A 56,322-nucleotide genomic window follows, 5' to 3' on the forward strand; every position below is an offset into this window, starting at 1 on the left:
TTGACGTAGTACCTACGTATACCGTTCCGTTTCTGCCGTTTGCAAGTATATAAACTGCCGGTTTCATTGTGCTTACTGCTTACTATTGACAACGCCGCTGGTTCCTGCGCTGCTCCTAACGGAGCCCGCAGGAAGACGGAGATTGATTGTATATGCCCTGCTCGGTAAAGGCGTAGGGCTTGTATTTTATATTGCTTCCGCGTTTATCCATTTTCAAGGTCAAAAAATTTGACCTTGAAAATGTTTCAACCTCTTCCTTAGTGAGTTGGAACATAAAATCTTCTTCAAATTTCTCGATATTGTTTTTTACCTGCTGATTAAACGCCTTCGTCGTGTAACCGTAAATCGCTGCGAGGTCGCTGTCAAGCATTACACGCTGTCCGCGTATTGTGTAGATTTTGTTCCTGATGTTTTCCTGCGTTACTAATGCGATTTCGTTTTTAACAGCCATGTCCGCACCGCCTTTGTATTCCGTTCCTGACCTTTTGCTGTCTATTTTACAGTAAATCTTCCTGAAAATGTCATTTTCAAAATGACATCTTTTGAAAATTTGGTGCTATACCGCTCCGCCTCGGCATAAAACACGGGCTGAATTTGCCGTTCAGCCCGTTTATTTTTCAGTTCTGCCAGCCGTTTCAATTACGTTTGTCAAAAGTTCTTTGAAGTTTACTGCGTTTTTGTCTGTCAGTACCGGTCTGCCTGTTTCAGCTTCAAGAGCTTTTCTCGCAATTCCGGCAATTCTGCCTCCGCGTTTGGCGACTTTTGTGCTTTCTTCAAAATTTTCAGGCTTTTCCGCCGCCGAGATGTCTTTTGTTGAGGTTTCAGCAAGCAGATTGAGTATCAGTTCTGTTGTTGTCATGTTGTCGCGCAAGTTTTCTTTTTTAAGTCCTTTGAAGTTCTTGTACTGCCTCGTTGTCATTCCTGACCACGCTTTGCTGATTTCGTCCGTGAGTATTGCGTATTCCGCCCCTTGTTTTATGCCTCTTTCACGCCATTCCGCAGTAAGTTCGTTGCGAACGCGTATCGCAAGCACGCGCTGGTGTATCCAGTCTTCGCCGTACCCTTTTTTAAGGTATGTTTCAAGCGCTCTGTCTATTGCAATTTCGGGGTCTATTGTTTCGTCTATTCTTTCTTTGCCTACTTGGGCAAGCCATAACTTAAACGGCTCTGCTTTTTTTGAGGGTATGGACTGAATAATACGAAGTATACCTTCAACATTTGCAGCTTGGATTTCACGTTTCCTACCGTCCGCAGCTATCATTTTAACCGGGGTACAAATTGTACCCCACTTAAAATTTAGTTCTTCATCTCTGTTTCTCATTTTCTTTATATATTGTTTCGGATCTGCGCTTTCTGTCAGCGCACTGACTACGTCAACTACGGAGAGGTACCATTCTTCTTTGTTTTCGTCCCATGCTGTTCTGATTTTTTTGCTTTCAAAAAGCTGTACCGCGTTTTCCGCCATCGCCGTATCTCCTTTGCAGCCTTGCTGCTCCGTTTCTTTCGTTTATATTATCGCATTTCAAGCAAAAAATGTCATTTTGCAAATGACATTTTTTGAGAATTTTGTGTTTTGTACCGCGCAAATAACACACGCGGCGGCGTTTTGCCGCTGCGCGTGCGTGAGGGGGAGATGTTCAACACCATTTTTTCTCGTCTGTAAGGTTATTATACGGTCTGCCCGTTTTCGCGCCTCGGTATTTTTGCTGATTGTTTTTTGCACATTTTGCGTATTGTTCGCAAAAAAAAGCCTCCCGATGGGAGGCTGAAGTGTTTTGTTTTTCTTTGTCAGAGCAGTTCCGCGATTTGTACAGCGTTGAGCGCCGCGCCTTTGCGGAGGTTGTCGGCGACAACCCACATTGCAAGAGCGTTGTCAAGCCCAGTGTCTCTGCGGATGCGTCCGACGTAGACCGCGTCGTTTCCGGCTGCTTCGATCGGCAGCGGGTATATTGCGTTTTTGGGGTCGTCGCGGAGTATTACTCCGTCTGCGCTGCTGAGGATTTCTTTCGCGCGGGCAGGGGTGAGTTCTTTTTCAAACTGCGCCGTTACCGCTTCGCCGTGTCCCCTGAATACGGGAACTCGTACCGTTATGCCGCTGACGCGGAGGTTGGGCAGGTGCATGATTTTTCTTGATTCGTTTACCATTTTCCATTCTTCTTCGGATATTCCTTCGTCGTCGAAGGGTCCTATGTGCGGGAGAAGGTCAAAGGCTATCTGGTGCGCGTAGGGGCTTCCTTCGGTGCAGATTTCTTTGCCTTCCGCCCATGCTTTCGCTTCGTTTTCAAGGGCGCTGAGGCCTTTTATGCCTGTGCCTGCGACTGACTGGTAGGTGCTGACGTTGATGTATTTGAGTCCGGCTTCTTTGTGCAGCGGCCAAAGGGCAACAAGCGCCTGTATGGTTGCGCAGTTGGGGTTTGCTATAATTCCTTTTCTGCATTCTTTGATGTCTTCGGGGTTGATTTCAGGCACAACGAGAGGGCAGTCGGGGTCCATTCGCCATGCAGAGCTGTTGTCAACGACGATTGCGCCCGATTTTGCCGCCACCGGCGCCCAGGTGCGCGAGGTTCCGCCGCCTGCTGAGAATATTGCGATGTCAACGCCTTTGAAGGAGTTTTCGCTGACGGCGTGTACGGTGATGTCTTCGCCGTTGTATTTGATTTTCGCGCCTTCCGAGCGCGGCGAAGCAAGGGGTATTATTTCGGATACAGGGAAGTTTCTCTGTTCGAGCGTTTTGAGCATTTCACGGCCGACAAGCCCTGTTGCCCCAAGTACTGCTACTTTTTTCATTATACTGACGCCTCCTCAATAAATGCTTTGTGCAGTGCAAGTACGGCTTCTTCCGCATGGTTGGAAGCCACTATAACGGTTATTGCCATTGATGACGACGCAATCATTTCTATGTTGACGTTCGCTTCGGCAAGTATTTTGAACATTTTTGAAGGTACTTCGGGGTGGTTTGCAATTCCCGCGCCGATTATTGATACACGGGATATTTCGGTGTCGAAGGAAACTCCCTGCGCGTCTGTTTCGCGGCAGTATTTTCTGCAGACCTGTATTCCTTTTTCAAGGTCGGTTTTTTTGACGAGGAAGCCTATGTCATTGACTCCTCCGCGCATGTTGTTCTGTATTATCATCATTACGCCGACGCCCTGTTCCGCAAGGCTGGTGAAGAGCCCCGCAGCCATACCCGGGGTGTCGGGAACACCGTATATAACTACTTTTGCAACTTTTGTATCGTGTACAACCGATTTTATTACAAGTCCTTCCGTTACGGGATTGTTCATTACCCATGTACCCTCCTCTTCGACAAAGCTTGATGCAACGTAGAGCGGAACTTTGTAGCGCGCCGCCATTTCAACGCTTCTCGCCTGAAGCACGCCTGCGCCTTTGACCGCAAGTTCCATGCATTCGTCAAAATCCATTTCTTTTATTTTTTTTGCCTGCGGCACTACTCTGGGGTCTGCCGTATATATGCCTTCAACGTCTTTGAGCAGCCGGCAGGAGTCCGCTTTCAGGGCTGCCGCCAGGGCAACTGCCGAGAGGTCGGAGCCTCCTCTGCCGAGGGTGATTACGTCGCCGTTGTCATTTATCGCCTGAAATCCTGTGATGACCGCTACTGTTCCTTCGTTGAGCACTTTTTCAACAGCCAAAGGCTCTATGTCGTATATGCGTCCTTCCATGGGGAAACCTTTGGCTTTTATTCCCGCTTGCCGCGCCGTGAAGGACTGCGCAGGTATTCCCGACTGCTGAAGCGCAAGGGAGAGGAGCGCAACGCTCTGCTGTTCGCCTGTGGCAAGCAGCTGGTCTATTTCCCTGCCGTCACGTGTCATGGAAACGTCTTCCGCAAGGGCGAGCAGGTCGTCGGTCATGCTGCCCATTGCCGAGACGACTACCGCCACACGGTTGTTTTCATCGCGTATTTTCTTTACTATTTCCGCCACGTGTTTCATTCTTTCGGCGTCGGCAACAGAGGTGCCGCCGAATTTCAGTACGGTAAGCGGATATTTTTCCCAGCTCATTTGCACGCACCGCCTTCCTTCAATGCTTTTGCAAGCTCCGCTTCGTCAACGTGCATCGTTGCGCCCTGCGAGGTGCCGTCGAGCACGAAGAACTGCGACGCAACGCCGTATTCCATGAAGGTTTTGCACATTGTTTCCGCAACGCGCTGCGCGGCGCCGCGGACTATCGCTATGACGCTTGAGCCTGAGCCGCTTATTGCAACGCTTATGCACTCGGGAAGCGCTTTTACGCGGTCAAATATTACGTCGCCGCCGCTAAAGAGTTTTGTGCGGTAGGGCTGATGGAGTCTGTCGTCCATTCCCCAGTGCAGATAATCCCATTTTCCGGTTGCCCACGCCGCCGTGAGGAATGCGGAGCGTCCGAGGTTGAATACCGCGTCTTCAAAGGAAACCTGTTTCGGGAGCGCCATACGCGCGTCGTGCGTGTTGACGCGTTCGTCCGGCACCGCAACGACGCACTGCACGTCTGAGGGCAGCGGCGGAAGTTTTACGTAGCGCAGCGTCTGTCCGTCCCAGCAGCTTACGACCATGCCGCCGAGATAGCAGGGCGCGGCGTTGTCAGGGTGTCCTTCGATGAGCGTCATTACGCGGAGCAGTTCGTCTTCGTCACATTCGTAGCCGGTGAGCGTTTTGGCAAAGAGTACGCCGCCGACAACCGCACCTGCGGAACTTCCAAGCCCTCTGCAAAGCGGGATTATGTTGTGGCACCACATTGTAAATCCAGGGCCTTCAACTCCCCATTCCTTGCAGGCGCGTTCGTACGCTTCTATTACAAGATTGTGCTCAGGTTCCTGAAGCTCGCGCGCGCTTTCGCCGTGCGCTTCAATGCGGTATTCGCCTTTCGGAAGAATGTCCGTAAGCCTGAATATGTTGTTCAGGGAGAGCGCCATGCCGAGGCAGTCAAAGCCTGAGCCCAGGTTTGCGCTCGTCGCAGGGGTGCGTATTACTATGAGGTCTCTGTCGCTTGCTTCGATCAACCTTTCATCACCTCCAGCAGTTCTTCCAGCGTGTCGCCTATTTCAACGGGGCTTCCCACCTGGGACATTGCGGTGTCAGGGTCTTTAAGCCCGTTGCCGGTGAGTACCATAACGACTTTTATGCCTTTCGGCAGTTTTCCGAGTTTTTTGAGTTTCACAAGTCCCGCGAGCGGAGCGCATGACGCAGGTTCCGCAAATATTCCGCCTTTTGAGGAAAGCAGTTTCTGCGCGGCAAGTATTTCTTCGTCCGTCACGGAATTAAATTCGCCGTCTGATTCTTCAACCGCCGCTTTTGCAAGGTGTGCGCTGACAGGGTTGCCTATGCGGATTGCGGTTGCGAGCGTTTCGGGGTTGGGACACGGTTTGCCCGTTACAAGAGGCGCCGCGCCTTCCGCCTGAAAGCCCATCATTCGCGGCAGTTTGTCTATTTTCCCGATTTCTTTGTACTGTTTGTAGCCTGCCCAGTACGCGCTGATGTTTCCTGCGTTGCCTACCGGCACCGCGTGCCAGTCGGGTGCCTGTCCGAGTACGTCACAGACTTCCCATGCGCCGCTTCTCTGTCCCCAGAGGCGGTAGGGGTTGACCGAGTTGACTATTGCAAAGCCTTCTTTTTCCGCCGCTTCGCGCGCGAGTTCAAGAGCCATGTCAAAGTTGCCTTTTACTGCTATAACTTTCGCGCCGTACATGAGTGCCTGCGCGAGCTTGCCAAGCGCAACCTTGCCTGCCGGAAGCAGTACGAAACACGGTTTGCCTACGGAAGCGGCATAGGCTGCCGCCGAGGCTGAGGTATTGCCCGTCGAAGCGCAGACAAACGCTTTTGCGCCGTCTTCAAGCGCTTTTGCAAACGCCATTACCATTCCCCTGTCTTTGAAAGAGCCTGACGGGTTGCAACCCTCGAGCTTTCCGTAAAGTTCTATTTCAAGCATTTTGCTTATGTTTTCAATATACACGAGAGGAGTGTTCCCCTCGCCGAGAGTTATACGCGGAGTTTTCTCCGTCACCGGCAAAAGTTTTCCGTAGTTTTGAATTACACCCATAATAATTCCTCCCGCTGTAAAATAAAAGCCGCCTCCGCATAAAGGAGGCGGCAGAATTACCGCTGTTCCACTCCTGTTCGGCGGCTGTCCGCCCTCTTTGCGCTGTTCAGGGCGCACCCTGCCGCCTTATCCGCAAACGGCTTCGACGGCTGCTCCGAGGTGGTTTCCGCCCGTCCGGCAATCGCGCTCTTTCAGCACTTGGGGCGCGTCTCTGGAGAGCCTGCAGCGGGTTACTTTTCCTCTTCATCGCATTGCAGTATTAAGTTCGTCCGTTAATTTTAAACATTGGCGGGCGCTTGTCAAGTAATTTCAGCATATTTTGCGTTTTTTTCGTTTTCCGGACAATTCTTTTCTTCCGTATTTGATATTTCAGCAGTTATCTGCTAAAATTCTTCAGTCAGGAAGAAATTTATTTCACCGGTGGTGTTTGACATGGCAAAAGTAGAAGAACATATCAGACTGTCGCAGGAAGGCTACGACAAACTTAAAGCAGAGCTCGTCCAGCTTCGTTCCGAAGGCCGCGCACAGATAGCCGCAAAGCTTGAGGAAGCCCGCGGTTTCGGCGACCTCAGCGAAAACGCCGAATATCATGCGGCAAAGGAAGAGCAGGAAAAAATCGAAGGAAGAATTCTGCAGCTCGAAACTCAGCTCGCAAAGGCAATCGTTATCGACGAAAAAAACATCGACACGAGCGTAGTCAGCCTCGGAACAACGGTAACCTTTGAAGAGAAGAAGAAAAGCTTTACCTACCAGATAGTCGCTACGGAAGAGGCTGATATCCAGGCGGAACCTCCGAAGATTTCAAAAGACAGTCCGGTAGGTTTGGCGCTGCTCGGCAATGCGGTAAAAGCAGCCGTTACCGTCCGCACCCCGAAAGGCATCAGAAAGCTTAAAATAACAAAAATAGAAAAATAAAACGCCTCCGCGCTTTTATTTTTCGCAGCACAAATACGTTAATGTATAAAGTACAAAGCAGCCAAATTTGGCTGCTTTGTGTTGTCCGACAGTACATTTCGTTGTTACTGATATTTTCTCTGTATTCCGAACGAAACTCTGACTATTTCGTCCAAAAATTCCGGGAAGCTTACGCCGTAGGCTTTGGCTGCTTTCGGAACAAGGCTCGTTGAGGTCATTCCGGGCGCCAGATTTGCTTCGAGCGCGTAGACCCCGCCGTCGTCCGTAATTCTGAAATCGGTGCGGCTGTACGCTCTCGCGCCGAGACTTTTGTGCGCAAGCAGCGCAGCCTGCTGAACCTTTGCCGTAAGCTCCGCGTCAAATTCCGCAGGACAGACGTACTCGGTGTTTCCGTGCGTGTATTTGTTTTTGTAATCGTAGAAGCCCTCTTTGGGCTTAATTTCTATAACCGGAAGCGCAATCAGACTACCGTCGGCTCTTTCCCAAACGGGGCAGGTCGCTTCTCTGCCCGGGATATACTGCTCAACAAGCGCTTTGTCTTCGTACACGTAGCTGTTCCATGCAAGCTCCATGCCGCGCTCAAAATCTTCACGGCTTTTCACCTGCGTCAGACCTACTGTGCTTCCGCCGCTGTTCGGTTTGATTATAAGGTGCCCGTATTTTTCAAGCATTGCAGTGTCGCGGTCGTCAAAAGCGCTGCCTTTAGGTTTCGCGTAGCCTTCGGCAATCTGTACTCCGGAAGCGTCAAAGAGGAATCTCGCAACGTCCTTGTACATACCAAACATGCAGGCTTCGGCGCCTGAACCCGTAAAAGGAATCCCGTGTGACGCAAGACACGCCTGAAGTGTCCCGTCTTCTCCCCAGTCTCCGTGAAGAGCAACAAACACTCCGTCTGCATCGTAATCCGCCCAGTTGAAAACTATTTCTTCCGGCGAACGGATATCCGCCTTTATAACATCGTGACCAAATTCGGCAAGCGCAGATGCCACTGCCTCTCCGGAATTCAGCGATACTTCTCTTTCAGGACTGGTGCCGCCGCACGCAACTACTATTTTCATGTCAATTCACCCTTTATCTTTCAGAACCTATATTAAGTTTATTCTGAGGATACGCGTTAATGTAGAACGAAAGTCCAAGCTGATTTTCAGTACCGTAAAACTCGTGTCTTCCCCACAACTCCCACGTATAGCAGTGTTTGTTATAGGTCAGCGCATAGTTTATGGCAGGGAAACGGTCGTTCACAAAGTCGTAATAGCCTGAGAGCGCGACTCTCCATTTTGAATAGGAAGGACCTATCGGCAATGGGAAAGACAGAGTCTGATTTACGTATATATCGTCGCTTAAACGGTCAAAATTCATAGGACTGTAATCGTACATCCAGCGCCGGTAGTAGCGGGTACTCAAATTGAATGCGCCGATGTTGTATCTGACGCCTATCCAAGCATCAAGAGCTCTCTGGGTGCTTCTATTTTCATCGCTGTATTTGCTGTACTGATACACAGTTCCATAATAAGGCGACAGGAAATTAAACAGTTTAACGTTAAAATTGCTCTGCGCACGGGCAAGCAGCTGGAAGCGGTTGGTTTCGCCTATTTTGCTTCTTTCGTCACCATACCTTCCGAATGTTGTTTCAAATGATATTTTGGCAGGTTTAAAGTGCTTAAAGAACCATGGCGAACCTATTGTAAGTTCAGGTCTGCGCGACAGATTGTAACGGCTCGTGGTACCTATCACGTGCTGTGTTGAGTAGACTTCGTTTTCCGAATAGCGCAGACGCGCGTTCCAACCGTGCAGCCAGTAGCTTAAAGCAAGCGTTGGTCTCCACATCAAAGAATCGTCATCGCTGTTGTACTGTCTGTTCGTCGCGGCATAAAAACTCAAATTTTTCGCGAGCTGTTTGCTGTAGCTGAAGGACGCTTCAAACATATTCTCCGTCCAGTAGGAGGCGGAGGCTTCAAGCGTTCCCCATTTGCCAAGATATTTTGCCGCATTCACGCCCAATCCGGCGCCTTTTTTTGAGGTATAGCCTATCATGGGCATAAATTTGTCTTTCTTTTTTGGTCTTATTATGTAATCAAACGGATAGCGCATGACACAATGATTGCTGAAATACAGTTTCGGCTTTTTAAGTATTGTAGCTTTGCCCGGAATTATTATCGCCTTTTTTGTTTCAAGTTTGTAATGAGGTTTGCTAAAATCGCAGGTTGTGGCGGAAACGTCCTGCCAATGGGCTATAACGTCCTTGTTGTCTATCTTTTTTTTGCCGACGTATTTACGCTTTGCCAATTTTTCGGCAACCGCTTCGTCTGCGGGAAGAAAATGCACGTCTCTGCCGTTCAGAAAAATTGCTTCCGCTTTTCCGCTGACTTCGGTAAACACTCCGCGTTTGGTCATCGTGTTGTATTCAAGCTCACTGCCTCTGTAAGTGCTTTTGTCGTTGACAACAATGACTTCATTGTCTGCGTCCGACAGGGCATGGACAATGTAAGTATTCGAGTCGTACTCAACGTATGGGGCACGAATCGTTGTCAGCTGGTTTCGGGCATAGACGTTGCCTCTGGCAACGGCGATTCCGCTTTTCTGGTCGTAGCTTACGTAATCGGCGTCAAGCAATACTTCCTGGGATTTTTTATACGGTTTTACCTCTATCCCTTCATATTCCGCATTATCACCCGTGTTTTGAACAACGACAGGATCCTTGTCGAGAGGTTTCTTTTCTTCCTGCTCTTCAAAAAGTTCCTTCTCTGCGTACAGATTTTCTTCAACACCATTGCCAAAACCCGAGTTAATCATGTCCGAATTGCTGTTTATGTAGAAATCATCTCCGGCAGACACAACACGCACCAATGCAAACAGCAGGATAAAAGCAGTCAGACAAATTATTTTTTTGCATTTCTTTACCATGATATTTTGCCCCCGCCTTTTACCTGACAATCTCCGCTTACTGAATTGAAGGAACCGCTTTCACCTGTCAGTATCGTCTCCTGATCGGTAAGAAAAAGTTTTCCGCTGAAAATCCATACGTCATTTTTTTCATTGTAATCAGCAATTCCGGTTGTCATATCATAAGTTTTGTCACCCGAAGTCATTGTTCCCTTTGCGTTTTCAAGCTTAAGATTGCCGTTATCCCTGCTGAAAATTCCTTTTTTGGCATATACGCGGCTTTCAGTACCGTCATTTTCATTTATGATAACGTCCAAATTATCGCCGTACAGTACGTTGTCCTTTGTTTCCACCCTGGGAGATTTTAATCTCCATCTGCGGTTGTTAATCACCCTGTCAAGTTTTACATCATGTATAACAACGTCAGGCAGTTTTTCAATTTTCGTCGTCAAGTCAAGGCGGAAATCACGATACAGATAACCTCCGCAGACAACAGCAGCCAGGAGCAGAAATATTATTCTGCTCCGCCTGCTGAACAATACATTGAAAATTTTTCTGACGTCTGCGGTCATTGGGCGTTTTTACTGCTGTACAGGTTTTTCTGCGGGCTGTGTCGCGCCGCTGCCCTGCGGCGACGGCTGATTTTCGTTCATTGAAGCGTAGTTTGAGATGGAGGAAGGTATTTTGTAGCCCTTTACCTCTGCCGCTTCCGCCGTTTCCACGTAGAATATTGTTCCCTCTTTCAGCTGTTTATCGTTCCCGCGGATAAAAGCGCCTGTTACCAAACCAACAGGACCAAGTATAACCGCCCCTGCAAAACTTGCGCCGACTGCCCCTATGGTTGTCCCTTCTACGCTTGCCGCTTTTTTGGCAAAATCGCCTATACCTACAGGTATCTGTTTCGGCTGGATTGTCTCAAGCAGATCAAATTTCATTTCTATTTCGGAACCGCGTCCGAAGCTGCGCGGCGCCTTTACCTTCGTAATGGTCGCAAGAAGTCTGCTGCCTGCCGGAGCTACAATTATGTCGTCCTGTTTTATTTCGTTCAGAAGACCAAGCACAACTTTATCGCCCGGCTTGCACGTACGCACGGTAAGAGTTTTAAGCAGCTGCGCCTTTACGACGGTTCCTGCCGGAAGCGTTGCCTGCGTATAGCTTGTATTTTCAGGCAGTATTTTACCGAGTATTTTTTCAGCGCGGGAGGCGATAGGACCTTCCGTAGTGGCGCCGTCTATAACAATTTCCACTGTATCCAGACGGCGTGAAAGTCCTGCTTCAGGCATTATTTTTTTTGTTGTTCCCCATTCGGAAATGGCAACCTTGTAAAGCAGCGACGGGGAACTTTCGGATCCATCTTCAAGGAATCTGAGCAGGGCGGTCTGGCGCTCTGTAAGACTGCCCGGAAGCTCGCGCCCGAAAACGTCTTTTTCCAGACGGCACAGTCTGGGCAGCAAAGCGCCTGACTGCGCCTGCGCGTAGACTATTGTTTCGCAGCGCTCAAGAACCTGAAAGAGCGCAGCCCCGGGTTCGTTGACCTTCATCTTTTCGGCAAGCGCGGCAGCTTCTTTTGCCTCAGCTTCTGCTTTTGCTTTTTCAGCCGCTTCCTGCTCGGCAGGGTCATCTGAAGGAACGGGATTTGTTACTGTCTGTTCTGCAGTTTTCTCGGCGGGTTTCGCCGCCGCAGCCTGATCGGCAAATGCGGCTGACGTGCAGGAAAGGCAGAACAATGCGATTAAAAGAGCCGTGACAAACTTTTTCATTTTCAAATTCCTCCCTTGTGTCAGTAGTTTAGTTCTGTTTGTTTTCAGCAGCTTTTTTGAGCTGAACAGTTGTTCTGATAAAATCTTCAAAAAGCGGATGCGGTTTTACAGGTCTTGACAAAAATTCAGGCTGGAACTGAACGCCTATCATCCAGGGGTGCTCCGGAATTTCCAAAATCTCCACCTGATTGGCTGACGGGCAGCGTCCTGCAATTTTCAGTCCCGCTTTCTCAAGCTGTTCCGCATATTCGTTGTTGAATTCATAGTGTCTGCTGTGACGCTCATCGACACTTTCAGCATTATAGACAGCGGCAGCTTTCGTTCCGGGAATCAGTTTGCATTTATAAGCTCCTATACGCGGTGCGCTGCCTTCCGCTACGCTGCATATTACAGGGGTATCCGTGTTTTTATTAAATTCGGTGCTGTCTGCATTAACAAGACCAAGAACATCGCGTGCAAACTCAACTGCCATTGCCTGCATTCCAAGGCAGGTGCCAAAATACGGAATTCCTTTTTCGCGTGCGTATTTCGCGGTTTTTATTTCCCCATTAAGATTTTTATGTTCTGCGCCGCCGGGAACAAAAATTGCATCAGCCCCGCTGAGCATTTCTTCTGCCGAACAGGTTTCAAGTTTTTCGACCTCAACCGGCTTAATGTTGACCTTTACGTCATTTGCAACACCTGCGTGCAGCAGTGCTTCATTAACACTGAGGTACGCATCCTTGATGTCTGCATATTTTCCGACCAGCGCAACTGTTACCTCGTCTTTTCTGTTATCATAGCGGGTAAGGAATTTTTCCCAGTCGCGCAGATCAGGTTCGCTGTCTGCCGGAAGTCCGAGTTTTCTGAGAATCGCCACGTCAAAACCCTGTTTGTGAAGTGTCGGCGGAATTCTGTATATGGTGTCGGCATCCTTTGCCTCAAAAACAAGTTTGGGATCCACACTGCAGAACAGTCCTATCTTATCTTTCATACCCTGATCAACGTCCTGCTGACAGCGGAGAACTATCACGTCCGGCTGAATGCCTATTCTTCTGAGCTCGTTGACGCTGTGCTGTGTCGGTTTTGTCTTAAGCTCTGCCGAAGCGGCGATATAAGGCACAAGCGTTACGTGGCAGTACACTATGTTCTCCCTGCCCACTCTTGCCGGAAGCTGACGTATCGCTTCAAGATACGGGAGTCCTTCTATGTCGCCGACCGTGCCGCCTATTTCAGCTATAACGATATCTTTTCCTTCTCCCGCGCGGACTATTCTGTCCTGAATTTCATTGGTGATGTGGGGAATAACCTGAACAGTACCTCCGCCATAGCCTCCGGCGCGCTCGCGCTGTATAACTGCGGAATAAACCTTGCCTGTCGTGCAGCTGTTAACGGCGGCAATAGGCTCTCCGATGAAGCGTTCGTAATGTCCGAGATCCAGGTCAGTTTCCGCCCCGTCCCACGTGACAAAAACCTCTCCGTGCTGAAACGGACTCATTGCGCCTGCATCGTAGTTGATGTACGGATCCATTTTGATGCTGCTCACTTTAAAACCGCGGCTCTTCATAAGAGTCCCCAGCGACGCGGCAGTTATTCCCTTTCCAAGAGAGGAAACAACCCCGCCTGTTACAAAAATGTACTTGGTCATGCTAAACACTCCTTTATACTGCAAATATATTGCAAAAATTTATTGGCATTTTTTGCGCTGCGGCATCGCCGCTCTTTATCTCAATCCGCGCATCGGATTCGTAGGCCGTCCTCCGCGCCTGATTTCAAAATGGCAGTGATTGCCGGTAGATCTGCCCGTACTTCCAACTCTTGCTATTATCTGCCCTCTGCTCACGGTTCTTCCGACGCCTACAAGCAGCGAACTGTTGTGCCCGTAAAGCGTGGAAACGCCGCCTCCGTGCTGAATAATTACAGTTTTACCGTAACCGCTCATCCAGCCCGCATGGGAAACGACTCCGCTTGCCGAGGCGACAACCGGAGTGCCGCGGGGAGCGCCGATGTCTATGCCCGCATGGAAAACAGACCTGCGCCGTCTGAACGGGCTTCTTCTGTAGCCGTACGAACTTGTAACCCGTCCGTGGCACGGCCAGCTGAAATGCCCGATGCTGCCGCCGGTTTCCGGCAATATTCTGCCGGCGAAACGCGAGCTTGATCGTGAACCTGACGAAAGCATATAGGTTTCAGGCTGTCTGCCTCCCGGAACAAAAATCTTTATTCCGGCACGCAGGCTGTTTCCTTTTATGCCGTTCGCGCGCATGATGGAAGCCGCGCTGCTTCCGTATCGCCTTGCAATGCTTGTAACCGTATCTTTTTTCTGCGCACGGACGTAAATTCCGTTCATCGTAGGTATTGTCAGCGTGTTGCCTGCGGCAAATCTTTTTCCGGCATTTGCCGACATCAGGGTTTCGGCTTTTATGCCGAAACGTCTGGCAATTTTGGCTGCTGTATCCCCGCGCTGTATAACGTACGCCAAAGGGTGCATCTTGTTCTTTTCCATCACAATGCGCTCAGCTTCAGCACGAATTTTCTGCACGTAATTGCGCGTAATTTCAATGTCCCAGTCAGAATCGGGGATAAAAAGCAGCGTTCCTTCCTTGACTGTTTCCGTATTCTCGGAAAAACAATTCGCCTTTCTCACGTCAGCAGGATTGGCGTTAAATTCCTTCGCTACGGAGGATATTGTATCATCTGGACCTGTAATGTATTCTCTCCAGTGAATATCTTCCGTCAGATTGTCCTTTTCCGCCTCTGAAATGGGACCATCATTATTCTGCAAAACATTGTACATTTTTATCTCGCCGCTGTCTGTATCGGGCAGACTGGGTATTTTTCCTATACCGAGCGGTGTTATTACTTCTTCTTCTATTTTTTCCGCGCTGCTGCCGACAACGTCGCTGATGTCCACAAGCCTGAATCCGCTGTCGCTTTCCTGCAAATTTGCAGGAAGCATTTCAAATTCGGAAATATAGTCTGTTCTCTTGACAGTAGCGTAACTGCTGAAATAAGCTATTGCAAAAACCGCCGTGAATGCAATAACCGCCATATACGTTACTATGGTCTTTCTGTTGCTCCGATTAAACTTCACTCTTTTTCCTCTAAAAGTTCTCCAGTCTGATTCGTTTTGCAGACACAGCAGAAATTATCCTGTCTATCTAATCCTTATCGTTGCCAAAAATTCCCTGTTGGTAACAGTTGCACGCAGACGCTCAAGTATAAGATTAAGCACCTCTGCTTCGTCCATGTTTGCGATTTTTCTTCTCAGCACGTTTATTCTCTGCAAATCTTCTTCCGAAACAAGAAGATCATCACGGCGCGTTGAAGATTTTGTAATATCCAAAGCAGGGAAAATGCGCTGTTCGGCTATCTTTCTGGACAGCTGAACCTCCATGTTGCCCGTGCCCTTGAATTCCTCGTAAATTACGTCGTCCATACGGCTGCCGGTTTCAACCAAAGTCGTACCTATAATCGTAAAACTTCCGCCGTTTTCAATATTTCTGGCTGCGCCGAAAAATTTCTTCGGGAAATACAGCGCGGCCGGATCCATACCTCCGGAAAGGGTGCGTCCCGACGGCTGGGCGACAAGGTTGGAAGCTCTTGCAAGCCTCGTAATTGAGTCAAGCAGAAGCACAATATCTTTGCCCGCTTCGGCAAGACGCTTGGCTTTTTCCAAAGCAAGCGAGGCAACCCTGATATGCTCCTCAGCCGGACGGTCAAAGGTTGACGCAATGACCTCTCCGCACACAGAACGCGTCATATCCGTAACCTCTTCGGGACGCTCGTCAATGAGCAGAACCATAAGGATAATTTCCGGATGATTTTTCGTAATTGCATTTGCTATATGCTTCAGCAGAGTTGTTTTTCCCGCTTTCGGCGGAGAGACTATCAAAGCGCGCTGGCCTTTGCCTATTGGGGCAAAAAGATCTACTATTCTTGTGTCTATCTTTCTGGATTCCGTTTCAAGTTTAAGCTTCTGATTGGGGAATACAGGCGTCAGTTTTTCAAAAACCGGGCGCTGCTTTGCCAAATCCGGATCCATACAGCTGACGTTTTCAACACGCAAAATAGCCGCAAACTGTTCACCCTCGCGCGGCGGTCTTACAACTCCCCACACCAAATCTCCGTTGCGAAGCCCCAAACGGCGTATCTGCGAAGCTGAAACGTATATATCGTCGCTGCCCGGAAGAAGCCCTGTCGAACGAAGGAAGCCAAAACCCGCACCGTTTTCCGAAGTTCTTATTTCAAGAGTACCTCCTCCGAAACCGTAGCCCATGGACAGCGCCTGCTTGCGCAGAATTTCCAAAATCAGATTGTCATAACGCAGATTCTCGTATTCAGGCACCTTGAAACGTACTGCAAGCTTGTACAGCTCTGCAACAGACAGCTTCGCAAGGTCGCTGAAACTGAATTCAGGCTGCGAATGCTGCTGCGAAACATTATCCGGCTGTTTTGCTTCAACACGCTGCCCTGCGCCGCCGTTTTCATCAGCGGTTTCATTGACAGCCACGGAGGCTTTCGGTTTAATTTCTGACACAGTTATGCCGCCTTCCGTTTTTTCAACTGTCTTCGGCGGACGCCCGCGCTTTCTGGGAGCCGTCTGTTCGGTCTCGGCAGCAGACTGAACAGGCTTTTTCTGCTGGGTGTCTGCGGCATTTTCAAAATCAGCCTTGCGCGGACGCCCGCGCTTTTTCTTAACGCCTGCCGCCTCTTCGGTGTTTTCTGCTGTTATTTTTGTTCTTGGCAACATGAACCCCTCCGGATTTGTGTTTGTTTTTTACAAATTTTGTTTTGTTTCCGGCATCTGCTTTACGCCCGGCATTGATTTTATTTTTGTTTTGCTCATTGATTTTGCGCTTCACCGCAGCCGCATTTTTCGTATCCGTTTCAGCTTCGTCCGCATCAATAATTTCAAAACTATCAGGAACAGCCTTCCATGCTTTTGTCGCATTTGAAATAACCACTCTGTACTTCCCTGCCGGCAAAGGACTTCCATCGTCCTTTACGAGATAAAACGCTCGTACCCCCTGTTTCGGCGCGAGGGCAACCTGCTGCCTGATTATTTCTTCCTTATCTTTGTAACAGGTGATTTTTATCTTGTCGTCTTTTCCCGCATGGTCATACTCAAACCAAATACACAACTGGTTCTGTCCGTAATTTAATTTGCCGCTGACGGGAGCCGGTATACTTGAGGGCTCAATTTCGCTGCACACAAACACCTTGGAAACATTAAGGGAGCCGACGTAACCGCCGACTTTGTTTAAGCTCCACAAAACGGAGACCAACAAAATCAAAATCACAACTATCAGGAAAAATGAAACTTTTTGCCGCGTACTCCAGCTCATAGGACCACCATTTGGTTGTGTTAAATCACTCAACGCCGATATTATAGCAGAAATCAGCCGATTTCCAAAGACAAAGCGTCAATTATATCGTCAAATTCATCAGAATTTTTCCTCCGCACTGACCTGCACCAGAAATATGCGGCGGCAACCTTTCCTCCCGCCTGCCGCACAGCTTCTCCGGCGCTTCGCACGGTGCTTCCGGTAGTGTACACGTCGTCAACCAGCAGCACTTTTTTGCCGAACAGGGGACGGCATTTGATCGCAGACTTAGGAAGAGCCTTGCGTTCTCCGGCTTTCTTTTCAACCTGCCTGCCGAAATCATCCGACCAGAAAAGCATGTCTGACACAGGAATATTCTGCACCTCGGAAATCCCCTGCGCAAGCAGTTCTGTCTGATTAAAAGCTCTGCTGCTGTTGATATGCAGAGGCACGGGAAGAATAATCTCCGCTCCCGTTTTCTCAAAAAGCCTGCCCATAAGTCTTCCCATGGGAATACCCAGCGAACGGCTGTTGCGGTATTTCAGATTAAGCAGAAATTCCTTTGCGTAACCGTCATAGGCAGACGCAAAATAGCAGGGAAAAGCATTTTTGCACAAAGATGCCGTCCACAAACCTCCGCAGACACTACAAAACGGAGAAAAACTGCCGACCGCCTGCTCAAGACACTCATCGCAAAACGCGGCGCCAAGTCTGCCGCATACAGGACAATGCTGCGGGAAAAGAAAGTGCTGCAAAAGAGACAGAATATTACCCGTGAACCGCATATAGCAATTATACAGGAAAAAACTTAAAAAATCATATTTTTTTAACAAACCAGGTAGAACATATAACGGTACACAGAAACTGCCCGAGGGAGCCTCCGGTAGCAAGATAAACTTTCTCTATATTTTACAGTTACACATCCGTATCTTTCTTGTCTTTAAAGTAAAACACAAGTTCCGATGGTTGTATTCCATATACAGAAAAAACATCGTTTAGCATTGTAACTTTTCTAGTGGTAGAAATATTCTTTTCGATAAAGATACCTGTCTCTATTTCTTCAGGTTCCCTAAATTTGCTTTTGTCAACGCTGATCCACGCACCAAATTCCTGACTGTTTGCACTTGCAATTCTCGTTAATATTGAACTATCTAGAAAATAAAGTTCCTTAAGCACAGTTTTATACATGCTAATCCAGTTCATGCCTGAACCCTCATGCATTTCATCCATAAAACTAAATTTTGACAATTCTCTTCCCGTCAAATTACTAGAAGTATCAAGTGCACAATGTTCAAGTTCAATTTCAGTTGGTTTAAACGATGTTACGGGCATAGGCCATATTTTTAATGCTTGCTGTTTTAATTCTATGTTTCTACTCTCTAATTCTTTCAATCCCCATACATCATTTTTAGCAATTGAAACAATTTTTTGGTTCATTCTAAGCCCACTTTCAGCAAAACCATTCTCTACAGTCTTTTTGACTTTATATAACTTGTTGCTATATTTGCTATTATAGGCAGTCAATGTTAGATTTGCAATTCTATGTAACCACGTATCATAGACCCTTTGCCACCCCTCACCCAATTCCTTCTGCCACTCAGGTGTAATTTTCTGAGGCATTATATGCTCTATGGTGTACTCGCCATCATCAAGTTTTTTGTATACGTCTTTTGTTTCCCTAGTACCAAAATTTTCTAGACGTTCCAACAAATAGTTCTTCGCTTTTTGTGCCCCAGTATATACTTGATTGGTTTCAAATGCTTCGAGGAATTCTATGTCATTTGGACAACGTCCACCTTCACGTTTTGACAACAAAACATACTTAACCTTATCCACATAATTATCAGTTGTGCCATTGCAACGCACCACATCTTTATGTAGTGTTAAGAAGATTTTGTTTAGAGCATTAGTTGGCACATGACACGCAGTTCTACGATAATAGTATGTTTCAATAACATTAAAAATCTCTTTGAGATTCTCCGTTGTCATTTCAACTTCATTTTGTTCATGCATACGTAGTATTTCCAAGAAAAATGGTCTAGCAACCGTCGTTTCCAAGCGATTAAGTCGATACAGGCACATATTAAGTAGTGAGTCCCCAACTTCGCTAGTCAATAACTTTTGATACAATTTAGAGTAAAAGAGCATATCTGCAAGTTGTTCTTCAAGCGACATTGTATTATCAGCTGTAAAATTCTTAAATTCTTTGTATATTGCACTAAATTTCGGAGTTGCACCTTGTTTTACACTAAGATAGTCACGCACAAACATATCTATTTCAGAGCCTGTATTTTGCTCTATCTTTCGCCAGTATTTGTTATAAAAAACTTCTTGTCTCTTTTTATCCAATCCCATAAGCACAAAATTGCGAATTTTGTCACTTTCACTTAACGCAACACCCGTCGAGTTAAGGCTCTCAAATATCAGTTGCGGATTGTCATCACCATTTAGGGTTATTTTTATAATCTCTAATTTTTTTATCGCATCAAACAAATCATCAACTGTACCCCCATCAATTGAATTCACAAAGTCGAGTATTCTACCACAAAAATATTTATAGTTAGCAATAACAGGTGAACTATAAACTTTATCACTATCGTTATCAAAAAGCGATTTATATGCATCTTCGTCTCCCATTACGGGCTTTAATTTCATACGATAGTTGTCATTTTCAGCATATTCATCAATAAGATACGTTGTATATATCATTTCTTTTAGATTATTTTTGGCTGATTTTATTTTGTTGTCGCTAAGTAAATGATACATAGCAAGAAAGAGTAACGACACGGTAGTTAAGCGTTGTTGCCCGTCAATGATTAAAAATTCTTCACCTGATTCATCACATACAGACACTATGCTACCAAAGAAATGCGAGACGCGATTATTTTTAATAACCTTTATTAAATCATCGAATAATTCTTTACAGTTTTCAATACTCCACTCATAGTTACGTTGGTATACAGGAATTACAAAACGACTTGAACCTTTCATATATTGCACAAGCTTGTTTGATGTACCATCCATTGAGTCCATCTCCTTAATTCTCCACTACACCCTAATTAGTTATTTACTCATAAAGCAGTAACATTGTCAATAATATTCTTATATCTCTAACCTATTTACATTTTACAAATATTTCTAACTATGCTTGATATCATAATTTATTTAAGTGTGCCACCCAGTATGCTTCAATTATTCTACAATCAGACGGACACTTATGTGTCCGTCTGATTGTACTAAAATATTTTTTTTAGGACAATTTCTTCCGGTCTGCCCTGCATTGCAATCTGTCCGCTTGCTATTGCGCTTGGGTTTCCGCTTCTGTAGTAGTCCGCTTCGTAGCGCGGGAAAAGCTCCGCATTGTTTCCGGCAAATGCCGCCGTGCAACAGAGCAAAGCCGCACAAAACGCAATAGACGCCGCCCGCATAATTTTTCTTCTCATTTCAGATACCCCTTTCCGTTTCAGTCCTTCTGCCTTTTAAGCATAGCTCCTGTTTGTGGAGATTTTGTGTTAATTTGGAAAACATTTTTACATTACGCAAATTTTGTCCCGTTATTTTTTCCGTACGAACAAAAAACGGGCTGAAACAGCCCGTCCGTTGTATTTAATTTTCTGTCGCTTTTATTCCCCTGCGTTTATTCTTTCTGCAATGCTCACAGCTTCTTCGTCAAAGAGGCAGAGGCACACTTCGCACTCTTGTCCGTACGGCGTCAAAAGAAATGCTTTTATTTCAGAAGCCGCGATTCTGATTGCTTCTTCTTTCGGATAACCGTACACGCCGGCTGAAATCAGCGGAAAGGCGACAGATTTGCAGCCAAGTTTTTCCGCCGCCGCAAGCGAATTTTTGTAGCAGGCGGCAAGCAGCTGCGCTTCGCCGTGTTTTCCGTCGCGATATATGGGACCTACCGTGTGTATTACGTATTTTGCAGGAAGGTCGTAGCCTTTTGTGGCTTTCGCTTCCCCTGTTTCGCAGCCGCCGAGCGTGCGGCATTCTTCAAGCAGTCCGCGCCCCGCCGCACGGTGTATTGCCCCGTCAACGCCCCCACCTCCGAGAAGCGTTTTGTTCGCGGCGTTGACGATTGCGTCAACTTTCAGCTTCGTTATATCCTGACGTTTTACGGTAAAAGACACCGGTTTCACCCCGAATTGCAGAGTATTTTATTTTGAACCAAGCAGATGAAGCAGCGGTTCAAATTTCACGCCGTACCAGTGCTGCGGGTCGTCCTGGGTGTTTTCTATGCAGGCAACCGTAAAATCCGCGGCAAGCCTTGCCGCTTCACAGGCGTTTCTGCCGTTCATAAAAAGCCCCACAAAGGCTGACGCGTACACGTCTCCCGTTCCGTGGCAGCCTTTGGATATTTTCTTGTGCTCGTAATAGTCCGTTTTTCCGTTTTCAAGAACAATAACTCCTGTTTTGTCAGGCGCATAGCCAACGCCTGTCAGTATCACGTTTTCGGCGCCGTTTTCTTTCATTGCTCCGAGCAGTTCCGATATATATTTTTCATCGTACTGTTCGCGGTATTCAATTCCTGTAAGGAAACACGCTTCTGTTATGTTCGGCAGGCAGTAGTCCGCGGCAAAGCACAGCTCTTTCATTGCTTCAACGTAGTTTTCGTCAAATGCGGGATAGAGTTTTCCGTTGTCAGCCATTGCAGGGTCAACAAAGCTTGCCCCGCCCTGCCTGAGCAGTCCGGCAATTATTGCTTTTACGTAGTCAATCTGCTTTGTGCTGCCGAGATAGCCAGTATAGATTGCATCAAATGTAATTTTTTCTTTTTCCCAGTGTTTGGCAATCGCAGGAATGTCGTCTGTCAAATCACGAAACGTATAGCCGCTGAAGCCTGCCGTGTGGGTGGAAAGCACCGCGGACGGCAGTATCGCCGTTTCAAGCCCGCAGGCTGAAAGTATCGGCAGCGCAACCGTGAGGGAGCACTGTCCCACGCAGGATATGTCCTGTATTGTGAGTATTCGTCTGTAAGTCATTTCCGTCACCTCTTGCTCAGGTTATTTTACATCAAATTTGAAAAATCAACTAAAAAAAATCCCCCGCTGCGAGGGATTTTTTAAGCCTATTTTTTACGCAAGTTTTTCTGCGGCTTTGGCGAGCTGCTCCGCCTTGTCCGTTTCTTCCCATTTGGGCAGAGGCAACAGGTCTGTCCTTCCCATGTGCCCGTAGGCGGCAAGTCTTCTGTACTGCGGTTTTCTGAGTTCAAGATTGCTGATTATCGCGGCCGGTCTGAAATCAAAATATTCGCGTACAAGGTCGTTTATCTTTTCGTCTGAAACTTTGCCTGTCCCGAACGTGTTGATATAGACTGAAACCGGACGTGCAACGCCTATTGCGTAGGCAACCTGCAGCTGGCATTTTGAAGCAATGCCCGACGCGACAACGTTTTTCGCGGCATAACGCGCCATGTACGCGCCCGAGCGGTCAACCTTTGTCGGGTCTTTGCCCGAGAATGCGCCGCCGCCGTGAGGGACTGCCCCGCCGTAGGTGTCAACGATTATTTTTCTTCCTGTTAGTCCGCAGTCGCCCTGAGGCCCTCCGATTACGAATTTGCCTGTCGGATTAACAAAGATTTTGGGTTCTTTTTCAACGTATTCCTCAGGTATTACAGGCTTAATAACGTGCTCAATTATGTCTGCGCGAATCTGTTCAAGCGGCGTCATTTCGTGATGCTGCGTGCTTATGACAACAGTGTCCACGCTGGCGGCTTTTCCGCCGATATATTCTATCGTAACCTGACTTTTTCCGTCCGGACGGAGATAGTTCAGCGTTTTGTTTTTCCTTACAAGCGCAAGACGCCTCGCAAGCCTGTGCGCAAGCGAAATCGGAAGCGGCATAAGTTCTTCTGTTTCATCGCAGGCATAGCCGACCATAAAGCCCTGATCACCCGCTCCAACCCTGTCAAATTCGTCTCCTGCAAATTCCTGTGCATTGTTGACCCCCTGCGCGATATCAGGCGACTGTTCGTCAATTGCCGTAAGTATGGCGCAGGTCTCGGCGTCAAACCCGTATTTTGCGCGGGTATAGCCGATTTCCCTTATCGTTTTCCTCGCTATTGCAGGTATGTCGACGTAGCATTTTGTAGTGATTTCTCCCGCCACCTGAACGAACCCCGTACTGACAAGAGTTTCGCATGCAACTCTTCCCATCGGATCGTCCGTTAAAATAGCGTCAAGAACTGCGTCGGATATCTGATCTGCGAGTTTGTCCGGATGTCCTTCCGTCACTGATTCAGACGAAATGAGATACCTTTCTTTGCTCATATCAAACACCTCCGTTTGTATTTACAATGCGGACTGCGCCGCAAAGTTCCTAATTTAATCGTCTATTGAGGGAAAACTCTTTTTAAGCGGCACCGGCATTTCGTTCCAATTGCTGCGCGACGCAAAGCCAAGCCCTGCAACTATGTCCCTCAGACTTCCGCAGCGCACGGTTCCGCTCTCAACTATCTCTACGGACTGCCCCGTACCGCAGACAGGGCAGCACCAGTATGCTCTGGTAACCCCGTTTTCGTTTGCAATACTGCTTATAACCTTTATTTCGCCGCATTTGTGGCAGGCAACAATGTACATTTAAAACACCCTGATTCAGAAAATTTTCTTATTTTACGCTGAGCGTGAGGGTAACAGGCCCCTCCGTATAAATATCTCTCGTAGTTCTCATTTCAAGAGTGCACGGCGTCTGCTCATCTTTAATTTTTTTCGAAGAATTGGAAAGCTCTGCCGATTCCACGCTTCCTACGTTTCCGGAAATAGGATCCCTCAATATTCCGTCGCGCACTGCTTTCTGGTTTACGGAGCGCAGCGCGTTGTAAATTTTTGTGTCAATCTCGGCGCGCGTTTCCGTGCCGCTGAATTTAACCTTTGAAAGCAGTTCTCCCTTTTTGTATATCTGTTTTGTGCTGTAGACGCTGGCCTCGGTGGCTACAGGCTCGCCGTAGACAGCGTTTGAAACCGCCGCAAGCCGTACAAGATACCGGCCTTTTGAATTTTTAAGTTCTTTGCGCACGCGATCTTCAGATTCCCTGCTGATTTCCGGTTCAGGTATGGTTGAAACGTCCTGTTTAAACCGCTGCGCAAGCATTTCCCTGCACTGTGCCGCAAGCAGAAGCATAAGTTCGTCTATCTTGGCATCAGTAAGCTGCTTGGCGTCCTCTACAACGCCCTGCGCCAGAATTTCGCCCGAAAACGCCGCAATTCTGTCTTCGCGCAGACGCCGCACGTTGGATTTTAATTTGTCCGCTTCGCCGCGGAGCGATTTAACGTTTGTCTTCAGCTCTGCAAGCTCTGACGAAAGCAGTTTCTGTTCGGCTGCCGCTTTGTCCCTTGCTTTTTCAAGCTGCTCCCGAGTTTTTTCAAGCTCTTCAAGCTTTTTGTTGGCGTTATTAAGCTTTGCCGTTCCCTGAGCAAGCTCCATTTCAACCGCCGTCAGTTTGTCTCTTTTCTGCTGAAGCTCACCCTGATTCTGGAAAAGCTGATATTCCATTGCGGACAAATCATCGCGGTTTGTTTTCAATTCCGCGGTAAGATTCAAAATCTGATTTTTAACGTATTGCATGTTAAAAATTGCCGTACGGACGGATTCGCTCGCGGTCGCGCTGACAAACAGCGTGGCGAAAGCAATCCCGACGCCGGTAAGCACAGAAATCAAACGCGTTGTGTATTTTGGCCGGAGATTGAATATTGTGATTCTCTTTTTCCCGACCTTCATGCCGATAATATCCCCAAACCAAGCAACAACCGCGCTGACTGTCAGCAGCGTCAAAATCAGGCTCCAGTTAAGCTCGCTTAAAAGTTCGGACACCTTGGCACTTCCTTCAGATATTATGTGTATCTGTGCAGATTATATTACTACTTTTACAAGGTTACCGCAAGATACGCGATATATGCCGACAGCACAGCGATACCGTGTATTCTGCCTGATTTTTCCCTGCCGAGAAGCGGTATAAGCGCCAAAAGCAGAACCGCGAGACAGGCGGGAAAATCTATTTTCAAAATTATGTCCGATACAGGCAGTTTCCGTCCTGAAATTATTGAACATACGGGAAGTATCAGCGACAAATCAATTACGTTCGCGCCGACAATGTTACCCACCGAAAGCGCGGATTCCTTTTTGCGTATGGCGGTCAGGGTCGTGACAAGTTCGGGAAGAGACGTACCTATGGCTACAAAGGTAACGGCTATTATTCTCTCAGGCACGCCAAAGGCTTCCGCAAGCTTTGTGCCGCCGTTTATAAGCAGCTGCGAGCCTCCGACTATCATTATTATTCCGACAACAAACAGTATTATATTTTTTGCAATTTGATTTTGCGCCACTTGTTCTCCCGAATGCAGTGCTGCACTGCTTTGTTCCTTTGCCTGATGCAGATTAAGCAGCATAAAAACTGCAAACATAGCCGAGAGCATAATGCAAGACCAAACTGACAAATGACCTGACAGAGAACCGACAGGAAGAAGCGCCGCGCAGGCAATTAGGATAGCACATTGTGGCAGATAATCTCTGCGCGTTATAACCACCTTCATAAAAATAAACGCCAGTGCCATTATCAATCCGGTATTGGCAGTTACGGAACCTACGGCGTTGCCTATCGCCATGTCGATTTTTCCCTGCGCTGCCGCAAGACAGGAAACAATCATCTCGGGCATGGTCGTAGCCAGACTGACTATGGTGGCACCGATTATAAAAGTCGGGATTCCCGCCGCGTGCGCTATCCAGCTCGCCGCGTCAACAAAAACGTCCCCGCCTTTAATGACAAGAATAACGCCGAACGTGAAAATCAGTGCCGCAAACAAAATACCCATAAAAGCTTCACACCTTCCATAAATATAAAAAAAGAGACTCCCTGCTTATGCAGACAAGTCTCGTCGTTTAAGGCACAACCATGTGTACTCACAGAGATTGTTGACTGTGCCGCGCCGTGCGCTGACTACTCCCTAATCTGCCGAGAGTATGACACAACGCCGCACAAAAGTCAACAGCAGATAATGCTGCGTTATTTAACTATTTCTCCAGTGCTTTCGTCCACTATAAAAACTTTTTTGCATTTTGCGCAGCGATACCGCCAGCAGGTAGCGCTAACCTGCGACAATCTTCTGGCAAGTCTCAGACCGCAGAAAGGACAAACTTTCGCATCATCCATCATAATTCCTCCTAAGGTTCCAATCCGGCTGCTTTTTCGATTTCTTCTTTGGTGTAGAGCCTTCCGTTGTTCATTCCGGGACATCTCTTTGCATAAAAATCCCATTCTGCTTTGTTTTCAAGCATGGATTTCCAGAACGGAAACTGCGCACACTGTTTCGGGCGGACAGGATAAATTTTGCAGCGTCTTGTATTGGCGTCCTGAAATATGCAGTCGTAATTTCTTTCAGGCAGATCCTTAATGCTTTTATTGCCGCACATATCTTCCCTGAGGCAAAGCAGTGTCAGCTCCTCAACAGAAATTTTGAGATACTGTGCTATCTGCTGAATCTCTGCTTCGGAAACCCAAATATCACCCGGGTCTTTGCTGCAGCACGCTCCGCACTCTTTACAGGAAAAACGGAGACCTCCGTCGTAAAAACGCGGACTGTTCTCCGTCTGCAGTGTATCCGGCATATTATTTTCTTCTGCTGCCGCGCCGTGTCGTTGAATATACGGCTCCGCACTCTTTAAGCTTGTCAAGGGCGTCAAGCGCTATGCCCGTGCCCATAACAACACATTCGGAAGCGTCTTCGGCAACAGAGCAGGAAATTTCCGTTTCCTTTGTAATAAGCTCGGGAAGTCCTCTCAGGCAGGCTCCGCCGCCGGTAAGTATGATACCGTTCTCAATAACGTCCGAAGCAAGCTCCGGAGGTGTTTTTTCAAGTACCCGTTTAATTGCCGCTATAAGCTGGCCTATTGACTCCTCAATCGCGGCGGCAACGTCTGCGCTTGAAATTGTAAGCGGGCGGGGCAGACCGTGTATAAGGTCGCTGCCTCTGATCTCCATCGTCATATTTTCTTCGCCGGAACGCACGAAACAGGAACCTATCTGTTTTTTGACGTCTTCCGCGGTCTGTTCGCCTATTGCAAGGTTGTACTGGCGGCGTACATAGCGCATTATGGCTTCGTCAAACTTGTCGCCGCCGACTCGCAGCGACTCGCAGACGACAAGTCCGCCCAAAGAAGCAACAGCTATGTCCGAAGTTCCTCCGCCTATGTCAACCACCATGTTTCCGACAGGCTCGCCTATCGGAAGATGCGCGCCTATGGCAGCCGCCATGGGCTCTTCTATGAGGTACGCTTCCTTGGCGCCGACCTCAACCGCCGCCTCAAGAACGGCACGGCGCTCAACGTTCGTCGCGCCTGCGGGCACCCCCACCATTATGCGGTGGCGGACAACCCTCTCAAAGCCGGAGGTTACCTTGCGGACAAATTCGCGCATCATGACCTCGGTCATAGTATAGTCTGCAATAACACCGTCGCGAAGCGGACGGATTGCAACCACGTTGCCCGGGGTTCTTCCTATCATAATCTTGGCGTCATTGCCGACAGCGAGAATTCTCCCTGTATTCTGATCAAGCGCGACAACCGACGGCTCGCGCAGTACAATGCCTTTTCCTTTTATATATACGAGTACGGTAGCCGTTCCAAGGTCAATTCCTATGTCTCTGCTCCACAAAACGCTCAGCCTCCCTGCGTACTAGTCTGCTTATTGTACAACAAAAAACAGCTTTTGTTTAGCAAAATAGTTTTTTGCGGTAGTTCACTCTCCAAAAGAAAAGCCCGTTCGGAGGAAAAGTTCGTCCCCCGCTTTCCCTGTCCCCGTTTTCAAGCATTTCCTCTATCCATTCCGGCGGACGCTTTTTCTGCGCCACCAGCTCAAGATTGCCGAGCATAATCCTGATCATGTTCATGAGAAAAGCATTGCCCTTAACGTGCAGCCAGACAAGTCTGCCGCGTCGGCAAAGCTTTACCGAATGCAGCGTCCGGAGGGTATTTTCCGGCGTTTCGTTCTTTTTGCAGAAAGCACCGAAGTCATGTTCTCCTTCAAGATATCGGCACGCCTGCGCGGCAAGCTCCCAGTCGTAATTTCCCGCCTTAATATGGCTTACAAACGGCTCAAGGTGCGGATAAACCGCCCTGCCGTGCCACATAAAATAGACGTACTCACGGGAAACGGCGTCAAAGCGCGCATTAAAATTATCCGGCGCTTCCGCAACGCGCATAAACTGCACGCCCTGAGGCAGATTGGCATTAACGGCGAGCATGAGTTTGTCAGGTCTCCATGCCTCGTCAAGCTCAAAGCTGCACACCTGACCCTTTGCGTGCACTCCGGCGTCCGTTCTTCCTGCCCCCGTGATTTTTACGCCGCTGCCGTTCAGCAGGGACAATACTTTTTCTATTTTCTCCTGAACCGTTGAAAGCCCAGGCTGGCACTGCCAACCGCTGAACAATCCGCCGTTGTAGCTTACCTCCGCCGCAAAATTCATTGCGCACCTCCCGTGCAGTTCTTTAATCCCGCAATTATTATTGCAGACAACCGGCAAAAATTCCACCACCTAAAATCCGCTGCTTAGACAAATGCCGTAAACTGCGTGTGTTCAGCAGTCAAAATTAAAGGAGAGCAGATAATCTGCTCTCCGTGCGTTGTAAATTTTCTGTTCCCGTTTAGAGCATGTGGTTAATGATAAACAGCGCGGTAAGAACGTACATTATCCAGCTTATTTCTTTTGCCTTGCCGGTAAAGAGCTTAAGGAAGACAAAACTGCAGATACCGAATTCAATACCTGTGCTTATGCTGTACGCAAACGGCATCATAACCATTGCGAGAATTGCCGGAACAAAATCTGTCCAGTCCGAGAAATCCATTCTCTCAAGCCCCATAACCATGAAGATACCGACCATGATCAGGGCGGGAGCCGTCGCGCAGCCCGGAACCATGCTTACTATCGGGTTAAGGAAGGTTGCAAGAAGGAAGAGAATGCCGACCGTGACAGCCGTGAGACCTGTGCGTCCGCCCTGCTCGACGCCCGCCGCGGATTCGACAAACGTTGTGACCGTCGAGGTCCCGAGCACGGCGCCGCAAACCGTACCCACCGCGTCTGCCATGAGCGCGGGACCTGCTTTGGGAAGATGTCCCTTTTCGTCAAGCATGTCAACGCGGCTTGCGCAGCCGACAAGAGTTCCGACCGTATCAAAGAAATCTACGAAGAAGAAAGCAAATACTATTACCCAGAATTCCATCTTCTTAAGCATTGAGAAATCCATCTGCCAAAACGTCGGGGAAAGGCTCGGCGGCATTGCGACGATTTCCTTCGGAAGCTTTGTCACACCGAAAGGAATTCCGAGAAGCGTCACCGCAACGATTCCGATAAGAATGCTGCCCTTGACGCCCTTGTGCTGCAAAACAACCATAAGAATAAGTCCGGCAAGCGCAAGCATAAGAGGGATATTGCCCTTGAAAACTCCGAGACCGACAAGCGTTGCGGGGTTGTCTACGACAATTCCGGCGCCTCTGCACCCTATAAAGGCTATAAAGAGACCTATACCGGCTGAAATACCTATTTTAAGCGTATTCGGCAGCGAGTTGACAACCATCTGGCGTATGTTGGAAAGCGTGAGGAGTATAAAGATGATACCTTCAACAAAAACGGCCGTAAGGGCAATTTTCCATGATACACCCATCGTGAGACATACCGAATAGGTGAAATATGCGTTAAGCCCCATACTCGGAGCAAGCGCAAACGGATAGTTCGCAAGCGCAGCCATCAGGAAACAGCCGATAGCGGCGCCGAGACAGGTGGCAACAAGTACAGAGCCGAAAGGCATTCCGCTTTCGGAAAGTATTCCAGGGTTGACGACGATAATGTACGCCATCGCCATAAACGTTGTGAGACCGGCTATGATTTCGGTTTTCGCGTCAGTGCCGTTCTCTTTGAGCTTGAAAAGTTTCTCTAACATCAGTGCTTCTCCCCCTTAATTATGGTGTACACCACGGGTTAAATTTTAATAGGTTTGTTTTGCAGGTCAATACCTGACTTAAAACAGAAAATATACGCTATGTTAATTACATTTTTAGATGTTTTAAAAATATTTTCAGCCCCGTTTAAGCCGCCGCGGCGTAACCGCACGCCTCCGCAGTCCCGTATACAGACAAAGACAACAACGCTGCCATGCTCTGTCTGCCTAAATTTTCCTTACAAAAACTTCTTTAATTCAATATGTTGACGCCAACGCCCTTTAGAATTAAACTAATAGACAGTAAAAGTTAAGCAAAAGCACCCGCGCAACCGACGGACAAGCGGAGCACCGCAGAGAAGCCCGGGTACTGTTGAAGCCGACCGTCTGGGCACATTTCTGCACTACAGAAGTGTGCCCTTATTGTTTAAGGAGGATTTCAATGAAAAAAGTGGCAATCGTTATGGGTAGCGACAGCGACCTTCCCGTTCTTGAAAAAAGCGCCGCCGTTTTTAAAGAACTGGGAATACCTTACGAAGCACATATTTATTCCGCTCACAGAACACCTGACGAGGCGCATGATTTTGCCGCAAACGCGCGCAAAAACGGCTTCGGAGCAATCATCTGCGCCGCGGGAATGGCGGCTCATCTGGCGGGGGTCGTGGCGGCGAACACGACGCTTCCCGTTATAGGCATTCCGTGCAAATCAGCGGTTTTCGACGGAATGGACGCGCTTCTTGCGACAGTCCAGATGCCCTCGGGCATACCGGTGGCAACGGTCGCCGTGAACGGCGGGGCAAATGCCGCCCTGCTTGCGGCTGAAATTCTTGCCGTTGAGGACACTGAGCTTGCGGAAAAGCTTTCAGCTAAACGCGCCGCCGACAAGGCAAAGGTTCTCGCAAAAGACAGCAGTCTCAAACTGTAAGCAATTATTTATTATTCCATATAAAAGGGGAAATTAAAAATGAACAAAGTGTACTCCGGCAAAACAAAAGACGTATTCTCACTTGACAACGGGAACTATCTCCTCAAGTTCAAGGACGACTGCACGGGCAAAGACGGCGTTTTTGATCCGGGCGAAAATTCGGTTGGACTTAAAATCGACGGCGTCGGCGATGTCAATCTCCGCATGTCGATTTACTTCTTTGAAAAAATAAACGCGGCAGGCATTCGCACTCATTACGTAAGTGCAAATCTCGCCGACACAACAATGGAAGTTCTTCCCGCAAAAGTTTTCGGACACGGGCTTGAAGTCATCTGCCGTTACAAAGCGGTAGGCAGCTTCTTCCGCCGTTACGGCGAATACATCGAAGAAGGCGCGGATCTCCCCGCCTACGTTGAAACAACTTTCAAGGACGACGCAAAGGGTGATCCTCTTGTTACGAAAGACGCTCTCGTTGCTCTTAGCGTAATGTCAGAACGTCAGTACGACGACATTAAGGAAATGACTCAGAAAATAACGAAAATCGTAGCGGACGACCTTGCTGAAAAAGGTCTCGTACTCTACGATATCAAATTTGAATACGGCTACGACGCAGACGGAAACGTCATGCTTATTGACGAAATCGCATCAGGAAACATGCGCGTCTACAAAGACGGAAAATATATCGACCCTATGACGCTTTCAAAGCTTTTCTTCGCGTAGGCTGATGGGAGGCTTTTTCGGAGCGGTATCAAACCGCGACATTGTGTATGACGTATTTTTCGGGACGGACTACCACAGTCATCTCGGCACGAACAATGCCGGAATGGCTGTATGGGGAAAAGAAAAAGGCTTTCAACGGCAGATACACTCCATTTCCGACACACCGTTCCGCGCCAAATTCGAGCCTGACCTTGCAGACTTTGAGGGCAGCTGCGCGTTCGGCTGCATAAGCGACTCCGAGCCCCAGCCCCTGCTTGTGCGTTCGCATCTCGGAATCTACGCCCTGACCACGGTCGGTTTGGTAAATAATGCCGATGAGCTGATTGAGCAGTATTTCAGCGATCACGGGCACCAGTTCATGGCTATGAGTTCGGGAAAAGTGAACACCACCGAACTTGTCGCCGCTCTTATCAACACGCGCGACAATCTTGTTGACGGCATACGCCACGTTCAGGAAGCGGTGGACGGAAGCATGACGCTGCTGATAATAACCGATAAAGGCGAACTTATTGCGGCGCGCGACAAATTGGGCAGACTGCCTGTAATAATCGGCAGAAACGAGGACGGATACTGCGTCACGTTTGAATCCTTCGCCGCGGAAAAGGTCGGCTACGGCATAGAGCGCGAGCTTGGCCCGGCTGAAATTGTCAAACTTACACCCGACGAATTAACGGTTTTGTCCCCCGCAGGCAGCGACATGAAAATATGTGCTTTTCTGTGGACGTATTTCGGCTATCCGAATTCCAATTACGAGGGGAAGAACGTTGAAGTAATGCGCTACAGAAACGGCGAAATAATGGCGCGCAACGAACAAGAGGCGGGACTGCTTCCGGACGTTGACATCGTTGCGGGGGTGCCTGACTCCGGAATACCTCACGCAATAGGTTACGCGTACAAAAGCGGAAAGATCTTCGCACGGCCGTTTATAAAATACACGCCGTCCTGGCTGCGCTCCTTTATGCCCACAAAGCAGAAGACCCGTAATCAGGTAGCGAAAATGAAGCAGATACCCGTTCCGGAGCTTATTAAGGACAAAAAACTTCTGTTCGTGGACGATTCCATAGTGCGCGGCACACAGCTCCGCGAAACGTTAAGATTTCTTTACGAGGCAGGCGCAAAAGAGGTTCATCTGCGTTCTGCCTGCCCTCCGCTGATGTACAGCTGCAAATACATAAATTTCTCTCGCGGAAATTCGGAAATGGATCTGCTGGCGCGGCGCATAGTTCAGGAGCTTGAAGGCGATGAAGGGCACAAACACCTTGACGAATATGCTGACGGAAGCTGCGAACGCGGACGCTGTCTGCTTAAAACGATCTGCGAAAAACTCGGCTTTACGTCGCTTGAATATCAGTCGCTTGACGGAATGCTCGAAGCCATCGGGCTTGACAAAGACAAAGTGTGCACCTATTGCTGGACAGGAAAGGAATAGACCATGAGCAAATCATTCTCAGCGGCATACGCCGCTGCCGGCGTTGACATCGAAGCAGGCTACGAAGGCGTAAAACTTATGAAGAAGCACGTCGAACGTACCTTCATTCCCGGCGTTGTTTCCGACATCGGAGGCTTCGGGGGGCTTTTCGCGCCTCAGCTTTCGGGAATGAAAGAGCCGGTTCTTGTTTCGGGAACCGACGGTGTGGGCACCAAACAGCGCATTGCGCAGCTGCTCGGAAAGCACGATACGGTAGGTATCGACTGCGTTGCCATGTGCGTGAACGACATAGTATGCTGCGGCGCAAAACCGATTTTCTTCCTTGATTACATCGCCATCGGCAAAAACGAACCCGAAAAGGTCGCAGAGCTCGTTTCCGGCGTTGCGGAAGGCTGCGTTCAGGCAGGCTGCGCATTGATCGGCGGCGAAACAGCGGAACACCCGGGCACAATGCAGCCTGACGATTACGACCTTGCGGGCTTCTCCGTCGGAATAGTCGACAAAGAAAAGGTTCTTGACAAGAATAAAATGTGCGCGGGAGACGTCGTTATAGCGCTTCCTTCAAGCGGTATCCACTCAAACGGCTATTCGCTGGTGCGCAAAATTTTTGACGTTGAAAAAGCAGATCTCGGACAGCACTGCGATGATCTGGGCACAACACTCGGCGAAGCGCTGCTCACGCCGACAAAAATTTATGTGCAGCAATTGCTCGCGGCAATCGAAGTTTCCGACGTCCACGGCGTAAGCCACATAACGGGCGGCGGTTTTTACGAAAACATACCTCGCTGCATACCAAACGGTCTCGGCGCAAAAATTGAGAAAGCGGCGATAAAGACACCCGCGATTTTCAAGCTTCTGCAGAGCAAAGGAAACGTTGACGAACGCGACATGTTCAACACCTACAATATGGGCGTGGGAATGAGCCTCGTCGTGTCGCGGGATACGGCGGACAAAGCTCTCGACGCTTTGAGAGCGGCGGGAGAAAATGCGTACGTCATCGGCGAAATTGAAAAATCGGAGGAGAAGATAACAATATGTTAAACGACATAGTAAGCGGAATTATTTCCGGCATATTAATCTCCCTCGGAGGCGGTGTTTTTCTCGCGTGCGAAAACAAAATCGCCGGTTCAGTCTTCTTCGCCGTTGCCCTGCTCTGCATCTGCATGCTCGGCTATTATCTTTACACGGGCAAAATCTGCTTCATGCTTGAAAAGCATGACAAAGCCGCATGGCAGCTCCTTATACTCTGCATAATAGGCAACGCGGCAGGCACCTTCGTCTGCGGCAGACTGCTTGCTTACGCGGTTCCGAACATGCAGGCAGCGGCCTCCGCTATCTGCGCGGCAAAGCTTAACCAGCTTCCGCTTCAGACCGTAATACGCGGGGCGTTCTGCGGAATACTCATATATCTTGCGGTAATAATTTTCAGACAGAACAGAAACATTTCCGGCATAGTCTACTGCATACCGGTATTTATTCTCAGCGGCTACGAACACTCGATAGCCGATATGTTCTATTTTGCGGCGGCAGGGAGTTTTGGCGCTCCGTCGCTGATTTTCATTCTGCTCGTGGTATTGGGCAACAGCATAGGCGGACTGCTTATTCCGTTCCTCAACCTCGCGCTTAAGGAGAAATAGAATGAAAACAAAAATAGCGGTGCTCGTATCCGGCGGCGGAACAAATTTACAGGCTCTGCTTGACGCGGAAAAGGCGGGAAAAATCCCGAGCGGCGAAATTGCGCTCGTGGTCTCCAACAATTCCAAAGCCTTCGCTCTCGAACGCGCCGCAAAGGCGGGCGTCAGGGCGCTCTGCATAACGAAAAAGGACTGCGGCGGACAGGAACAATTTGAGGAAAAGCTTGCGGAAACGCTTGAAGAACACGGTATAGGTCTGATTATTCTCGCGGGCTTTATGTCCATACTCGGAGAAAAGTTCACGCGCCGCTTTGAAAACAGGATAATCAACGTGCACCCCGCGCTTATTCCCTCGTTCTGCGGAAAAGGCTATTACGGGCTTAAGGTTCACGAAGAGGCTCTGAAATACGGCGTAAAAGTAACCGGCGCAACGGTGCATTTCGTGAACGAAATTCCGGACGGCGGAAAAATAATTCTGCAGAAAGCGGTTGAAATCGAAGAAGGCGACACGCCGGAAATTCTGCAGAAACGCGTTATGGAGCAGGCTGAATGGATACTTCTGCCTCAGGCTGCCGAAATAGTTTCAAAACAGCTGGCGGGGAAAAACGCGTGAGACGCAGGGACAGGGAAGTAACCGACAGAGCGTGGATTGACGAAGTTGTCCGCGAAGCGGAATATATGACGCTTGCCCTGTCGGCGCCTGACGGTAGCCCCTACGCCGTGCCGGTGAATCACGTCTTTGACGGCGAAAATCTTTATTTTCACTGCGCGAAAGAGGGCTTGAAGCTCGACTGCATAAAAAACAGCCCGCGCGTCGCGTTCAACACGGTAGCTCAGGCTGAATACTATCAGAATCCGGAAAACAGAGTGTACACCACTCACTACAAATCGGTTTCAGGCTGGGGAACGGCGGAAATTCTGACGGACACGGCTGAAAAAATAAAAGCGCTTGAGCTTGTACGGAACAAATTTATCAGGGGAGCTTACACCGTGAACGAAACGATTGCCGATTCTGTGTGCATAGTTAAAATTCACGTTGAAGAAATTTACGGCAAGAAAAACGACAAAACGTAGCAAAGCACGTTCCAGTCGGTTTTAATTTTCTAATTTTCAATACAGAAAGGCGAGGATGCACAAATGAAAAATCTGCTTGAAATGCTCAGAAACAATCCTTATCCGGGACGCGGGATAGTTGTAGGCAAAAACCGCGTTTATTATTTCATCATGGGCCGTTCCGTGAACAGCCGCAACAGAATTTTTTCGCTCACCGAGGACGGAATCCGCACGGAAGCTTTTGACGCAGGCAAAATGCAGGATCCGAGCCTGATCATCTACCACCCCGTCCGCAAAACGGAAGAAGGCCTTATCGTAACAAACGGCAATCAGACCGACACAATCCGCGACCACGGCTTTATCGGCGGCTGTATGCAGCGCGAATACGAGCCTGACGAACCCAACTTTACGCCGAGAATTTCCGCAATGCTCTACGACGACGGAAGCTTTGACATTTCAATTCTGAAACATCTCGACGGACGCTGCCTGCGCGAATTTTTCAGCTACGAAGGCTGCGACGAGGGAAAAGGCTATTTCATCAGCACCTATCAGGGCGACGGAAGTCCGCTTCCGAGCTTCGCGGGAGAGCCGGTGGAAGTTGAAATGCCTGAGCCTGACGAGCTTTGGGCGGCGCTCAACGAAGACAACAAGGTTTCGCTTTACACGAGCGTCAGCGGCGAAGTAAAACTTTACAATAAAAATCTGGGGGACTAAGACTATGAAAGAATTTGAACTTAAATACGGCTGCAACCCTAATCAGAAACCCGCGAAAATTTTTATGAGAGACGGTTCGGAGCTGCCTGTCACGGTGCTCAACGGACGCCCCGGCTTCATCAACCTTCTTGACGCCTTTAATTCATGGCAGCTTGTAAAGGAGCTTAAAGAGGCAACGGGACTTCCCTCTGCCGCGAGCTTCAAGCACGTTTCGCCGGCAGGCGCCGCCGTCGGTCTTCCGCTCAGCGATACAGACAAAAAAATCTACTTCGTGGAATCGGGAAAAGAACTCAGCCCCGTTGCCTGCGCATACATCAGGGCAAGAGGCGCTGACAGGCTCTGCTCATACGGCGACTGGGCGGCGCTCAGCGACACCTGCGACGCGGACACGGCAGAATATCTCAAGGCGGAAGTTTCAGACGGAATAATCGCGCCGGATTACACGCCGGAAGCGCTTGAAATTCTGAAAACGAAGAAAAAAGGCAACTACAACGTCGTTAAAATCGATTCCGCCTACGTTCCCGCGCTTCAGGAATACAAGGACGTATTCGGCGTCACCTTTGAACAGGGTCACAACAATTTCAAAATTGACGAAACTCTGCTCGAAAACATCGTAACAAAAAACAAAGAGCTTACGAAACAGGCAAAAATCGACCTCATCGTTTCACTCATCACGCTTAAATACACTCAGTCAAACTCTGTCTGCTACGTCAAGGACGGGCAGGCAATCGGCGTCGGCGCCGGACAGCAGAGCAGAATCCACTGCACAAGACTCGCCGGAAGCAAAGCCGACAACTGGTATCTGCGCCAGAGCCCGAAGGTTCTTTCGCTTCAGTTTGTCGAGGGCATCAAACGCCCCGAACGCGACAACGCCATTGACGTCTATATCTCGGACGAATACGAGGACGTGCTTGCCGAAGGCACTTGGCAGAAAATTTTCAAGGTAAAACCGGAAATCTTCACCGCGGAAGAAAAGAAAGCATGGATTGCAACGCAGAGCGGCGTAACGGTCGGCAGCGACGCGTTCTTCCCGTTCGGTGACAACATTGAGCGCGCAAGAAAATCGGGCGTTCAGTACGTTGCGGAACCGGGCGGCTCAATCCGCGACGACAACGTAATCGAAACGGCGGACAAATACAACATGGTTCTTGCCTTCACGGGCATGCGCCTCTTCCACCACTAAGGACAGCCTCTTATGAAGCTCCTCGTTGTAGGCGGAGGCGGAAGGGAACACGCCATAATAAAAAAGCTGAAAGAAAATCCGGCGGTTGAAGAAATTTTTGCACTGCCTGGCAACGGCGGCATCGCAGACGATGCTGTCTGCGTTGATATCGGCGCGAAAGACATTGCCGGCATCGCAAAATTCGCGAAAGAAAACAGCATAGACTACGCCGTCGTGGCGCCTGACGACCCTCTTGTCCTCGGCTGCGTTGACAAGCTTGAAGAACAGGGCATTCCCTGCTTCGGGCCGCGTGCAGACGCCGCGATTATTGAAGGCAGCAAGGTTTTTTCCAAAAATCTTATGAAAAAATACAACATACCGACAGCTGCCTACGAAGTGTTTCGGGATATGAACGCCGCGCTTGCCTATATCGAAACGGCGCCGGTGCCGACGGTTATCAAGGCGGACGGGCTTGCTCTCGGCAAAGGCGTAATCATTGCGCAGACAAGAGACGAAGCCAAAGCGGCTGTGCTTGAAATCATGCAGGACAAAAAATTCGGTGCAAGCGGCGATCAGATTGTTGTCGAAGAATTTCTTGAAGGGCCGGAGGTTTCCGTACTTTCTTTCACGGACGGCAAAACCGTGGTGCCCATGATTTCCTCAATGGACCACAAACGCGCGGGGGACAACGACACCGGCTTAAACACCGGAGGCATGGGAACCGTAGCACCGAACCCGTATTACACAAAGGAAATAGCGGACGTCTGCATGGAAAAAATTTTCCTGCCTACAATAAACGCGATGAACGCGGAAGGCCGCACCTTCAAGGGCTGTCTCTATTTCGGGCTTATGCTTACGAAAGACGGCCCCAAGGTCATTGAGTACAACTGCCGTTTCGGCGACCCTGAAACGCAGGTTGTCCTTCCCCTGCTCGAAAGCGACCTGCTCACGGTAATGAAAGCCGTAACCGAAGAAAAGCTTTCGGAAACTGAGGTGCGCTTCAGCAAAAATCACGCCTGCTGCGTAATAATGGCGTCAAAGGGCTATCCGCAGAGCTACGAAAAGGGCTTTGAAATGAACATTCCGACAGAAATATCGGACAGGGTCTACGTCGCCGGAGCGGTCAGAAAAGACGGGAAACTCCTGACAAACGGCGGACGCGTACTCGGCGCGACGGCTGTTGAGGAAACGCTTGAAAAAGCAATAAAATCAGCCTACGCGCTCGTCGGCAGGATAAGCTTTGAAAACGCGTATTTCCGCCACGACATAGGCGCGCGCGCAATGAAAGCCGGTAAAGAATAATGGTCTACAGAGTTTTTGTTGAAAAAAAGGCGGAGCTTGCCAACGAAGCGAAAGCGCTGCTGAACGACCTTAAAACGCTGCTCGGCATAACGGGGCTGACAGGCTTGCGCATTCTGAACCGCTACGACGCGGAAGACATCGCCCCTGAGCTTTTTGAATACGCAAAAAAAGTCGTATTCTCTGAGCCGCAGCTTGACACGGCAGCGCGCGAGCCCGATTTCGGAGACGCAGTCGTTTTCGCCGTTGAATATCTGCCCGGCCAGTTCGACCAGAGAGCCGATTCAGCGGCGCAGTGCATACAGATAATATCCAAGGGCGAACGTTCTCTCATACGCTCGGCTAAGGTCTATGCGCTCTACGGAACGCTGACGGAAGCCGAAATAGCTGAAATAAAGAAATACGTAATCAACCCCGTTGAAGCGCGCGAAGCAGACCTCAATCTTCCCGCGACGCTTAAAACCGTGTACGACGTGCCGTCGGAAGTGGCGGTCATAGACGGTTTCAGGGATTTTACAAAAGACCGGCTGTCGGAATTTCTCACAGCCAACGGTCTCGCCATGGATCTTGACGACCTGCTCTTCTTCCAGTCCGCTTTCAAAAAAGAGGGGCGCGACCCGACGATAACGGAAATCAAACTGACGGATACCTACTGGTCGGATCACTGCAGACACACAACCTTCAACACGATAATTGACAGCGTAAGCTTTGAGGACAAATTCCTCCAAGGCTGCTGGGACGAATATCTTGCCGCAAGAAAAGAGCTTGGCAGAACAAAACCCGTGTGTCTTATGGACATAGGAACGCTCGCGGCGAAATATCTCAAAGCACAGGGAAAGCTCAACAAGCTTGACGAATCCGAGGAAATAAACGCCTGCACGGTTAAAATTGAAATAGAGGCAGACGGCGTAAAAGAGCCGTGGCTTCTGCTTTTCAAAAACGAAACGCACAACCACCCCACGGAAATAGAACCGTTCGGCGGAGCTGCTACCTGCGTCGGGGGCGCAATCAGAGACCCGCTTTCGGGGCGTTCCTACGTGTACGGAGCAATGCGCCTCACGGGCGCGGCAAACCCGCTTGCGCCGGTCAGCGAAACGATTCCGGGCAAGCTTCCGCAGCGCAAAATCGTCACCACCGCCGCGAACGGCTATTCTTCCTACGGAAACCAGATAGGACTTGCCACCGGCATAGTTGACGAAATTTACCACCCGGGCTACGCGGCGAAACGCATGGAGATAGGGGCGGTTATAGCGGCTGCCCCCGCCGAAAACGTGCGCAGGGAGCGCCCTGCCCCGGGAGACGTTGTAATCCTTCTCGGCGGAAGCACGGGACGCGACGGCATAGGCGGCGCGACGGGCGCCTCCAAGGCGCACGACAGCCATTCCGTCGAGACCTGCGGAGCCGAAGTGCAGAAAGGCAACGCGCCTGAAGAAAGAAAACTGCAGAGACTTTTCAGAAATCCGGAAGCGAGCAGGCTTATAAAACGCTGCAACGACTTTGGAGCCGGAGGCGTCTCAGTCGCCATAGGCGAGCTTGCCGACGGTCTTGAAATAAATCTTGACGCCGTACCGAAAAAATACGAAGGACTTGACGGCACGGAGCTTGCTATAAGCGAATCGCAGGAACGCATGGCGGTAGTCGTCGAGGCGGCGGAACTTGAGCATTTCCTCGCGCTTGCCGAAAAGGAAAATCTCCAGGCGTGCAAGGTCGCCGAAGTAACCGAAACACCGCGGCTTGTAATGCACTGGAACGGAAAGACCATCGTTGACATCAGCCGCGAATTTCTGGACTCAAACGGCGCAGAAAAACACATCACGATAGAAACTGCGAACTCTGAACTTAAAGCAAAAGAAATATCCGGAAGCTTTGCGGAAAATCTCCGCGCTGCCGCCTCCGACCTGAACTGCTGCTCAAAACGCGGACTTGCCGAACGCTTTGACTCCACGATAGGCGCGGGCACGGTGCTTATGCCATTCGGCGGCAAAAACCAGCTCACGCCGGTACAGGCAATGGCACAAAAAATTTCGGTTGAAAAGAAACACACGGACGACTGCTCCTTAATGAGCTGGGGCTACAATCCGTTCCTCACGGAACAGAGCCCCTGCCGGGGCTCGTACCTCGCCGTTGTGGAATCCGTCTGCAAACTGATTGCAAGCGGCGCGGAATTTAAAGACGTCTATCTCACCTTCCAGGAATATTTTGAAAAACTCGGACGCGACCCGAAACGCTGGGGCAAGCCGTTCGCGGCTCTGCTCGGCGCGTTTAAGGCACAGAAAGAACTCGGTATAGCCGCGATAGGCGGCAAAGACTCGATGAGCGGAAGCTTTGAAAAGCTGGACGTTCCGCCAACGCTCGTGTCATTTGCCGTAACAACGCAGAAGACGTCAGACATCGTTTCGCCGGAATTCAAGGCGGCGGGACACCGCGTAATACGCCTTGCGCCCGAAAAAGACGAAGACGGACTGCCGAAAGCGGACAGCCTGCTCAAAATATTCTCCCGCGTCACGGAACTTCTCAGAAGCGGCTCTGCCGTTTCCTGCTACACGCCGTGCATAGGCGGCTGCGCGGAAGCTGTTATGAAAATGGGCTTCGGCAACGGCTTCGGCTTTGCCTTTGACGGCAGTCTCTCGCTCAAAGACGTATTCGATTACGATTACGGCTCATTCCTGCTTGAAGTTACGGGAAACGAAGAGCCTGACAAAACCTTCGGCACAGTCACGGACGACGGGCAATTCTCGTTCAAAGACGAAAAAGTTTCCTTCGGCGAAATACTCTCGCTTTACGAAAACAAGCTTGAACCGGTATTCAGCTGCAACATTCCCGACGCAAAAGGCGTTTTCGCCAACTTTGAATACGCCGCCGAAACGCGCCCCGCACCGCTGATGAAATGCGCGCGCCCGAAGGTGCTCATACCGGCGTTCCCAGGAACGAACTGCGAATACGACAGCGCAAAGGCAATGGAAGACGCCGGCGCAGAAACGGAAATAATCGTTGTTAAGAATCTGACCCCGCAGGCAATCGCCGAAAGCGTTGACTATTTCGCCAAACGGCTTGAAACAGCGCAGATGATATTCATTCCGGGCGGCTTCTCCGGCGCGGACGAGCCTGACGGAAGCGCGAAATTCATCACCGCCTTCTTCCGCAACGAAGCGGTAAAAGATAAGGTGACAGACCTGCTCGACAAACGCGGCGGACTTGTCTGCGGAATATGCAACGGTTTCCAGGCGCTTGTAAAGCTCGGACTCGTGCCCTACGGCAGAATAATCGACACCGATGAACACTGCCCCACGCTCACCTTCAACACGATAGCGCGCCACCAGTCCCGAATAGTCAGAACGCGCATAGCGTCAAACAAATCGCCGTGGCTCGCGCTCACAAAGCCCGGGGAAATATACAGCTGCCCCGTATCGCACGGAGAGGGACGCTTCCTTGTCTCTGACAAGCTTCTGCGCAGCCTCGCGGCAAACGGACAAATTGCGACACAGTACGTTGACCTTGACGGAAACGCCTCGGCTGACGTGCATTTCAACCCCAACGGCTCAATCTGCGCCGTTGAGGGCATAACCTCGCCTGACGGACGCGTGTTCGGAAAAATGGGACACAGCGAACGCAGAGGCTCCGGACTTTACAAAAACGTGCCTGGGAACTACGATAACCGAATGTTTGAAGCAGCAGTACAATACTTTAAGGAGGAGATATAAATGACCTGGAAATCTGACATTGAAATCGCACAGGAATGTGTACTCGAACCGATAGGCAAAATAGCCGAAAAAGCGCACGTTGACGAGAAGTACATTGAGCAGTACGGACGCTGGAAAGCGAAAGTTGATCCGGCGCTCATCAAGGAAACGGACAGAAAAGACGGAAAACTCATCCTCGTAACGGCAATCACCCCGACACCTGCCGGCGAAGGCAAAACGACCACCACTATCGGACTTGCCGACGGACTGAAACTCATCGGCAAAGACGTCGTCGTCGCTCTCCGCGAACCCTCGCTCGGACCTGTCTTCGGCGTAAAAGGCGGCGCGGCCGGAGGCGGCTATGCTCAGGTTGTGCCTATGGAAGACATCAATCTCCACTTCACGGGAGACTTCCACGCAATCGGCGCTGCCAACAACCTGCTCGCCGCAATGCTCGACAACCACATTCAGCAGGGCAATGCGCTCGGCATAGACGTCCGCCGCATAACGTGGAAACGCTGCGTTGACATGAACGACAGACAGCTCCGCTTCATCGCCGACGGACTCGGCGGCAAAGCAAACGGCACGCCGCGCGAAGACGGCTTTGACATCACAGTCGCAAGCGAAATAATGGCTGTCTTCTGCCTTGCAAGCTCAATCACCGACCTCAAGGCACGCCTTGCAAGAATAATCGTCGGCTACAGCTTCGACGGAAAACCGGTAACAGCCGGCGACCTCAAAGCCGTAGGCGCCATGACCGCCCTGCTTAAAGACGCGCTCAAACCGAACCTCGTACAGACCCTCGAAGGCACGCCCGCATTCGTACACGGCGGACCGTTCGCAAACATCGCGCACGGCTGCAACTCAGTCATGGCAACGCGCCTCGCTCTTAAAATGGGCGACTACACCGTCACGGAAGCCGGATTTGGCGCAGACCTCGGAGCGGAAAAATTCCTTGACATCAAATGCCGCATGGCGGGACTCACCCCCGACGCGGTCGTCGTCGTCGCCACCGTCCGCGCCCTTAAAATGCACGGCGGACTTGACAAAAAATCGCTCAACACGGAAGACCTCGCGGCGCTCGAAAAAGGCATACCCAACCTTCTCCGCCACGTGTCAAACATCAAAAACGTGTATCAGCTTCCCTGCGTCGTCGCGGTCAACCGCTTCCCGACAGACACCGACGCTGAAATCGACTTCATCATCAAAAAATGCCGCGAACTCGGCGTCAACACCGTTCTCTCAACAGTATGGGCAGAAGGCGGCAAAGGCGGTGTAGAACTCGCGAAAGAAGTCGTGCGCCTCTGCGAAGAAGAAAAAGGCAATTTCACCTTCTCCTACGAACTTGACGGAAGCATTGAAGACAAAATCAACGCCGTTGTCACGAAAATCTACGGCGGCAAAGGCATCTCAATCCTTCCGAACGCGAAAAAACAGATACAGGAACTCACAGCCCTCGGCTATGACAAAATCCCTGTCTGCATAGCGAAAACACAGTACAGCTTCTCCGACGACGCCTCAAAACTCGGCGCGCCCGAAGACTTCACCGTAACGGTCAAAAACGTAAAAGTCTCCGCCGGAGCCGGCTTCGTCGTCGTCCTCACAGGAGACATAATGACCATGCCCGGACTTCCGAAAGTGCCCGCGGCGGAAAAAATTGACGTGGACGAAAACGGACGTATTTCGGGTCTGTTCTAAAAACAAACAGTCCGGCAGAGTACGAACCGGGCTCCTGCTTCTTCCGGTTCGTACCTCTTAAGACTTCCAAGTGCCCGCAGCGGAAAAAATCGACGTTGACGAAAACGGCAGAATTTCAGGACTGTTCTAAAAACAAACAATTTTAACTCCCTATTTGCAATACAAAAGCAATCTCCCCGCCTGCGCGGGGAGATTGTTTATTTTCGTCAATTTAATAAATCCGGTCATAGCAACGCTTCGCAGCTTAAAGTGTCCCGTTTGGTACTTTTTTACAGCCTTAAATTGTACATTTTGGCACTTTTTTGGAGCCTTAAATTGTACATTTTTGCAAAAACGGGTATAATTGGCAATGTCAGGAAGGTGAATGAGATGGAAAGAACAGCTGCCCGTACGCTTGAAAAATGGCTCGCTTGCGGCAACCGGAAACCGATGATAGTCTGGGGGGCACGGCAGGTTGGCAAAACATATCTTGTCAGAAACCTCTTTGCCGAAAAACATTTCAAAGACAGCTGCATATACGTTGATTTCAAAAAAGAAACGGACATAAGAAATTATATCCTTGAAGCTGATATAGTCGATGCGGCGAAAATAACAGAATTTCTTTCCTATCGCTTCAACAGAAAAATTGACAGAAACACGCTTCTGATATTCGATGAAATACAAGAGTGCCTGCCCGCAATTACAGCCCTGAAATATTTCCGGCAGGATATGCCCGAACAGCCCGTCATAGCAACGGGGTCAATGGTAAGAATAAAACTGAAACGGGAACAGGCAGCCGCTAACAGGCGTCATGCGGAATCATATTTTTTCCCTGTCGGCGCAATCAGCCAGCTCACAATTCACCCGATGACCTTTGAAGAATATCTGTTAAATTCAAACGAAATGCTTCTTGACGCTCTCTCCGCCGCATGGAATGAACAGAGACCGCTTGAAGACTGGCAGCACGCTATGGCAATGGAAGCCCTCTATAAATATCTTTTAATCGGGGGAATGCCTGAAGCCTTAAATATATATCTAACCGCACATTCGGGGGCTGAGGCAAGAGAAACGCTTGTGACACTTTACGACAACTATCTGAACGACATGAATTTATATCAGGCAAGCAGAGATTCCGTCGTACGGGCAAAAGCAGTGTACAAAAACATATACACGCAGCTGAACAAAGAACAAAAAAATTTCAGAAGCTCACTCGTTGACAAATCGCTCAGAAGCCGCGACCTCAAAACACCCATCGACTGGCTCGAAGAAGCAAAACTTATATATAAATCGCAGCAGCTGAACGAACATGTCACAATTCCGCTGACAGACAACGGACACCCTGATTTCAGACTGTATATGGCAGATACCGGAATGTTCGCGTATCAAAGCGGAATCAACATGGCGACTTTTATTGACCCGAACGCAGTCAACACACTTTCAGGGATATTCTTTGAAAACTTCGCCGCGGCGGAACTGACCTCAGCCGGAATACCGCTGTTTTACTGGAAAGGCAAAAACAGCGCTGAATTTGAATTTGTCACGGTAAGCAGCAGCAATGTCATTCCGATAGACGTAAAGAAAAAACACGGCACCCTGAAATCCCTTGAGAAATTCCGCGAACATAACAGCTGTAAACTTGCAGTCAAAATTTCTGCCAACAAATATGGGTACAGCCCCGAACAAAAACTGCTTACAGTACCGCTGTATCAAACCTTCCTGCTTGCAGACAGCATCAAAAACAACACCCTTGTCGAACATAGCAGAATTTCGTGACTGATCTGAAAACAAGTAGCCCGTAAAATGAACAATCTCCCCGCAGGGGGAGGTTGTTTTATTACGCTCAACGTCAGGCGCGGGCAAAATTTACAAGTCGTGTACTTATTAGTCGCGCACGGACGCGAACAGAATTTACGAGCCGTGTACTTGTCAGTCGCGCACGGGCGCGAACAGAATTTACAGTATTATCGTAGCAAATATTTTCCACGTGTCAACATTCGTGTCTGCCGCTGCTTATAACTGCGGAAAGACCGTTCATACATGTAATTTCAGCCATCGCGAATTTTTTCTTTCATTTACTCCTCAAACTATAAATCCTCAGGTTCTGCTGCTCTGTGCTCAATGCGTTTTCCCTGCAACATCAAAAGAAACTTATCATAATAGGCGCAAATCTGCTCCTTACTGCAATTCAAAACGTGTCTGTCCGCATAATCATTAAGCACCTCGCAGCAAATTTCAAGCTCAGGCACGACACGGGCATTTTTAGGGTCAGACATTGAAAGCCGCGTGTACTCCACCGCTTTATCAACAAAAGCCCTTTTCCTCTGCGCGTCATTATCAAATCGCACAGCGCGCCTCACCTCATTGCCGATATTCACCATCTGTTCAACAAGAGACAGACTAAACCAGCGTTCGGCTAAAACTGAATCCATCTGCAAATCACCTCTGTTGCTCTCGCCTCAATTTCGGGATCCAAAACATTCAACCCTCCGCGAAGAAAACCATGCAACTGATTGTTATGTATATTTATAAAAGAATCATACTCTAAAATATCTTCAAGCATACTCTTACCGAACCAAAGATTAAAACCCCATAAGTCAATTTCACGCGAGCCATTCTGTATTTTTAAGTAATCTGCCAACTGATAATGCATATCTGCGTCCAACGCAACAAGCCCCTTATCAATATCAACGACACCTTTGACAAATCCGTTAGGAAAATCGTTCAGCTGTTCTATCTCCTGCATAGTCATAACCTTAGTTAAAATAATCATATTTGCTCACCTCATATATCGGCTTTGTCAATATCGTATTTTAACTCTGCACAGCGCCGCGCGGAGCCGCTGTTCCCCAGTTCCCTGAAAAATTCGCCGGCAGGGCGTACACGACCGGACTGCATATCCGAATAACCCTTTTGCAGTTCCGCGTCAAGTTCTTCAACGTCCATACTGCTTATGTCAGGCACGTTTGACACCGGAAGTTTTACGTCAAAAGGCAGTCCCCTGCGCAAAACAATTTGCTTGTAGAACATATTCACGGCGCTTGACGCGGAAACGCCGAGAGAAGACAATATCGCCTCCGCCTGTTCCTTAACCTGAGGCTCTATTCTTGCATACAAATTCGCAGATTTGGCAGCCATATTTTTACCTCCGTCCTTGTACAACACGCCAATATTTTACAACATAGTACACACAAACGCAACACAAACACCCTACAATCGCAAAAAATCCGAACAGTATTGTACAACTAAACAAAAAATATTCCCCGCGCAGGCGGGGAGATTGCTTATTTACGCTCAACCTCAGGCACGTACACGTGCCTGTAATCAAGATTTTCAAACAGCTCAATCAAAGAACTCTCATAAGCCGCCTCGTCAAAATACGAAACCATAACGCCTCACCCCAATTACCCATAACTATTATGCAATATATTACAGCATTTTCAGTTCAACGTGAGACCGCAAAATTGCTTTGAAAATAACCTCGTACAGCGGTTCATAATTCTGCGTTTTATCCGCCGCGGCAAGCGCCTCAATATACTCGTCTTTATCCTCAGTCCTGATATACAAGGGCGTAATGCTCGACCGTACCAGCTGCATATTCATAAAAGCTCTTGCTGTTCTTCCGTTGCCGTCCGCAAAAGGATGAATAACGGTAAGGCGGTGATGTATGCGGCATATTTCCTGTATATATTTGCTGAGCGGCTTGCTGAAACGCTGCTCAAAACTTCTTTTCACCTCTGTATCGAGTGCAGCAAGCTCATTCGCTATGTCGTTATGGTCTACTGTTTCAAATTTTGCTCCAATAACAAGAGTATTATTTTTCCTCGTTGAACCGCCAAACTCAGGATGCGGATAATACGCGAAAAGCTTTTGATTCAGCGACATTGTCTCAAAAACAGACAGTTTATCTTTATGTTCTTCGGTAAAAATATGTTGGTAAATATCATAATGGCCGGCGGCGGACATATACGCGTCGCTGCCGGTATCAGAACAATAACAGCTGTTCTGTTTCTTAAGTCTCAAATCAGTAACTATCTCGCTTATCTGCTCTATATCAACGTCCAGACCTTCAATTCTGCTGTCGTTATAAATATAATTATTTTGGAAAACAAACCTTGCGCGGTCATTGCCGTCTGTGGCAAGCTGCTTAAAATAACAGTCAAACAACCCTGCATACAGCTTAGCGTAAGACAAATGTTTTGCCCTGCGTTTTTTCTCCGGCGCATATTTGGCAATGCTTTTTCTAAGTTCAGAAGGTTCCGTATTTACGCTTATTGCGTGTATTACATACGCAATTCTGAACAGGCAGGCTTGAAAACTTACACCAAAATAATCCGCTATTTCAAGAACGTCGTCAAAACTGATATAACCGCCGGCATTTTTGCGTTTATTAACCTGGTGCTTCAAATCTGCATACGGCATAAGCACAGCCGAAGCAAAGGACTCCGCAAACTTCTCGGTTGCAGACTGAGGAGACATAGGGCATACAACGCTCTTGCCTGTATCTCGAAAATGGTGGCACAATTCATGTACAGCAGTATAGCGCTGGCGCGTTATGGGACGATTGGCGTTAATCCCGACTACAGGCACATCATCACCGTCAGCAGCCGGTACATACACCCCTTCAAGTTTATGAAAATTTGAAATTGAAAAAATAATTCCCTCGTCCTTAAGCATTTGAAAAGGATTAAGAGGGAAAACAATTTTGGAATTGCCAAAATATGCTTTTAAGAACGCCTGCGCCATCTTTTCGGCGCTCTCAAACTTACTCGCCTGCTCTCTGAAACTATTCATGCGCCGCTTTTGCTTTCATCTGCTCTTTGAAACGTATTAAATTCATAATTTCTGCTTGGTCATTCTCATCAAGCTTTTCAAAACTGCGGGCAAAAAATGCTACGGACTCGTCTGTTTTCACTCCCGAAAGCAGAAAATCCGACGACACGCCGAACAGCTCGCACAGTTTTGCAAGTTCATCGGCAGACAGCTTCCGGTTGCCGTTTTCCAGTTGTGAAAACGACGCCCTGTTAATGCCAAGAAAATTTGCGACGTACTCCTGAGACAAATGCAGCTGACTGCGAAATTGTTTAATTCTCTCGTTAATAGTGCTCATTTCTCTTCCTCCCAACAAAAAATTGCAGCCTGAACACCTGCGGTAAAGGGTTGTACTGCACAAAGATTTAAGTCTGTTTTATTAAAGCGGAAATATTATACTCCTGTTTGTTAGAAAATACAACATATATTTTAGAAAATCTAACAATTTCAACAGCGTCATCCGTCGCAAAATCTCAAAAATCAGCATTTGCAATACATAAATCGTATTTCAACTCTGCAATTTACAAGCCGTGTACTTATCAGCCGCGCACAGGCACGGGCAGAATTTTTTACGCGATAGAAGAAAACAGGAGAGCGTCTCGCTCTCCTGTTACGGCTCTATTCTAAACCAAGAACTTGTCTGCCACAGTGCCACATGTCCTCACCAACAGAATCGGGCGGAAACATTTTCCATTCGTAGTATTCACCAAAAGAATGTACAACTGTGCCGTCTTCTGCGTAGTATGTTGTAGATATACTTCTGGATGCAGGTTCATCAATTTTGTACTCCGAATATTCTACATAATAAACAGGAGTTTTGGAAGATTCCAAAATTTTTTTCCACTCAGCTTGTGCTTGCGGAGTGCACAGAACACATTTTTTCCACATCCTGAACGTGTCGTCTGTCCGCCTAACTGAAGATATATCTACGGAGAAAATAGAGTTGTCGTTTCTGCCTGTTTCCACCCAGTTCGCCGCAAGTGCTGTTGAAACGCAGGTTATTGCAATGAGTGCCGCGAGTATGAATACGGTCAGCTTTTTCATTCTGTCCACCACCTATTGTATGATAACAGTATTATACAACAAAACACAAAAAATTTTTAATTCACACAAGCGGGGGACTGTTCAGTCCCCCGCCTGCCGCTTACGTCAGATGTTTTCCGAATTTACGCTGCCTTTTTCCCGTTCAACGTATTCGGTGATGAGCTGTTTTATGGCGCTTTTTGCGGTCGTGCCTTTGCAGCCTATCACTTTCCTGAATGACCTGTAAAGCCTTTCGGGAATTTCACTTCCCACATGAATTATTCTTCCTGACATTGTTTTTTCCCTCCTTTCAACAAACTTAGCAAGTTCTCCTCAATTAGCAGTTGGTAATTTGTCATTGATAATTGATTTTTATTGTCATTGTTTTTATCCCTTCTTACATTCTTTCTTCCGCCATACGGAGCAGCCAGCCTTTAAGCGGGTTCAGTTTTTCCTGTATTCTTTCAAGACGCCTGACTACCGTCATGTGCGACACTTGCAGCCCCGCGGCAATCTGCCGTCTGCTTTTTCCCTCGTAGAGCGCGAAGACTATGCTCATTTCTTCCGGCGTGAGCAGAAGCTCAACTTTTTCAAACATATCCGTTTCGCGCTCCGCCCATTCCACGCCGCGGTCTTCGCCGGCAAGCAGTTCAATTTCTTCCGTTATCGGCACCGATTCGCCGTACAGATTTTTCTTCTGTTTCCGCAGAATTTCGGCGTTGAAATTTATAATGCGTCTCATCCGCCGCTGCAGCCTGTTAAGGAAATATTTGTCTTTCCGCATTTTCGGCACGATACGGATAAGCGCTATGCGCCCTATCTGCACCAAGTCCTGCGTTTCCGCGCCCTGCCCCTCGTATTTAAGCGCAAGGCTTTTTATCAGGGGGTCAAATCTTTCAACCGCTTCTTCTGCTTCCTCTGCCGTCATTTCGCAGCCGTCTTCTTCCGGCTCGTTTTCAGGCGCGTATTCCGCGCTTGCAAAGAGCATTGCTTCGTTTTCTTCCGTTTCAATTTTCGTGTACGCCAATTCCATTATTTACCTCCCGCCTGCAGGCGGCTTTATTCATTCATTGCCAAATTTCGCTGTAAGCGAAAAACGGCAATCCCGCGCAAAATAGTTGTTCTGTGTCAGTTTTTCTCCGGCCGGAGAGTTTAACTTAGTCTGCCGTCTCTGTCCGCGGCTTTGGACTTGCTACATTTCAACGTCGGTGGTTACGGTCTCAATGACTTCCGCGCCGTTTGCGGAAGCGATGCTTCCGGCTATCGGCTGCTGTGCCACAACTTCGTCCATCGCGGTTTTTACAAGCTGTGCGCCTGAGCCTTCTTTAAGTCCGTCTTTGACGTAGTTCAGGATTATGTTGTGATCCGTTCCGTCGCCTTTGAGAAATTTCATTTTGAGTTTTCTCGTAGTCGTTATTGCCATATTTTTCACCTCCTTTGTCTGCTCGTTTCACTCGCGCTGTAAGCTGTAAGCTTTAAGCATTAAGCATTAGAACCTTATTGGCGCTCCGCACCGCTGCACGCTATACGCTATTGGCTATAGGCTTTTAAAACCTTTAAGGCTTTTTTTAGCTTTTAGCTTAATGCTTACCGCTTGCCGCTTGCAGCTTACAGCTTTCTCCGCGCTAATCTTCTATCAGATCCACGCTGTTGCGTTTGACGGCGCTCGGCGTTGATACAAACAGCGGTTTGAAGCTGCCTGCAACAGTGTTGAGCGTGTTTGCCGGCGCACTCGGCGAAATTTTGCTTACAGATACCGTTTTCTTGGCATCGTCCACGGTAAGCGAGAATTTCATTGCCATGCTTTCGTTTTCAAAACTTGCCATATTTTTCACCTCCTTTGTTTTGGCGCTGAGGCGCCGCTGTACGCTATTGGCTATACGCTATAGGCTTTGGCTTAATGCTTTTAGCTTTTGCTTATAGCTTTCTCTCATCCGCCTCTATGCTATAATGTTCACCGGATAAAGATTTTGTAACACCCCTGTAAATTGAAAAAGAAATAAAAAAAATTATTTTTTTTCAAAAACTTTTCCGAAATTTTTTATTTTTTTCTCTTTTCCCCCATGTTACAAATTTCTTATTTAGTGAACATTATAGTGCAGAGGGTGACGGGGAACAGAATTGTTGTTTTTAATCCTGTTCCGGCTCGGTGGTTTTGAAACGTTGGGAGGGCTTAGCAGAGCCTGCTGCTCCTTTCGTTTCCTGCTAAAGCTTCCGTGTTTTGTCACTTTTACGCATTACGTGATGCGGTTTCCGGTTCTGATAAGCCCGCTGCTTCATAGGCTATGTCAAGGAAAACCTCGGTAACGGCTGCCGGAGGCAGCCGGTTTCCGGCGCAGATACGCGGTCCTCTTTCAGTATCCGGATTCTGTAATACGCCTGCGCAGGCGGACGAATAACAGTTTTTGTGTGTTATCCGTTTGTGTTTTCATACCCAAAATTCAAAATAGACATAAGGAGTTTTATTATGCTCAGACATAAGGATAAAGAACTTAGAGCTAAGAAGAAGATACAGACTAAGAAGCGTTCAGGTACAAGAATTAAGAAGAATATAAAGCATAAGCGTCTTATAGAGTTTCAGGTAAAGGGCAGTGAGCCTTTGAAATTCTGCAGGACAATACAGCTTACAGAGGAGGTTCGGCAGCTTTTCGGGCAGTGCGTTAATGCCATAGTGCCAAAGGAAGCAAAGCAGGACGGCAGGGTGCCGTGGCTCTCTCTTTTCAGGCATACGAAGGGCAGGTTTCTTGTTTTGCGCTGCGATGTTGCAGAGCGCGAGGACACTCTGAAGCTTGACGAAAACGGCAATGCTTATTTAGAACCTGACGTTAATTTTACTAAATAGAGGACGGAAATTTTGTTCCGCCCTCTTTTTTTATGCAACACCGCCGCAAGATGTTTTTGCCCTTCAAGTTTTTGCCATTGGTTTTTATCGTCATTGTCCCTTATAGTCATTGTCCCTTATGGTAATTGGTTCTTTTGGTCATTGGCTCTTTTGGTCATTGGTTTTTATATTCGTGCCAGCTCGCGTCGGCGTGTCCGAATAGCTTTTTGCGTTTCTTCACCCTGCTTACCCTGCTTGCCGTTGATTTGAAGCGCATCGGCTCTCCTGCGTAGTCCAGTCTGTAGCTTCCGCCAGTGCCGCCTTTTCTTGTCTTTTTGACGGTCGCTATTATTTCCGCGCCGTTGTCTCTGCCGTATTCGTCGTCTCCCGTGTCGCGGAACAGCTCTATTTCCGCGTCTGCCCGTTCGTTCACGTAGCCGCCGCCTCTCGCGCTACCTCCCGTGCCGCCCTGCGACTGGAGTCTCTGCGATTCCACGGACATTTGCGAAAGTATTACAAGCACGCAGCCGTAGGCTTTGGCGGAGGTCAGCAGTTCCGCGGTTGCCTGGTTTGCTATTTCAAAGTCGCTTTGGTCTGCGCCTTTAAGCAGCGTAAGATAGTCTATGCAGACAAGTTTCGGTATGTTGCGCTCTACGTATTCCTTTATTCCTTCAACAGTCCAGCGGACGGAAAGCGTGTTTTCAAGCACATCAACCTTGCCGTCGTAAAACCGCGCAAGTCTCCGCTTCGCTTCTTCGTAAAGCGGAGAGCCCGCTTCCGCAAGTTGTTTTACGCGCGACGGGGCGCAGTTAAGTTCTCTTGCCAAAAGGCGCTCCATAACGGGCACCCTGCCCATATCAAGCGAGAAAAATGCCGCGCCACTGCCGCCGTCTGCCACCCATTGCTGTATGCCGTTGAGCAGCAGGCTCGTTTTCATACTGCCCGGATTGCCGATTATGGAAAGCAGCTGCCCTTCGCTCACTCCCCCGCCTATTGCGCCGTCCAGTTCGTCTATGCCGAAGCGGAACAGCTGCCCCTGCTCGCGCCATGAGCTTTCGGTCTGCTTAAAGGCTTCGCTGAAGCTTTTCGGGCTGAAAATCATTCCGCGCCGTTCCGCTTCAAGCGTGCCGTGTTCCGACTGAAAAGCGTGCCATTCGTGCGCCACGATGCGGTTCACCGTGCTTTCAGCTATTTTGTCGCCGACGGGACAGGCTTTTACAAGCGGCAGCATATAATTGCAAATTTTGGAAATCAGACAGCCGTTTGAGGCAAAATAGCGCGTCCATTCGGCTATGTTGTACTCCACCATTTCTATTTTGTCTGCTTCGGGAAGCTGCATTGTTTTGTCAAAACATTCAATCAGCTTCGCCGGCTCGACAGGTATTTCGGAAAAGTTAGTCAGCATTGCACTCTCCTTAGTTGTTAATAATTACCAAGTACCTATAAAAATCAATTACGATAAGAACCAATTACTATAAAATACAATTACTATAAGAAACAATCACAAAGAGAACCACTTGCGGTGTTGCAGCAAGCTGCAACGTTTGAAATTAACGCCCTAATAATCTTTATGTTTTTTGCTTTTAACTTCAATGAAGGCTTGCCTGTGCCCAGCGGCTGCAGAGCAAGCCCTCCACAATTGCTTTTTTTCGTCATTGTTTCTTTTCGTCATTGGTTCTTATAGTCATTGGTTCTTATTACTGTACAGCGTTCAGGAATTTTTCCACGTTGTCGTCATTCTTGAACAGCCAGTCAAAGGTTACTCGCCACGGCGTTCCGCAGTGCTTGAAACCGTCGTTGTTCCCCACGTAAAAACCGTCTTTGCTCTCCGCAACCGCTGAAAGCAGCTTAACCCAAAAACTCTCCTCGTACGCCCCGTCCTTAGCGAAATGCCGCTGGCGGACTTCAAACATTTTCCGCTTCCTGTCAGTCAGACGGTTAAACTTTTCAAGTCCGAAATGCTCCGCCCATTCGTTCCAGAGATTGCGAAACGAAGCGATAGAATAAAGCTCCCCGCTTTTCGCCTCCCGCTCCCTGCCTGACGCGCCGCAGACGGCAGCGTCTTCTTCCCTCGGCTCTGCCGCGCGCAGACCGCGAAATTCCCCGCAGTCTTCTTCAGCGCCGCGGACCGTAATTATTTTTTCTGCGCTTATTTGCGCAGAAATATTATTTAATTCTGTATCTGAATCTGTATGGGCACCCCGGGGGTTAACCCACAGGTTTTTATTTCCCGCAAAATCTTCCTCAATTTCGCAATCCTGCCCGCGCAATTCCCTTCGTCCGCCCTTTGTTCCGTTGCTTGCGGACGTCTCTTTAATGCCGATACTGTACTCGACAAGCTCAAACACCCTGCTGTTAAAAAGTATCTTGTCATCGCGCGCAAAATAGCTTTCCCTCTTCATAAAGAATTTCCTGTACTGCTCCGGCACGTCCGAATAAGAAATTATCTCAAACTCGTCGAGCAAAAGCAGTCTGCCGAGCAGCTGTTTTGTCTGTTTCAGGCTTCTGCGCTTCGTCGCGGAACGTATCGTGTCAGCGTCGTAAGGCAGAAAACCGCCGGTCTTGAACATAAGATGAAACAGCCGCCAGTAAAAGCTGTACTCCGCGTCGTCCATACTCATTTCATGCTGTGAAAAAGCGTCGGGAAAATGAAGAAAGTAATTGATTTTTACTGCGGCTTTGTCATCCGACAGTCTCCGCCAGGAGAGGCTTCCTGTACTGTTGTGCGCCATTGTGCAACACTCTCCAATCTGATGATATTTTTTGCACGGAACCGCTTTCCGCCGTTTTCCGCCCTACGCGCGGACTGTGTCCGTCTGTTCTTTCGCGCTTTCGGTTTCGCGTTCGTTAATATTTTATACTCAAAATTGCGTTTGCGCAATATATAAATATTTTATTGCGTATTATTTATTTTTGTTCTTGCACTTTGAAAATTTTATGATAAAATTAACCGGCAGAAACTTATGAAAGGTTGTGGACAGGCATGAACAACATAGAGACTGCGAGAAAAGAAATGGGAATGTCCAGAAAGCAGCTTGCGGACGCCATAGGGGTAACGCCCTCTACGGTTTTCCGCTACGAGGCAAAGAACGCAAAGCCGACGTCTGACATTTTGCAGAAGCTGTCAAAGGCGCTGGGCGTCACCGCGGATTATCTGTGCGGCAACGCAATGACCCTTGCCTCCGTTGTCTTCGTACCGGTTATAGACAAAACAATAGGCGCTTCCGCCGGAACGGGCAACGGCATTGACGGCGTTGAATGGAACACGATAGACGAATATCCGATAGCCTCGGCGGCTCTCATGGGCTACAGCTGGCAGGGTGCGGACTGCAAAATCATCTGCGCGGAAGGCAACAGTATGGAGCCTGTCATACACGACGGCGCAAAGGTGCTCTTTGCGGCAAACATTGAAGTTATGCAGGGCGACATAGCAATCGTCAGCGTTGACAACAGGCTGTTTGTCAAAGGGGTGCTGTACAACAAAAACGGCACGCTCACGCTCGTCAGCTTCAACAAGGCGGAATACCCCGACAGAATAATCGACCCCGAAAA

General features: G+C 48.7%; 56 protein-coding genes. 16 read left to right on the plus strand and 40 right to left on the minus strand.

The features are described from left to right. Positions 1 to 115: 115 nt before the first annotated feature. From KBS54_02030 to KBS54_02055, 6 genes are all read right to left on the minus strand, one after another. A complete protein-coding gene (locus KBS54_02030) occupies positions 116 to 451 on the minus strand; it encodes an ORF6N domain-containing protein (protein MBQ0054907.1) in 336 nt (111 codons plus the stop codon). A 159-nt stretch (positions 452 to 610) separates the two neighbouring features. Continuing rightward, positions 611 to 1,465, minus strand: a complete 855-nt coding sequence (locus KBS54_02035) for a Bro-N domain-containing protein (protein ID MBQ0054908.1) — start codon at positions 1,463 to 1,465, stop codon at positions 611 to 613. Positions 1,466 to 1,788: 323 nt separating this feature from the next. Beyond that, positions 1,789 to 2,787, minus strand: a complete 999-nt coding sequence (locus KBS54_02040) for an aspartate-semialdehyde dehydrogenase (GenBank protein ID MBQ0054909.1) — start codon at positions 2,785 to 2,787, stop codon at positions 1,789 to 1,791. Further along, entirely contained in the window at positions 2,787 to 4,019 is a 1,233-nt protein-coding gene (locus tag KBS54_02045; protein ID MBQ0054910.1) for an aspartate kinase, read from the minus strand. Before KBS54_02045 ends, KBS54_02040 begins: the two co-directional genes overlap by 1 nt. Beyond that, positions 4,016 to 4,993 (minus strand): homoserine kinase, encoded by a 978-nt coding sequence (gene thrB / locus KBS54_02050; protein MBQ0054911.1) that lies wholly within the window; start codon positions 4,991 to 4,993, stop codon positions 4,016 to 4,018. The genes KBS54_02045 and thrB overlap by 4 nt, the downstream gene beginning before the upstream one ends. Further along, positions 4,993 to 6,033 carry a threonine synthase gene (locus KBS54_02055; GenBank protein MBQ0054912.1) on the minus strand — a complete coding sequence of 347 codons (1,041 nt, stop codon included), beginning with the start codon at positions 6,031 to 6,033 and terminating at the stop codon, positions 4,993 to 4,995. Before KBS54_02055 ends, thrB begins: the two co-directional genes overlap by 1 nt. 432 nt (positions 6,034 to 6,465) lie before the next feature. Here KBS54_02055 and greA point away from each other — a divergent pair, with 432 nt between their 5' ends. Next, entirely contained in the window at positions 6,466 to 6,948 is a 483-nt protein-coding gene (gene greA, locus KBS54_02060) for a transcription elongation factor GreA (protein MBQ0054913.1), read from the plus strand. Positions 6,949 to 7,052: 104 nt separating this feature from the next. On the opposite strand, the gene KBS54_02065 is transcribed toward greA, so the two are convergent. From KBS54_02065 to KBS54_02170, 22 genes are all read right to left on the minus strand, one after another. After that, positions 7,053 to 8,006 carry a D-alanine--D-alanine ligase gene (locus tag KBS54_02065; protein ID MBQ0054914.1) on the minus strand — a complete coding sequence of 318 codons (954 nt, stop codon included), beginning with the start codon at positions 8,004 to 8,006 and terminating at the stop codon, positions 7,053 to 7,055. Positions 8,007 to 8,019: 13 nt separating this feature from the next. Continuing rightward, a complete protein-coding gene (locus KBS54_02070) occupies positions 8,020 to 9,852 on the minus strand; it encodes a hypothetical protein (protein MBQ0054915.1) in 1,833 nt (610 codons plus the stop codon). Further along, positions 9,846 to 10,403 carry an LPS export ABC transporter periplasmic protein LptC gene (gene lptC, locus KBS54_02075; GenBank protein MBQ0054916.1) on the minus strand — a complete coding sequence of 186 codons (558 nt, stop codon included), beginning with the start codon at positions 10,401 to 10,403 and terminating at the stop codon, positions 9,846 to 9,848. The genes KBS54_02070 and lptC overlap by 7 nt, the downstream gene beginning before the upstream one ends. Positions 10,404 to 10,412: 9 nt before the next feature. After that, the gene (locus KBS54_02080; protein MBQ0054917.1) at positions 10,413 to 11,591 is read right to left on the minus strand and encodes a hypothetical protein; all 1,179 of its coding nucleotides are present in this window, start codon (positions 11,589 to 11,591) and stop codon (positions 10,413 to 10,415) included. A 28-nt stretch (positions 11,592 to 11,619) separates the two neighbouring features. After that, entirely contained in the window at positions 11,620 to 13,218 is a 1,599-nt protein-coding gene (locus KBS54_02085; protein MBQ0054918.1) for a CTP synthase, read from the minus strand. A gap of 75 nt (positions 13,219 to 13,293) precedes the next feature. Then, complete coding sequence (locus KBS54_02090) at positions 13,294 to 14,664, minus strand: peptidoglycan DD-metalloendopeptidase family protein (protein MBQ0054919.1); 1,371 nt, start codon at positions 14,662 to 14,664, stop codon at positions 13,294 to 13,296. Between the two features lie 63 nt (positions 14,665 to 14,727). Beyond that, the gene (gene rho / locus KBS54_02095; protein MBQ0054920.1) at positions 14,728 to 16,323 is read right to left on the minus strand and encodes a transcription termination factor Rho; all 1,596 of its coding nucleotides are present in this window, start codon (positions 16,321 to 16,323) and stop codon (positions 14,728 to 14,730) included. Then, complete coding sequence (locus KBS54_02100; GenBank protein ID MBQ0054921.1) at positions 16,268 to 16,867, minus strand: hypothetical protein; 600 nt, start codon at positions 16,865 to 16,867, stop codon at positions 16,268 to 16,270. Before KBS54_02100 ends, rho begins: the two co-directional genes overlap by 56 nt. A 104-nt stretch (positions 16,868 to 16,971) precedes the next feature. After that, entirely contained in the window at positions 16,972 to 17,529 is a 558-nt protein-coding gene (locus KBS54_02105; GenBank protein ID MBQ0054922.1) for a ComF family protein, read from the minus strand. 283 nt (positions 17,530 to 17,812) lie between these two features. Then, positions 17,813 to 19,921: a DUF262 domain-containing protein gene (locus KBS54_02110; GenBank protein ID MBQ0054923.1), complete on the minus strand. Its 2,109-nt coding sequence runs from the start codon at positions 19,919 to 19,921 to the stop codon at positions 17,813 to 17,815. A gap of 212 nt (positions 19,922 to 20,133) precedes the next feature. Then, positions 20,134 to 20,340, minus strand: coding sequence for a hypothetical protein (locus KBS54_02115; GenBank protein MBQ0054924.1), 207 nt, complete (start codon positions 20,338 to 20,340; stop codon positions 20,134 to 20,136). 180 nt (positions 20,341 to 20,520) lie between these two features. Then, on the minus strand, positions 20,521 to 21,030 hold the full coding sequence (locus KBS54_02120) for an O-acetyl-ADP-ribose deacetylase (GenBank protein MBQ0054925.1): 510 nt from the start codon (positions 21,028 to 21,030) through the stop codon (positions 20,521 to 20,523). Positions 21,031 to 21,057: 27 nt separating this feature from the next. After that, on the minus strand, positions 21,058 to 21,882 hold the full coding sequence (locus tag KBS54_02125; GenBank protein ID MBQ0054926.1) for a pyridoxamine kinase: 825 nt from the start codon (positions 21,880 to 21,882) through the stop codon (positions 21,058 to 21,060). Positions 21,883 to 21,975: 93 nt separating this feature from the next. Then, positions 21,976 to 23,169: a methionine adenosyltransferase gene (gene metK / locus KBS54_02130; protein ID MBQ0054927.1), complete on the minus strand. Its 1,194-nt coding sequence runs from the start codon at positions 23,167 to 23,169 to the stop codon at positions 21,976 to 21,978. A 54-nt stretch (positions 23,170 to 23,223) separates the two neighbouring features. Next, positions 23,224 to 23,478 (minus strand): alcohol dehydrogenase, encoded by a 255-nt coding sequence (locus tag KBS54_02135; protein MBQ0054928.1) that lies wholly within the window; start codon positions 23,476 to 23,478, stop codon positions 23,224 to 23,226. A 28-nt stretch (positions 23,479 to 23,506) separates the two neighbouring features. Next, entirely contained in the window at positions 23,507 to 24,709 is a 1,203-nt protein-coding gene (locus KBS54_02140) for a DUF3084 domain-containing protein (GenBank protein MBQ0054929.1), read from the minus strand. Between the two features lie 53 nt (positions 24,710 to 24,762). After that, positions 24,763 to 25,707 (minus strand): calcium/sodium antiporter, encoded by a 945-nt coding sequence (locus tag KBS54_02145; GenBank protein MBQ0054930.1) that lies wholly within the window; start codon positions 25,705 to 25,707, stop codon positions 24,763 to 24,765. Between the two features lie 191 nt (positions 25,708 to 25,898). Further along, positions 25,899 to 26,045, minus strand: a complete 147-nt coding sequence (locus KBS54_02150) for a hypothetical protein (GenBank protein ID MBQ0054931.1) — start codon at positions 26,043 to 26,045, stop codon at positions 25,899 to 25,901. An 11-nt stretch (positions 26,046 to 26,056) separates the two neighbouring features. Continuing rightward, complete coding sequence (locus KBS54_02155) at positions 26,057 to 26,500, minus strand: YkgJ family cysteine cluster protein (GenBank protein ID MBQ0054932.1); 444 nt, start codon at positions 26,498 to 26,500, stop codon at positions 26,057 to 26,059. A gap of 1 nt (position 26,501) precedes the next feature. Further along, complete coding sequence (locus tag KBS54_02160) at positions 26,502 to 27,545, minus strand: rod shape-determining protein (GenBank protein ID MBQ0054933.1); 1,044 nt, start codon at positions 27,543 to 27,545, stop codon at positions 26,502 to 26,504. A 58-nt stretch (positions 27,546 to 27,603) separates the two neighbouring features. Continuing rightward, positions 27,604 to 28,356, minus strand: coding sequence for a tRNA pseudouridine(38-40) synthase TruA (truA, locus tag KBS54_02165; GenBank protein ID MBQ0054934.1), 753 nt, complete (start codon positions 28,354 to 28,356; stop codon positions 27,604 to 27,606). Positions 28,357 to 28,534: 178 nt separating this feature from the next. Further along, positions 28,535 to 29,827, minus strand: coding sequence for an NCS2 family permease (locus KBS54_02170; GenBank protein MBQ0054935.1), 1,293 nt, complete (start codon positions 29,825 to 29,827; stop codon positions 28,535 to 28,537). A gap of 439 nt (positions 29,828 to 30,266) precedes the next feature. Here KBS54_02170 and purE point away from each other — a divergent pair, with 439 nt between their 5' ends. The 13 genes from purE to KBS54_02235 all read left to right on the plus strand — a co-directional run bounded on the left by purE (position 30,267) and on the right by KBS54_02235 (position 45,890). Then, positions 30,267 to 30,749 (plus strand): 5-(carboxyamino)imidazole ribonucleotide mutase, encoded by a 483-nt coding sequence (gene purE, locus KBS54_02175; protein MBQ0054936.1) that lies wholly within the window; start codon positions 30,267 to 30,269, stop codon positions 30,747 to 30,749. 39 nt (positions 30,750 to 30,788) lie between these two features. Then, positions 30,789 to 31,469, plus strand: coding sequence for a hypothetical protein (locus KBS54_02180; GenBank protein ID MBQ0054937.1), 681 nt, complete (start codon positions 30,789 to 30,791; stop codon positions 31,467 to 31,469). 4 nt (positions 31,470 to 31,473) lie between these two features. Continuing rightward, positions 31,474 to 32,898, plus strand: a complete 1,425-nt coding sequence (locus KBS54_02185) for an amidophosphoribosyltransferase (protein MBQ0054938.1) — start codon at positions 31,474 to 31,476, stop codon at positions 32,896 to 32,898. A 3-nt stretch (positions 32,899 to 32,901) separates the two neighbouring features. Beyond that, positions 32,902 to 33,939, plus strand: a complete 1,038-nt coding sequence (locus tag KBS54_02190) for a phosphoribosylformylglycinamidine cyclo-ligase (protein MBQ0054939.1) — start codon at positions 32,902 to 32,904, stop codon at positions 33,937 to 33,939. Further along, positions 33,933 to 34,535 (plus strand): formate/nitrite transporter family protein, encoded by a 603-nt coding sequence (locus KBS54_02195; GenBank protein ID MBQ0054940.1) that lies wholly within the window; start codon positions 33,933 to 33,935, stop codon positions 34,533 to 34,535. The genes KBS54_02190 and KBS54_02195 overlap by 7 nt, the downstream gene beginning before the upstream one ends. 1 nt (position 34,536) lies before the next feature. Continuing rightward, positions 34,537 to 35,145, plus strand: a complete 609-nt coding sequence (locus tag KBS54_02200) for a phosphoribosylglycinamide formyltransferase (GenBank protein ID MBQ0054941.1) — start codon at positions 34,537 to 34,539, stop codon at positions 35,143 to 35,145. Beyond that, positions 35,142 to 35,606, plus strand: coding sequence for a pyridoxamine 5'-phosphate oxidase family protein (locus tag KBS54_02205; GenBank protein ID MBQ0054942.1), 465 nt, complete (start codon positions 35,142 to 35,144; stop codon positions 35,604 to 35,606). Before KBS54_02200 ends, KBS54_02205 begins: the two co-directional genes overlap by 4 nt. A gap of 63 nt (positions 35,607 to 35,669) precedes the next feature. Continuing rightward, a complete protein-coding gene (locus tag KBS54_02210; GenBank protein MBQ0054943.1) occupies positions 35,670 to 36,299 on the plus strand; it encodes a hypothetical protein in 630 nt (209 codons plus the stop codon). 4 nt (positions 36,300 to 36,303) lie between these two features. Next, on the plus strand, positions 36,304 to 37,482 hold the full coding sequence (locus KBS54_02215) for a phosphoribosylaminoimidazolecarboxamide formyltransferase (protein MBQ0054944.1): 1,179 nt from the start codon (positions 36,304 to 36,306) through the stop codon (positions 37,480 to 37,482). Between the two features lie 12 nt (positions 37,483 to 37,494). Then, positions 37,495 to 38,763 carry a phosphoribosylamine--glycine ligase gene (purD, locus tag KBS54_02220; GenBank protein MBQ0054945.1) on the plus strand — a complete coding sequence of 423 codons (1,269 nt, stop codon included), beginning with the start codon at positions 37,495 to 37,497 and terminating at the stop codon, positions 38,761 to 38,763. Then, a complete protein-coding gene (locus KBS54_02225) occupies positions 38,763 to 42,461 on the plus strand; it encodes a phosphoribosylformylglycinamidine synthase (protein ID MBQ0054946.1) in 3,699 nt (1,232 codons plus the stop codon). Before purD ends, KBS54_02225 begins: the two co-directional genes overlap by 1 nt. Beyond that, positions 42,462 to 44,138, plus strand: coding sequence for a formate--tetrahydrofolate ligase (locus KBS54_02230; GenBank protein ID MBQ0054947.1), 1,677 nt, complete (start codon positions 42,462 to 42,464; stop codon positions 44,136 to 44,138). It begins immediately after the preceding gene. Between the two features lie 369 nt (positions 44,139 to 44,507). Beyond that, positions 44,508 to 45,890 carry an AAA family ATPase gene (locus KBS54_02235; GenBank protein MBQ0054948.1) on the plus strand — a complete coding sequence of 461 codons (1,383 nt, stop codon included), beginning with the start codon at positions 44,508 to 44,510 and terminating at the stop codon, positions 45,888 to 45,890. A gap of 311 nt (positions 45,891 to 46,201) precedes the next feature. Here KBS54_02235 and KBS54_02240 read toward each other — a convergent pair whose 3' ends face one another. The 10 genes from KBS54_02240 to KBS54_02285 form a co-directional block, all read right to left on the minus strand. Then, complete coding sequence (locus KBS54_02240) at positions 46,202 to 46,546, minus strand: hypothetical protein (GenBank protein MBQ0054949.1); 345 nt, start codon at positions 46,544 to 46,546, stop codon at positions 46,202 to 46,204. Beyond that, positions 46,531 to 46,887 carry a hypothetical protein gene (locus KBS54_02245; protein MBQ0054950.1) on the minus strand — a complete coding sequence of 119 codons (357 nt, stop codon included), beginning with the start codon at positions 46,885 to 46,887 and terminating at the stop codon, positions 46,531 to 46,533. The genes KBS54_02240 and KBS54_02245 overlap by 16 nt, the downstream gene beginning before the upstream one ends. Positions 46,888 to 46,898: 11 nt before the next feature. After that, positions 46,899 to 47,252, minus strand: a complete 354-nt coding sequence (locus tag KBS54_02250; protein MBQ0054951.1) for a type II toxin-antitoxin system RelB/DinJ family antitoxin — start codon at positions 47,250 to 47,252, stop codon at positions 46,899 to 46,901. Positions 47,253 to 47,543: 291 nt separating this feature from the next. Further along, on the minus strand, positions 47,544 to 48,908 hold the full coding sequence (locus KBS54_02255; GenBank protein ID MBQ0054952.1) for a Fic family protein: 1,365 nt from the start codon (positions 48,906 to 48,908) through the stop codon (positions 47,544 to 47,546). After that, on the minus strand, positions 48,901 to 49,224 hold the full coding sequence (locus KBS54_02260; protein MBQ0054953.1) for a helix-turn-helix transcriptional regulator: 324 nt from the start codon (positions 49,222 to 49,224) through the stop codon (positions 48,901 to 48,903). Before KBS54_02260 ends, KBS54_02255 begins: the two co-directional genes overlap by 8 nt. A gap of 320 nt (positions 49,225 to 49,544) precedes the next feature. Further along, positions 49,545 to 49,970 carry a hypothetical protein gene (locus KBS54_02265; GenBank protein MBQ0054954.1) on the minus strand — a complete coding sequence of 142 codons (426 nt, stop codon included), beginning with the start codon at positions 49,968 to 49,970 and terminating at the stop codon, positions 49,545 to 49,547. A 105-nt stretch (positions 49,971 to 50,075) separates the two neighbouring features. Further along, complete coding sequence (locus tag KBS54_02270; protein MBQ0054955.1) at positions 50,076 to 50,243, minus strand: hypothetical protein; 168 nt, start codon at positions 50,241 to 50,243, stop codon at positions 50,076 to 50,078. A gap of 103 nt (positions 50,244 to 50,346) precedes the next feature. Continuing rightward, on the minus strand, positions 50,347 to 50,982 hold the full coding sequence (locus KBS54_02275) for a sigma-70 family RNA polymerase sigma factor (GenBank protein MBQ0054956.1): 636 nt from the start codon (positions 50,980 to 50,982) through the stop codon (positions 50,347 to 50,349). A gap of 159 nt (positions 50,983 to 51,141) precedes the next feature. Continuing rightward, entirely contained in the window at positions 51,142 to 51,372 is a 231-nt protein-coding gene (locus tag KBS54_02280; protein ID MBQ0054957.1) for a DUF2922 domain-containing protein, read from the minus strand. Between the two features lie 202 nt (positions 51,373 to 51,574). Beyond that, entirely contained in the window at positions 51,575 to 51,775 is a 201-nt protein-coding gene (locus tag KBS54_02285) for a hypothetical protein (GenBank protein ID MBQ0054958.1), read from the minus strand. Positions 51,776 to 52,416: 641 nt separating this feature from the next. Between KBS54_02285 and KBS54_02290 the strand changes: the two genes are divergently transcribed. Next, entirely contained in the window at positions 52,417 to 52,791 is a 375-nt protein-coding gene (locus KBS54_02290; protein ID MBQ0054959.1) for a hypothetical protein, read from the plus strand. A gap of 154 nt (positions 52,792 to 52,945) precedes the next feature. Here the strand turns inward: KBS54_02290 and KBS54_02295 are convergent, their stop codons facing one another. Together KBS54_02295 and KBS54_02300 are read right to left on the minus strand one after the other, a co-directional pair. Continuing rightward, positions 52,946 to 54,175, minus strand: coding sequence for a hypothetical protein (locus KBS54_02295; GenBank protein ID MBQ0054960.1), 1,230 nt, complete (start codon positions 54,173 to 54,175; stop codon positions 52,946 to 52,948). 292 nt (positions 54,176 to 54,467) lie between these two features. Continuing rightward, positions 54,468 to 55,502 carry a hypothetical protein gene (locus KBS54_02300; protein ID MBQ0054961.1) on the minus strand — a complete coding sequence of 345 codons (1,035 nt, stop codon included), beginning with the start codon at positions 55,500 to 55,502 and terminating at the stop codon, positions 54,468 to 54,470. Positions 55,503 to 55,753: 251 nt separating this feature from the next. On the opposite strand from KBS54_02300, the gene KBS54_02305 reads away from it, so the two are divergent. Next, positions 55,754 to 56,322: helix-turn-helix transcriptional regulator (locus KBS54_02305; protein MBQ0054962.1), on the plus strand; the 569-nt coding region annotated here is incomplete at its 3' end.

The sequence above is a fragment of the Candidatus Equadaptatus faecalis genome (assembly GCA_018065065.1).
GTDB classification, from domain to species: domain Bacteria; phylum Synergistota; class Synergistia; order Synergistales; family Synergistaceae; genus Equadaptatus; species Equadaptatus faecalis.

What these genes read in the sequence shown, in the direction of transcription:
- KBS54_02030 (MBQ0054907.1), bottom strand. Translation starts at nt 451, where the DNA reads ATGGCTGTTAAAAACGAAATCGCATTAGTAACGCAGGAAAACATCAGG.
- KBS54_02035 (MBQ0054908.1), bottom strand. Translation starts at nt 1,465, where the DNA reads ATGGCGGAAAACGCGGTACAGCTTTTTGAAAGCAAAAAAATCAGAACA.
- KBS54_02040 (MBQ0054909.1), bottom strand. Translation starts at nt 2,787, where the DNA reads ATGAAAAAAGTAGCAGTACTTGGGGCAACAGGGCTTGTCGGCCGTGAA.
- KBS54_02045 (MBQ0054910.1), bottom strand. Translation starts at nt 4,019, where the DNA reads ATGAGCTGGGAAAAATATCCGCTTACCGTACTGAAATTCGGCGGCACC.
- KBS54_02055 (MBQ0054912.1), bottom strand. Translation starts at nt 6,033, where the DNA reads ATGGGTGTAATTCAAAACTACGGAAAACTTTTGCCGGTGACGGAGAAA.
- greA (MBQ0054913.1), top strand. Translation starts at nt 6,466, where the DNA reads ATGGCAAAAGTAGAAGAACATATCAGACTGTCGCAGGAAGGCTACGAC.
- KBS54_02065 (MBQ0054914.1), bottom strand. Translation starts at nt 8,006, where the DNA reads ATGAAAATAGTAGTTGCGTGCGGCGGCACCAGTCCTGAAAGAGAAGTA.
- KBS54_02070 (MBQ0054915.1), bottom strand. Translation starts at nt 9,852, where the DNA reads ATGGTAAAGAAATGCAAAAAAATAATTTGTCTGACTGCTTTTATCCTG.
- lptC (MBQ0054916.1), bottom strand. Translation starts at nt 10,403, where the DNA reads ATGACCGCAGACGTCAGAAAAATTTTCAATGTATTGTTCAGCAGGCGG.
- KBS54_02080 (MBQ0054917.1), bottom strand. Translation starts at nt 11,591, where the DNA reads ATGAAAAAGTTTGTCACGGCTCTTTTAATCGCATTGTTCTGCCTTTCC.
- KBS54_02085 (MBQ0054918.1), bottom strand. Translation starts at nt 13,218, where the DNA reads ATGACCAAGTACATTTTTGTAACAGGCGGGGTTGTTTCCTCTCTTGGA.
- rho (MBQ0054920.1), bottom strand. Translation starts at nt 16,323, where the DNA reads ATGTTGCCAAGAACAAAAATAACAGCAGAAAACACCGAAGAGGCGGCA.
- KBS54_02110 (MBQ0054923.1), bottom strand. Translation starts at nt 19,921, where the DNA reads ATGGATGGTACATCAAACAAGCTTGTGCAATATATGAAAGGTTCAAGT.
- KBS54_02115 (MBQ0054924.1), bottom strand. Translation starts at nt 20,340, where the DNA reads ATGAGAAGAAAAATTATGCGGGCGGCGTCTATTGCGTTTTGTGCGGCT.
- KBS54_02125 (MBQ0054926.1), bottom strand. Translation starts at nt 21,882, where the DNA reads ATGACTTACAGACGAATACTCACAATACAGGACATATCCTGCGTGGGA.
- metK (MBQ0054927.1), bottom strand. Translation starts at nt 23,169, where the DNA reads ATGAGCAAAGAAAGGTATCTCATTTCGTCTGAATCAGTGACGGAAGGA.
- KBS54_02135 (MBQ0054928.1), bottom strand. Translation starts at nt 23,478, where the DNA reads ATGTACATTGTTGCCTGCCACAAATGCGGCGAAATAAAGGTTATAAGC.
- KBS54_02145 (MBQ0054930.1), bottom strand. Translation starts at nt 25,707, where the DNA reads ATGGGTATTTTGTTTGCGGCACTGATTTTCACGTTCGGCGTTATTCTT.
- KBS54_02150 (MBQ0054931.1), bottom strand. Translation starts at nt 26,045, where the DNA reads ATGGATGATGCGAAAGTTTGTCCTTTCTGCGGTCTGAGACTTGCCAGA.
- KBS54_02155 (MBQ0054932.1), bottom strand. Translation starts at nt 26,500, where the DNA reads ATGCCGGATACACTGCAGACGGAGAACAGTCCGCGTTTTTACGACGGA.
- truA (MBQ0054934.1), bottom strand. Translation starts at nt 28,356, where the DNA reads ATGAATTTTGCGGCGGAGGTAAGCTACAACGGCGGATTGTTCAGCGGT.
- KBS54_02170 (MBQ0054935.1), bottom strand. Translation starts at nt 29,827, where the DNA reads ATGTTAGAGAAACTTTTCAAGCTCAAAGAGAACGGCACTGACGCGAAA.
- purE (MBQ0054936.1), top strand. Translation starts at nt 30,267, where the DNA reads ATGAAAAAAGTGGCAATCGTTATGGGTAGCGACAGCGACCTTCCCGTT.
- KBS54_02180 (MBQ0054937.1), top strand. Translation starts at nt 30,789, where the DNA reads ATGAACAAAGTGTACTCCGGCAAAACAAAAGACGTATTCTCACTTGAC.
- KBS54_02185 (MBQ0054938.1), top strand. Translation starts at nt 31,474, where the DNA reads ATGGGAGGCTTTTTCGGAGCGGTATCAAACCGCGACATTGTGTATGAC.
- KBS54_02190 (MBQ0054939.1), top strand. Translation starts at nt 32,902, where the DNA reads ATGAGCAAATCATTCTCAGCGGCATACGCCGCTGCCGGCGTTGACATC.
- KBS54_02195 (MBQ0054940.1), top strand. Translation starts at nt 33,933, where the DNA reads ATGTTAAACGACATAGTAAGCGGAATTATTTCCGGCATATTAATCTCC.
- KBS54_02200 (MBQ0054941.1), top strand. Translation starts at nt 34,537, where the DNA reads ATGAAAACAAAAATAGCGGTGCTCGTATCCGGCGGCGGAACAAATTTA.
- KBS54_02210 (MBQ0054943.1), top strand. Translation starts at nt 35,670, where the DNA reads ATGAAAAATCTGCTTGAAATGCTCAGAAACAATCCTTATCCGGGACGC.
- KBS54_02215 (MBQ0054944.1), top strand. Translation starts at nt 36,304, where the DNA reads ATGAAAGAATTTGAACTTAAATACGGCTGCAACCCTAATCAGAAACCC.
- purD (MBQ0054945.1), top strand. Translation starts at nt 37,495, where the DNA reads ATGAAGCTCCTCGTTGTAGGCGGAGGCGGAAGGGAACACGCCATAATA.
- KBS54_02225 (MBQ0054946.1), top strand. Translation starts at nt 38,763, where the DNA reads ATGGTCTACAGAGTTTTTGTTGAAAAAAAGGCGGAGCTTGCCAACGAA.
- KBS54_02230 (MBQ0054947.1), top strand. Translation starts at nt 42,462, where the DNA reads ATGACCTGGAAATCTGACATTGAAATCGCACAGGAATGTGTACTCGAA.
- KBS54_02235 (MBQ0054948.1), top strand. Translation starts at nt 44,508, where the DNA reads ATGGAAAGAACAGCTGCCCGTACGCTTGAAAAATGGCTCGCTTGCGGC.
- KBS54_02240 (MBQ0054949.1), bottom strand. Translation starts at nt 46,546, where the DNA reads ATGGATTCAGTTTTAGCCGAACGCTGGTTTAGTCTGTCTCTTGTTGAA.
- KBS54_02245 (MBQ0054950.1), bottom strand. Translation starts at nt 46,887, where the DNA reads ATGATTATTTTAACTAAGGTTATGACTATGCAGGAGATAGAACAGCTG.
- KBS54_02250 (MBQ0054951.1), bottom strand. Translation starts at nt 47,252, where the DNA reads ATGGCTGCCAAATCTGCGAATTTGTATGCAAGAATAGAGCCTCAGGTT.
- KBS54_02255 (MBQ0054952.1), bottom strand. Translation starts at nt 48,908, where the DNA reads ATGAATAGTTTCAGAGAGCAGGCGAGTAAGTTTGAGAGCGCCGAAAAG.
- KBS54_02260 (MBQ0054953.1), bottom strand. Translation starts at nt 49,224, where the DNA reads ATGAGCACTATTAACGAGAGAATTAAACAATTTCGCAGTCAGCTGCAT.
- KBS54_02265 (MBQ0054954.1), bottom strand. Translation starts at nt 49,970, where the DNA reads ATGAAAAAGCTGACCGTATTCATACTCGCGGCACTCATTGCAATAACC.
- KBS54_02270 (MBQ0054955.1), bottom strand. Translation starts at nt 50,243, where the DNA reads ATGTCAGGAAGAATAATTCATGTGGGAAGTGAAATTCCCGAAAGGCTT.
- KBS54_02275 (MBQ0054956.1), bottom strand. Translation starts at nt 50,982, where the DNA reads ATGGAATTGGCGTACACGAAAATTGAAACGGAAGAAAACGAAGCAATG.
- KBS54_02280 (MBQ0054957.1), bottom strand. Translation starts at nt 51,372, where the DNA reads ATGGCAATAACGACTACGAGAAAACTCAAAATGAAATTTCTCAAAGGC.
- KBS54_02285 (MBQ0054958.1), bottom strand. Translation starts at nt 51,775, where the DNA reads ATGGCAAGTTTTGAAAACGAAAGCATGGCAATGAAATTCTCGCTTACC.
- KBS54_02290 (MBQ0054959.1), top strand. Translation starts at nt 52,417, where the DNA reads ATGCTCAGACATAAGGATAAAGAACTTAGAGCTAAGAAGAAGATACAG.
- KBS54_02295 (MBQ0054960.1), bottom strand. Translation starts at nt 54,175, where the DNA reads ATGCTGACTAACTTTTCCGAAATACCTGTCGAGCCGGCGAAGCTGATT.
- KBS54_02300 (MBQ0054961.1), bottom strand. Translation starts at nt 55,502, where the DNA reads ATGGCGCACAACAGTACAGGAAGCCTCTCCTGGCGGAGACTGTCGGAT.